Raw genomic sequence first — 54,397 nt, forward strand, 5'->3', positions numbered from 1 at the left:
TTCTCGATGCTGGCGACCTTCAGGTCCGGGTGGCGGGTGAACACGCCGCCGACGATGAGGCTGGCCATGGTGTCGTGGATGGCCCGGTCACCGATGAGGACGCCGCCGAGGAGGTCCGGCGCGCGGAAGGGGGCGAACTCCTCGGCGCCACCCCAGGAGGCTCCGATCATCGCGTTGTAGCCGCTGTCGCCGAGGTGGAACGCGACCGGCACGCCGGCCGCGGCGAGGCGGGCGAAGACCGGGTCGTGCAGCTTGTCGCCCAGCGAGCGGCCCTTGGCGGTCCCCGTCGGAACCGGCGCCGGGCGCATGTGGACGACGCGGGCGCCGAGGCCGAGCACACGGTCGATCTCCGCCAGTGCCGCGTCCGGGTCGGCGAGCGAGATCATCGGCGCGGCGATGATCCTGTCCTCGTGGGAGTAACCCCAGTCGTCCTCGAGCCAGTGGTTGAACGCGGTGAGGCTCGCCATCGTGGCGGGGATGTCGTTTCTGAGCGCCTGTTCGACGCCGCAGCCCAACGTGGGGAAGAGCAGCACCGCGTCGAGGCCCTGGGCGTCCATCGTGGCGAGCCGTGCCTCCCGGTCGCGGTACTCGGGCCGGATGGGCTCGACCTTGGTGAGGCTGCGCGGGTCGACGCCGTCGGGGATCTGGCCGCGGAACTGCAGGTCGAGGCAGCCGGGGACGATGACGGGGTCGAACGTCGGGTTCGGGATGAAGTTGTTGACCTTCCCGCCGATGACCATCTCGACGTGGCGGCCGTCCTGGACGACACGCACCCCGCGGTGCCGGAACTTCCGGTCGAGGTGGCGGGTGAACGCGTCGAGCGTCTCGTAGTAGTGGTTGTCCGCGTCGACGGGCCGCGCCGCCGCCGGTTCATGCCCTGGTAGCGCCGCCATGGCAGCCTCCCTGCAGACTGTGAAGAGATGTAGATATTTCTACTCGCCTAGCCGCCCGGAGCCAAGCCGGTCCGGCGGTGCTACGAGTTGCTGTGGCGGTCAGCCGGCTGGCCGCTGAGGGGGAGTACCCGGGGCGCGCCGAGCAGGTGGGCGAGTACGACGGCGGCGACCGTCTCCGCCGTGAGCAGGCCGGTCAGGATGACGATCTGGAAGCGGGCCGCGTCTCCCGGGCTCGCGCCGCCGAGCAGCGCGCCGACGAACGCCCCTGGCAGGGTCACCAGTCCGGTGGTGCGGGTCTGGTCCAGCGCTGGCACCAGCGCCTCGCGCACGGCCTCGCGGGCGATCGGCGCGCAGGCCTGCCGGGGCGTGGCGCCCAGCGCGAGCCACCCCTCGACCTCGTCACGACGGCGCATGAGCCCGTCGGCCAGCCTGCGGCCGACCAGGGTGCAGGCCGTCATGGTGCCGCCGAAGACGCTGCCGGACAGCGCGATCAGGTGCCGCGTCGAGGGGTCGAGCACCGGTACGGCGAAGACGATGCCCAGCGTCACGGCGGCGCCGGCCACACACGAACCGGCCACGGCCAGGACCGGCCGTCGGAAGGCCGTCAGCCTCCGGGCCGCTGTGATCACGGCGGCTGTCAGCATCAGGGCCAACGCCGCAGCGGTGGCCGGCGGAGCCGCGAACACCCCGCGCAGCGCGAGACTGACCAGCGTGAGCTGGATGACCGCTCGCACCACCGCGGTCACCACCGCCGGTGCCCGGTCGACCCGTGCCCACAGCAGGCACCCCACCGCCACCGCGACGAGGCAGCCGAGCCCGATGATCAGATGTGCGTCCATCAGCACCGACCGGACCTCCTCGTCGCCTCGGCTCTAGGCGATTCCGGTGGCTCCGAGTGTGTACACGCTGATCGGCTGGTTGGTGGTGACGCCCGTCCGCTGGCGCAATCGAAGGTCGGGGCCGCATGAGGTCGGGGGTTCGCCTCAGGTCCGCCGTCAGTCCGTGACCAGGACGGCGTGGTGTCCGGGTTAGAAGGTGGGGGTTTGTGGCGAGGACTGTCTGCATGCCGACCGAGCCGGAACCCCAGCCCTCCATCGGCACCCAGTCCTCGACCGGCAACCCACCCTCGGTCAGCGAGCAGGCCTCGCCAGGGAAGCAGGACTCACCGGAGGAACAGGACTCACCGGAGGAACAGGTCTCACCACGGGAGCAGGTCTCACCCGAAGATCTGTCGCCGGAGGCCGCGGCCGCGGTCCCGTTACAGCAGGACGGGGGCGCGGGGGCGAGCGAGAGCACCCTGACCATCGCGGTCGCCTTCGGCGCGAACCTGGTGATCGCGATCGCGAAGTCGGTGGCCGCGCTCCTGACCGGTTCGGCGTCGATGGTCGCCGAGGCGGCGCACTCGTGGGCCGACGCCGGCAACGAGGTCTTCCTGGTGATGGCGGACCGGCGCTCCCGCCGGCCGCCGGAGCCGGCCCACCCGCACGGTTTCGGCCGGGAGGCGTACGTCTGGTCGCTGTTCGCCGCCATGGGGCTGTTCGTCGCGGGCGGCGCGGTCTCCATCACCCACGGGGTCCAGGAGCTGTTCGCCGGTGGGTCCGACGGAGGCGACTACCTCATCGGCTACCTGGTTCTGGCGGCGTCGTTCCTGCTGGAGGGGACGTCCTTCCTCCAGTCGGTGCGGCAGGCCAGGCCGGAGGCCGAATCGATGAACCGGGACGTCATCGAGCACGTGCTGGAGACCACCGACCCCACGCTGCGGGCGGTCTTCGCCGAGGACTCGGCGGCGCTGGTCGGCATCGTCATCGCTGCCCTCGGCCTGGCGCTGCACGAGATCACCGGAGCGGCGGCCTTCGACGCGGTGGGGTCGATCCTGGTCGGGGTGCTGCTCGGCGCGGTCGCCCTGGTCCTGATCAGCCGCAACCGGCGGTTCCTCGTCGGGCAGGAGGCCGATCCGCAGGTCCGGGTGGCGACGATACGGGCGTTGCTGGCGATGCCGGAGGTGGACCGGGTGACCTACCTGCGGGTGGAGGTCGTCGGGCCACGGATGGTCACCGTGGTCGGGGACGTGGATCTGGTCGGCGACGACATCGAGCCGCGCATCGCGATGCGGCTGCGCGAGATCGAGGCCAGGCTGTCGTCCTCGCCCGCGGTCGTCAACGCCGTGCTGAGCCTCTCGGCTCCCGACGAGCCCTCCGTGACACCCGAGGGCGGGCGACCTGATCATGCTGAGCGGGGCCAGGACGGTGACGACCCGGCCGCGCGGGTCGACTGCCCGGTGGGAACCCACTGACGGAGACACACTGACGGGAACCCACTGACCATCGAGCAGGGGCCATGTCCGGTTTCCTTCGGACAGTGTGGGTATGGCGGCGGCATCTGGATATCTGGAGGCGACGCTCATGACGACACACAAGCCGCGGGCCGGCACCGACTTCAGGCCAGTCGCGATCAGCGGCCGTGCGCGTCTAGGACTCTTCGGGTCCGGAGTCTTTCTGGCCGGCGTGCTCGCCGGGGCGCTGGTGGCCTGGCGGCTGCGCCGGGAGTCCGTGCGCACGATGGCGCCGGCCGGCGAGGCGCGGCCACCCGAGCGCTCGGTGCCCGAGGACGGCGGCCGGCCCCCTGTGGATCCGAGCGGCCGCTACTACAGCTCGGCGGCCGACCCGGCGGGTGGCTCGGTGGCCGGGACGGTGTTCGACGGCTCCGGTGAGCCACGGCCAGTCGCCGTCGGGGCCGGCGCCGACGAGGTGCCCGTGGTCTCCGCGGCGACGCACCGCGCCAGCCTCAACGGCTCCCGCCGCGGCGGAACAGCGTCGCGCTGATGGGCGGCCGCGCTGACGGACCGAACCCGCGCGCCGCGCCGGGTTCGGTCCGTCAGGGGGACGACGCCGAGCCGGGTACCGTCGGGACGATGTACCGCGAGCGGCGCGCCGGGGCGCTGGCGGCCACGATGTGGCTGGCGACCGCGCCGGCCCCCCGGGGCGAGACGGGCGAGGCCGCCGCGACCTCGCCGCAGGCCGCGGAGCATCGCGTCCTGCCCGACGGCTGCATGGACCTGATCTGGTCGCGGGCCGGGCCGGGCGATCTCGGGCAGGTCATCGTCGCCGGTCCCGACACCGCCCCGGCGGTCGGGCTCTGGCGGCCGGGCTCGCGCCACCTCGGCGTGCGGTTCGACTCGGGGGTCGGCCCGGCGTACATCGGCGTCCCGGCCAGCGAGGTCCGCGACCGCAGGGTGCCCCTGGCCGAGATCTGGGGCCTGGCCGCGGCAGCCCGGCTCGCCGAGCGCCTCGCGGCCGCCGAGGCGCCGGCGGCGGCGTTCGAGGCCGAGATCGCCAGCCGGGGCCGCCTCGACGGGTTGGCCGACCTGCTGCCCCCGGTGGCGCTGGCCGGCATCCGCGCCGGGGCTCCGGTGGCCCAGGCCGCCCGGGCGGCGGCGCTCAGCGAGCGCCAGCTCCTGCGCCGCTGCCAGCTCGCGGTCGGCTACGGGCCGAAGACGCTGGCCCGGATCGTCCGTTTCCGCCGCGCGCTGGCGCTCGCTCGCGCCGGGTCGCCGTTCGCGGACGTGGCCGCCGCGGCCGGTTACGCCGACCAGGCTCACCTGGCCCGCGAGGTTCGTGCCCTCGGCGGGGCGCCGCTACGCGAGCTGGTCACGCCGGCGATCGCCTCCGCCGGCGCCTCCTGATCGGCGGAGCCTGAGCTGCCCGGCCGGCCAGCCAGCCGGCCAGCCAGGCGGTCGGCTCAGGCTCCGGCCAACGGCGCGAACAGGTCGACGTGGTTGCCGTCGGGATCGGCCACGGTCGCGTACCGCTGGCCCCAGAAGGCGTCCCACGGTTCGCGTTCGCCGGTGTAGCCGGCGCCGGTCAGGTCGGCGTAGGCCTTGTCGACCTCGGCCGGGTCGGCACAGGCGAACGCTAGCCCGAGGCGCGGTGAGCCGGTGCCCGGCCGCCAGCTTGGATCGAACGAGCGGATCGTGTCGTCGGTGTCGAAGGCGAGACGGCCGTTCGGCGTGGTCACCTCGACATGCGGCTCCCCGTCTGCCTCGGCGGGGATCTCCAGGCCGAGGCGGCGGTAGAACGCCAGCCCCCGCGCCATGTCGGACACGACGATTCCAGTCAGTGAGAACGTTGGCATACCCAGACCGTAGGGACAGCGGCCCCCGCCTGGCTTGAACGAATCGGACGCCGTGCCGGCGCGGCGCATCACCCGTCGCCAGGCGCCGATCGCCCGGGGCGGCCGACGGCCGCCCCGGGCGATCATGGATTTCCGGTGGATCTGAATGTCGGTCAGGGGTTTCGGTTCCCCCGCTTCCTGAGGAGAACGACGGCGAGCACCGCGCTGATAGCCGCGACCGGGACCGCGATCGCCATTGCGATGATCGACGACCGTCGCCCGGCGACATCCCTGACGGTGCTGGCGGTTCCGCCGAGGCGGTCCTCCAGCCCACTGGTCAGATCAGAGGCCTTCTGGCGGGCGGGTGCCGTGACCTCGACGACCTTGTGGATCGCCGGCGTCGCCACCTCCACGGTCTTGTGTCGCACCGGGGCGGTGAGCTCGTCAGCCTTGTGGATCACCGGCGCCGCGGCCGCTGTGGCCTTGTCCATGACCGTCGACGCGGTCGACTTCGACATTGGTTTCCTGCCTCCTTGGCCGTGTGAAGATCGCCTTTGACGCCTTTGATCGTTCCTGTCGGCAACGTTGGCGCCGCCCGGTTCCCTTTCCTCTTGCCGACCACCGCCGGCTGGCCGGCGACGGCTTCCGTTCTATTGGTTTTGCCCCGGAGTGGTCCGAATACACCTGGTCGCGAATTCCGCGAGCATGGTCTTCCTCGCGGCGGCGAGGCCTCCCACCCCGAGGGGTGGTCTTGCGGGTCGATCGATGACGGCTGGTGTTGTCGACGGCCGGGCGGGGGAGGGGGTGGTGGTCTACGTCAGCAACAAGACGACAGGAGGACAGACCTGATGGCCACCACAGTCGCGGAGTCGATCGACGTCGCGGTGCCGGTCCGTACCGCCTACAACCAGTGGACCCAGTTCGAGTCGTTCCCGCACTTCATGAATGGCGTCGAGTCCATCCAGCAGATCGACGACACCCACACCCACTGGCACGTCAAGGTGGCCGGCCAGGACCGTGAGTTCGACGCGGCCATCACCGAGCAGCTGCCGGACGAGCGAGTCGCCTGGAAGAGCACCGACGGTCCCACCCACGCTGGTGTGGTGACCTTCCACCGCCTCAACGCCGACGAGACCCGGGTGACGGTCCAGCTGGACTGGCAGCCCGAGGGCGTGGCCGAGAAGGTCGGTTCGGCGGTCGGCGCGGACGACCGGCGGGTCAAGGCCGACCTGAAGCGGTTCAAGGCGTTCATCGAGAACCGGGGCAGCGAGACCGGTGCCTGGCGCGGTCAGGTAGACCGGCCCTGACGCCGGGTTGACCGACCCGCACACCGGGGCGTTCGCATCACGCGGGACGCCGGCCGATCGTGGCCGGCGTCCCGCGGCCGTCTGAGCGGCGTCCGACGGGCGAATCCGAACGACCGAAAGATCCGAGCCGGCAGCGGCCTTTCTCGGGCGCTGACCCGGCGGATCGGGTTCGGCGCCGCCCAGGTACCGGAACCCGTCGTCGACTCGCTCGAGCAGATGGTCGCGAACACGCCGATTCCCGTGGTCGGAGCGTTCCTGCCGACTCTTCTCGATCATGATCGGCTGGCCGCCGTCGGTGTGCTGAGCGCGATCCCCACCCTGTTGCTCGTCGGGGACGAGGACGTCATGACTCCGATCGAGCACAGCCGGATCCTGGCCGAGGCCCTGCCCGAGGCCGAGCTCGTGGTCGAGAAGGGCGCCGGGCACGCGGTGATCCTGGAACGTCCGGACGCGGTCAACGCCCACCTGCGTGACCTCGTGAACCGGGCGGGGCCGAGGCGGCGAATATGCCTGAGGCCGGGCTGGCGGCTGAGCGTTAGGAAGGCGCGTATCACCGCGGCTCCGCTTCCGACCTGACCATCCGGTGCCGGCGGGTGATCCCCCGGGGATGTCAGGCGGCGAGCCGGTATGACGTGCCCGAGCTGCTGGGCACCCAGGCCTGGGGGAGCGCGGTGGCCAGTGCGTGCTGGGCACGCCAGCCGCTGCAGTGCGCGCTGACGACGAGGTCGGGCGTCATCTCGGTCAGGGCGCTGACCGTCGGTGCGATGATCGGTTCGAAGGCTGGTCCGCTCAGGTGCAGGCCGCCGATCAGCGCGTGCAGCCGGTCGATGCCGGTCAGCCGTAGCGCGTGCCGCGCGATGTTGACGACGCCCGCGTGCCCGCATCCGGTCAGCACGACCAGGCCCTTGCCGCGTACGTGCACGACGAGCGCCTGGTCGTCGAGTACGAGCGGGTCATGACGCCAGCCGGCACCGTCCCAGGCCTGGTGCGCGGGTGGCATGCCACGCTCGAAGTCGGTGGTGCGGTCGACCTCGCCGGTGATCAGCACGCTGCCGTCGACCAGCAGCGACGGGGACCGCCGCTCGATCACCTCGAACCCCTCCGACTCGCACGCGCGCCTGCTCAGCGTCGGCAGCGCGGCCGGGTCGAGGCCGGGGGGCGCCAGCCGCCGGCGTGTCCAGACCAGGGGGTGCACCGTCATCGGCAGGCCGCGGACCCCGCGGCGGCCGGCCAGGCCCGCGAGGCCGCCCGCGTGGTCGAAGTGACCGTGGCTGAGCACGACGCCCTGGATCTCGCCGAGATCGAGGCCGAGCCGCTCGGCGTTGTGGACCATCCCGTCGGGTGAGACCCCGGTGTCGAACAGCAGGGTGGTGACCGTGTCGCCACGACGGACCCGGACCAGCGCCGAGAACCCGTGCTCGGCGCGCAGCCCCGCCGTCGTCAGCCCGTCCTCGAACTGGGGGGCCTGCGCCAGTCCGGCCCCGCGCGGCGCCCGCCTGACCCGCTCGTCCCCCGCCAGCAGGGCGTCGAAGGTGTTGTCCATCAGCGTGGTGATGACGACCTCGTCGACCGGGGCCAGCCCGATCGGATCGACAGCCGTACCCGTCACGGGCCGCGGAACGGCGGCGAGCACACCCGACGCGTCGTCATCGCACATGTCTCGACCTTAGGCCGGTGAGTCAGCCCGGTTCCCGCAGGAGCGGGTGGACGAGCTCGGCGAGGGCGAGCCGTGTCTGCTCGGGGTCGAGCCCCATGTCCTGCCTGAGGATCCGCCAGGTCGTGGCGTCGCAGACGGCGACGAGCTGGGCCAGGCGTCGCTCCCGCGCGGCCGGGTCGCCTCGGGTGTCGAGGTGCGCGGCGAAGGCGCTTCGACACCAGTCGAGGTGGTACTCGCGGCCGCGGCCGGCGATCTCCGGGAGTCCGGGTACCAGGTGCGCCTCGGCATACATCTTGAGGATCAACGAGCCGTACTGCTCGTAGTGGGCCGCCAGGGCATCGATCGTGTCCGCCGGCTCGCCCGGCGCCGCGGCCGAGCGCGCGGCGGCGATCCGGCCGAGCTCCCGTTCGACCGTGGCGGTCATCAGCCCGGGTTTGCCGCCGAAGCGCCGGATCACCGTCTGGACCGTCACCGCGGCGTCGGACGCGACGTCCTCCAGCCGGATGTGGTCGTACGGGTGCGTGGCGAAGCGGCGGAGCATCGCGTCGACGATGCGCTCGCCGGTCTGCTCCGCGGCCTGGGCTCGCGCTGTCATCCGGTAGACACGCGAATTCATGTAAGTGAAATTAACATGAAAATTGTCGGAGCCTGGACCCACCTGCCACGGAGCGTCATGACCACCACCTCGCCCACCGAGGAACACGCCGCGGACATCGCCACCCGGCTTGGCCGCCTCCACGTCCGGATCATCGGATCCGGCCGGCCCACCGTGCTGTGGCCGTCGATGTTCGTCGACAGCCACACCTGGGACCGGTTGCTGCCCCACCTCGTCGGCCGGGAGCGGCAGTTCTTCCTCGTCGACGGCCCCGGTCTCGGGCGCAGCGAGCCGCTGCTGCGCCAGAGCACCATCACCGAGGCCGCCGACGCCGCGCTCGACCTGCTTCGAGGCCTCGAGGTGACGACGCCCGTCGACTGGGTGGGCAACGCGTTCGGCGGTCACGTGGGCTTCAAGCTCGCGGCGCGACCGGGCGTCCTGCGCAGCCTCGTGGCGATCAGCGCGCCGGCCGAGCCCATCCCCGCCGGGCAGCGCCGCCAGATCCGCCTGCTGCTGCCGCTGCTGCGCACCGTCGGTGCGACGGGCCCGGTGCGTTCCGCCGTCCTGGCGGCGATGCTCACCGAGGCTGCCGCGGCCGACGACGAGATCAGGCGCATCGTCGTCGAGAGCCTCGCGCGCCCGACCCGCCGAAGCCTGGCGGGCGGGGTGCGGTCCTTCATCCTGAACCGGGCCGACGTCACCGCCGAGCTCGCCGATGTCCAGGTGCCGAGCCTCTTCGTCGCCTCCGACGACCGCGGCGACTGGTCTCCCGAGGACGCCGCCAGAGCGGCCGAACTGGCCCCGTACGCGTCCGCGGTCACCGTGCCGGCGGCACGCACCCTCGTCCCGCTGGAGCAGCCGCGGCGCCTTCTCGAGTACATCGACGAGTTCTGGCGAACCCTCGGTGACGTCCCGGCAGAGCCGTTCGCGGGCGGCCGTCGACCCTAAGGACCGTGAGGACCGTGAGGACCGTCAAAGCTAGAGACGGCCCAGCAGCTCGGTCTTCTTGGCGGTGAACTCGTCGTCCGAGAGCACACCGCGCTGGTGCAGGTCGCTCAACCGGTCGATCGTGGCCAGGATCGTCTCGGGGTCCGTGCCACTGGCGGCAGCCGGCGGGGCGGGCTCGGGAGCGCTGACGACCGGGTCGGAAGCGGGCGCGGGAACGGACGACGGCGGCAGGCTGTCCACGGTGAAGGTGCCGTGCTGGCTGGAGAAGGACAGCGTTCCGGGCGCGGCGCCCTGTTGCTGCTGCACGCCGCCGATGACGTGGTCGAGCGTGTCATAGGTCCGGACCGGGCCATCGCCGCTCTGTACGGCCAGCCGCCGCACGGCCGGAAAGACCGCGTATCGGGAGTCGTTCTGGCCGCCGACGGAGCTCGGCTGCCCCAGCTCGGCAGGCCACCAGGTGCTCAGGTTCGCCAGGGTGCTCAGGTTCGCCGGGTGGACCGAGCCGGGTCGCCCGCCGGCGTGCGCGGGCTCAGGCGCGTACACCTGCGTCGAGGCCAGCAGGCTCGACAGCTCCGCGGCGAGACCGCTGACCGTGGCCTTCAGGCCGTGGTTGAACATGTCGCCGACCATCGTCATGCCGCCGGCCATCCACTGCCCACTGCCGCCGAGCTCGGGATGGGAGAACTGCGCCCGGGTGCCGTTGCCCGCCAGCACCGCCGCCAACAGCGTGCGCACCGCGTCGGTGCTCACGCCGTACCGGTGAGCGAGATCGGCGACGGCCTGCTCGCCCTGGCCGGTCAACGCGCGCATCGTGGATCTCCTCGTGCCGTGAGGCTCGCCGCGCGGCCCACTCGCTCAGGTTCCGGGGACGTCCCAGATTGTTTCTCACCTCGCGGGCGAATTTCTCATGATCCGAGGGGCGGGCACCCAGCCGGTCCACATCCACCAACCACCCAGGACGGTCGACACGCAGGGACGCCAGAGCCCGAGCTGGGCCACCCTTCTGACGCAATTTTTCGCCCCGAGCTCAACCCCACGGGTACCTGCCGGCGTTTAGGACCGCGAACACCACGACGGCGGCCTGGCGAACAACCGGGCAACCGGAGACGACGGTGCCCGAGCAGGAGGCGGCGACGCGTGCGCGATGACGAGGAACGGGCGTTCGAGGAGTTCGTCGAACGCACGGCGGACCGGCTGCTGCGCTCCGCCGTGTTGCTGACGGGCGACCGCGGCGCCGCCGAGGACCTGCTGCAGGGCGCCCTGGAACGCACCTACCGCCACTGGCGCCGGATCGGTGGCGACGCGCCCGAGGCCTACCTCCGCCGCGCCCTGGTGAACGCGGCGACCAGCCGCTGGCGGCGTCGGCGCTTCCACGAGGTGCCCCTGCTCACCGACGGCGGGTGGACGGCCGACACCAGCGTCGCCGACCACGCCGAGGCGCTGTCGCAACGCGACGGGCTGGTCCGGGCGCTGCTGACCCTGCCACCGCGGCAGCGTGCAGTGATCGTGCTGCGCTACCTGGACGACCTTTCGGAGGCCGACGTCGCCGCCGCGCTCGGTTGTTCCGTCGGCTCGGTGAAAAGCCACGCCTCCCGCGGTCTCGCCCGGCTGCGCGAGAACACCCACCTGGCTGCCTCGGCACCCGGTACGGCCGCCGCGGGTCCGGCCCACGGCGCCGTCCCCCACCGGTCGACGGCCGGCCGGGCCAGCACACCAACCCGAGCCACCGTCACCGCCGCCGACGGCGATCCCGGGGCGACCGCGAACAGGAGCATGCCGTGACGACGACCCCCACCTCACCGTTCGAACGGACGGTCGCCGACGCGCTGCACGCCGCCACCGCCGGAATCAGCGCCCGCGGCGGCCTGGCCGACGCCACCCGCCACCGCTATCGGCGGCGGCGCGCCCGGCTGACCGCGGCCGCGGCCGCGCTCATGGTCGTGGTCCTCGTCGTCCCCGCCGGCCTGCTGCTGCGCACCCACGGCGGTGCCCGCGTCGTCCCCGTCACGACACCGCCGGCCACCGCCTCCGCCCAGCCGGGTGGGGTGCCCACGGCCGTGCCGCCGACGCCGGCGCCCGGCGTGTCCGGCCCCGTTGTCGGCGCCGTGACCGTCGCCTGGCTGCCAGCTGGCCTGCCGCTTGTCGGCACCTCCACCGGCACCGGCGTCACCGTGAACGACACTCGCCCCGGCGTGCGGGCCTACCGGGCCGACTTCTCGGCGATGATCGACGGGCGGGTCGGCTTCGTGGCGGTGCGGGCCGAATGGGGGCCGACCGGCAGCCTCGACGACGTCGCCACCCGCGCCCGCGCCAGCGGTTCCGGCTTCGACTCCTACTCCGAAGCGACGGTGCGCGGTCATCCCGCGATCCAGCGGGGCAACGCCTCCAAGCAGGAGTTCGGGTTCACCTGGATCGAGCGTGACGGCCTGGTGCTCAGCGTCGACGGCGGCACCCCGATCACCCTCGACGAGGTCCGGCACGTCGCCGAGGCGCTGGTCGTCGACACCGGCCCGCCCGCGGCCACCCCGGAGCTGGACGCCGCGATCCAGGCCGCGGCCAGCCGGGCGCTGCGGGCGGGTGTTCCGGCCGTGGAGGCGATCGGTGCCGTCGACACCGCCGACGCGCCCGCGCTCGTCGCCGCCCGGCTGTCCTTCGCCGCCCGTTACCCGGGCTTCGCGAGAACCGCCTCCGTCCGACTGCTGGCCACCGCGCCCCGCGCCGCGGACCGGGTCGACATCGTTCTCACCGTCACCTTCACCGATCCCCGGCTGTCGAGGTTCGTGCCGGGGACGTCCGGTGGCACTGCCTCCCGCACCTTCCCCGGCGAGGCGGTCCGCACCCCGACCGGCTGGAAGGTCACCGAGGCAACCTATTGCCAGACCATCTCGCTGTTCTGCAAACCCTAGGCGAGGTGGTCTGCCGGCTCTGACACCCGCGGACCGCCGGAGCTGGCGATCGCCGCAGAAGGCGGGGCGCTGGTGGTCCAGGAGCTCAATCGACCAGCGGGTCTGTCCATCGCGGACCTGCCGACGACTGCGCGGTCCCCGCCGTCGCGGTCGAGATGGTTCCGGCGTACCGCGCTCGGGCCGCCGCGACCTCGGCGGCGTGGGCGACGGACCACTGCAGCAGGGCGTCCAACGGAGCACGCAGGGTGACGCCAAGTGCGGCGAGCTGGTATTCGACGCGGGGCGGAACCTCGGGATAGACGGTTCGGGTGACGAGCCCGTCCTGCTCGAGATGGCGCAGCGTCTGGGTGAGCATCTTCTCGCTGATCCCCTCGATCCGGTTGCGGATCGCGGCGAACCGGTGCGGCCGGCCGTCGGAGAGTTCGCCGAGGATCAGGACGGTCCACTTGTCGCCGATGCGGTCGAGCAGGTCGCGGGAGGGGCAGCCTCGCGCGTACGGGTCACACGTCTGCGCGTCGATCGTCACGCCGCGACGATAACAGAACCGCCAGCATGGTTAGTAGCTTACTTCAAGGTGGGTACTTCCCAATGGAGAGTGTGCGGCATTGGGTGGTGGGGACAGCGTGACCACCACGAAAAGAGTAGATCGTGTCCCTTGTGATCACCGGTGCGACCGGGCAGCTCGGCCGACTCGTCATCGATCAGCTCCTGGCGGCGGGCGTGCCCGCCGGGCAGCTCGTGGCGACCGGTCGTGACGCCGGCAGGCTCAGCGCGCTCACCGCGCGGACCGGGGTGACGACCCGTCGGGCGGACTTCGCCGACCCCGCCAGCCTGGCCGAGGCGTTCCACGGCGTCGAGAGGCTGTTGTTGGTCTCGACCACGACCGTCGGGCACCGGTTCGACAACCACCGGCGCGCCATCGACGCCGCGGTGGCGGCAGGAGGGTCGCTGGTCGCCTACACCAGCGTCCTGAACGCCGGCGCCGCGCGGACGCGACTGGCCGCGGAGCACCACAGCACCGAGCAGTACCTGCGGGCCGGCGCAATTCCGTTCGTGATCCTGCGCAACGGCTGGTATCTGGAGAACTACACCGACCAGCTGCCCGCGATCCGCCAGCACGGGGTCCTGCTGGGCGCCGCCGGGAACGGCCGGGTCAGCGCGGCCGGCCGGGTCGACTACGCCGCCGCCGCGGCCGCCGTACTCACCGGCGACGGGCACGCCGGCGCGACCTACGAGCTTGGCGGCGCGGCGTTCACCCTCACCGAGCTCGCCGCCTCGTTCTCCGAGGTCCTGGGCACGCCGATCGCCTACCGTGACCTACCGACCGACGGATATGCCGCCGCGCTGGCCGGCGCTGGGCTGCCGGCCGAGCTCGCCGACGTGCTGGCCGACGCCGACGCCGGGCTGGCCCGCGGCGAGCTGTTCACCGACCGCCACGACCTGCGCGACCTCATCGGCCGGTCACCCACCACCAGGCTGCGGGCCATCCACGCGGCCGCCGGCGCCGCGGGATAGGATTCGCCGAGATCTTGTACGCCCGCGCCGACGCATGACTGGCGTCGGCGCGGGCATATATGCGTTCGGACATGGATGGCTCGAAAACGACGGCTGCGCCCACCGGCCAGCGCACCCTCTGCTGGTCGTGTCCCGTCATCCGTCGGATCGAGGAGACCCGGTGGGCAGACAAACAGAACAGGTGAAACGCGCATCGCAGGGATTCTGGCGGCTCCCGGAACGGGAGCTCGACCGGCTGGTCGAACTGGCGCGCAAGACGGACAGGGTGGAGCTCAAGCTGATCGTGCCGGAAACCGCGCACGAGGCGGTCCGTGAAAGTCTGCGCATCAGCTTTCGCAATGCCCGCCGGCAACGTGTCTACTATTTCGACACCCCCGACCGGATGCTTTTCCGATGCGGCGTCATCACCAGGGTCCGCCGGATGCCGGACCGCCACGACGACGCGGTCGTGAAACTACGCCCCGTCGACCCCGCCGCCATCTCGCCTGCCCTGCGCCGGTCCAAGCGTTTCACCGTCGAGATAGACGGCATGCCCGGCAGCTACCTTTGCTCGGCGGCGCTGAAGAGCCATCTCCTGCCAGGTCACGTCGAACAGGTGGCGCGGGGAAAGCTGCCGCTGCACCGGCTGCTCACGAAACCGCAGCTGCGCCTGCTCACCGCGCACCTCCCGAACGGCGTCCGGCTCGGCGAACTCGTGGCGCACGGTCCCGTCGACGCCCGCCGCCGCACGCTCGTCGTTCCCGGTGACAGCCGTCGGCTGCTCGTCGAGCGCTGGACGTTCCCGGACGGCTCCCAGCTCCTGGAACTGTCGACGCGCTGCCGCCCGGAGGAGGTCCTGCATGCCGCGGCGCGGACCGCGACGGTCCTGCGCGATCACGGTATCGACCTGACCGGCCCGCAGCAGACCAAGACCGCCACGGCCTTGGCCTACTTCCATGCGCACCCGTCGATGACCTGAGAAAGGTCTACGGGTGCGGGAGCGCCGGCCGGGAGAGCGCGTCCGGCTCGGGGGTGCGGCAGACGGCCTCCACGTTGTTGCCGTCCGGGTCGCGGACGAAGGCGCCGTAGTACGACGGGTGGTACTGCGGCCAGAGCCGGGCGCTGTGCAGCACCTCCGCGCCGGCGGCGACCGCGGCGGCCTCGAAGGCGCGTACGGCGGCGCGGTCAGGGGCGGCGAAGGCGATGTGCACCTCCCGAGCGGTCCCGGCCGTCGTCACCGGCCCGATCCAGAAGGTTGACGCGTCGACGCCGAAGCCGACGACGAGGCCGGCGCCTCTGTCGAACTGCGCCTGCCGCCTGCCGCCGAGGGGAGCCAGAACGACGTCGTAGAAGTCGGCGCTCGTCGAGACGTCGGATACCTGAAGCGCGATGTGATCGAGCATGCCATCCAGTCTTCCAGGCCGGTCCGGCGGTTTTCGTCTCGAGAGCCACGCGGCGGAGGTGTCCGGTTTCCCGCCGGGACGCCGGGCATGCGCGTCGATTGATCGCGCATTAAGGGAATGTGACGGCGGGCACAGTTCGAATGGTGTGCCTGTCCGAAATGCCGGACCGGGTCGGCTGGCGAACCCGCTACCTGCGTCGTTGTGTATCGGTTTGAAATCCACCGGTGGACCAACTGTGGCCAGCCTTCCGGAGTCCAATGGGCTGATCGTGGGCCAAGTGTGGCCTGGCGTATGCAAAGGCGTCTGCACGGGCGTACTGTCCGTAGACAGATCGCTACAACGAAGTGGCGATCAGGCCCGCCGAAGCTATCGGCGCGCACGACGGGTCCGGGTGAAGGCGGGGGGACGCAGTCCCCCGCCTTCCCTGTCTTGGGAGGTATGAATGCTGGCTGCCGTCATCCTCGCTCTGGCCGCGCTGGCACTCGCGGCCGTGGCGGCCGCCGGCTCGGCGACCACCGCGCACAGACTCCGGCGGTCCGCCGACCTTGCTCGAGTACTGGCCGTCATTCCCCGGCGCTGTCCTGACTGCGGCCGCGGCTGGGATGACAGCCGAGCGCTACGAGGTCCATGCGCCTCGACGCACCGAGCCGTGGCGTCCCTACTGCTACCCCCCAATATCTCCTGACAGCGGTTCCAGGGCCGTCTGATGCCGCGGCCGCGGGAACGGATTTCCGACGGAGGAAGGTCGTTACTCCTTCTCCGTGGCCGACGGCCAGAATCGGCGATCCCGTCACGTGGCCCAACGATAAACCCGTGGTTCCGTGACCGGCGGATGTGACCGGCGGATGTGACCAGCAGACCGAGCTGCCGCCTCCGCAACGCCGGATATCTCGGCCAGTGGCCAGTTACTCAGATCCCGCAGCCGTGCGCCTGGCCGGGTGTTTCCCCTCTGGGCGGCCGATGAGCTGCCTGTCTCAGCGCCAGACCGTCGTCGCGGAGCGCCCTGCCCGCGCCCCGGTTCAGCCGTCTCCCGGACGCTTCTGCCCGCAACCGAGAGGACCGCCGACAATGACCGTGAACGCCCAGGTATGCACCCATCCGCTGACGTTCGTCCGCACCCAGCGGGGCTGGACCTATCAGAAGCTCGCCCGGGTCGTCGCCAAGAGAGCCCGCGATCTCGGCGAGGGGAACATGGCTGCCGAGCGGCAGAAGGTGTGGCGCTGGGAGCACCGCGGCGTCGTCCCGGACCGGGTGTCCCAGCTGGCGCTGGCGACGGAGCTGGGAGTGCCCACCGAGCGGTTGGAGTCCCATCCCTGGCCGTCCTGGCTGCCTACCGGCGACAACGTCCGGCTCGACTACCCCTGGACCCAGGTTGGCAGCCTGACCGCGCTGACCGACGTCGTCCAGGACGCGGTGACCGACCGCCGTGGCTTCCTGACCATCAGCGGCCCCGGCGTCGCCGCACTCGCGGACGAGTGGCTGGGGCTGGAGCCGGTGCACCTCGCTGGCGCGTTGGACGGCGGTCTCGTCGACGAGCAGATCGTGCACCGGATCGCGCACAGCATTCCCGGCCTGCGGGTGATGGACGACCGGCTCGGCGGCGCAAGCGTGCGCCGGCTCGTCGACGCGGAGCTCGGGGTGGTGACGGAGCTGCTCGCCCGCGGCCGCTACACCGAGCGGATCGGCCGAGAGCTGCACGTCGTGGCCGCCGAGCTCGCCCGGTTCGCCGGCTGGGTCTCCTTCGACGCCGGGTTCCAGACAGGTGCGCAGCGCTACTGGGTGACCGCGCTGCACGCCGCGCACGCCGCCGGTGACCGCCTGCTCGGCGCGAACGTGCTGAAGAACATGTCGCTGCAGTGCGTCGACCTTTCCCAGCCCGTCGAGGCGATCGGGCTGGCCGAGGCGGCCGTGCGCACCGCGGGCGCCACCACCGGCCGGGTCGGCGCGATGCTGCACATGCGCAAGGCCCGGGCGCACGCGGCGCTGGGCGACGAGGTCACCTGCATGCGTGAGCTCAGCCTCGCCGAATCCGCGTTCGACCAGGAGACGACGCCGGAGCCGGCCTGGGCGTGCTACTTCGACGAGGCCGAGTTCCAGGCTCAGGTCGGCTGCTGCTACATCGACCTCGGTCGTCTGCTGTCAGCCGACGGATGGCTCAGCCGGGCACAGGCGGCCCATCCGACCGAGAAGGTGCGGGACCGGGCGACGTACCTGCTGCGCCGTGCGGGCGTGCAGATCGACCTGGGTGACGTCGACGCCGGCTGCGCGCTGGCCGCTCAGGCCGTCCCACTGCTGACGGTCACCCGGTCCCGGCGCAACGCCCGGCGCGCCGACGAGGTGCGCGCCCGGCTGCGCCAGCACGCGTCCCTCCCCGCCGCCCGCGATCTCGAGCGGCGACTCGCCGAGATCACCACCGGCTGAGGCGGCAGCCGGGCCGCGGCGCGCGGAAAGGAACGGCGCGCGCACGCCTCGGCTGCCGCGTGACCTGACGCGGCGGCCGGCACCGTGGTGTTGAGATGATCGCGGTGACAGCTGGGCATCGACCGCCGGCACCGTCCGCGCAGGATGGGACGCGGCGGACCGGAGAGAGGCGAACGTGAATCTCAGTCTCGGGGTTTTTGACGTCTTCGCCTACTCGACTCCCGGCTCGCTGTACCTCGCGTTGCTGCTGTATGTCCTGGACCGGGCGTCGTGGGTCGACCTCGGGCAGGTCGGCGACCTCAACTCCACGCTGCTGATCGCGGGTGGGATCATCGCCAGCTACCTGCTCGGCCAGCTCACTTATGCACCGCGCCGGTTTCTGGGGCGGCGGATGCCGCGGTGGCTGGGCCGCGGGCGCAGCGCTCGGCGGGAGTTCCTCGACCGCTTTCCCGCTGCCCAGTCCATGGCGTTCGTCCAGGTCGACCCGGCGCTCGTCTTCGCCGCCATCGAGGTCAAGGCGCCGGACTCGGCGGTTGAGATAAGCCGGTTGCGGGCCAGCGGAATAGCGCTGCGTAACGCCGGGCTTGCGTTCCTTCTGTCGGCGGGCGTCGCCGCCGTCGAATTGATCGTCGGTAGTGAGCGAGGTCTTGCCGCGTTCTGCGTGGGGGCCTTCCTCGTGAGTTTCGTCGGTGCGACGCGAGTAGGGCACGAGCTGTCCCGGTGGGCAGCCCTCAAGACCCTCGAGGTGGCGTTCTGGCTGCCCGACGTCGAAGCCACCCTGGCCACGACGTCGCCGGTCCCACCGCCGCGGCCGTCGCCCGCACCGCCCGCACCGCCGGGCCTGCCGGGGCCGCCGGGCCCGCCATAGTCCATCGAGTCCGGCGCGGAGGCTCGCGGCTCTTCGGGGTAGGGCGAGCGAGGCCCGGCCGGGCTGGCCCAGGCCGGCGTGCCGCCGAACGTGTACTGCGCCCGAAGGCCGGCCGTCCGGGCGCCGGCGACCAGGCGGACAGGAACTCGTACGGCAGCCGCCGCCACCGCACCGGCCGCCGGCTCCGGTGCCGCGAGCCTCAGTGCGGCGGGCTCTGGTGTCGCGGGTCGAGGCGCCTGCTCGTCCTCGTCCCTCGGCCGCCGGCTCGGGCTTGGGCGGCCGCTCGTCGGCACGCGCCTCGGCCCATACCCGGTAGAGCGCGTCGAGCTCGCTCCGGCTCGCGCCGCAGGCTACGGCGATCTTCTCCACGACGCCGTAGCTCGGCGGGACCGCGCTGCCGAGGCAGTAGCGGTTCAGGCTGGACCGGCTGATCCCGGTGCGCCGCTCCAGGGAGGTGTACGTGCGACCGCTGCGTTCCCGGAGGTGCTGCAGCAGTTCCGCGAGAGCGCCGGACGGTGCCACTCGTCAGGGTCTCCTCTGATCGACGGGAAGGCCCACCGACGGATGATGACAGGAGCCGGACCCCGGCCGCTTCCATCGGAAGAGGCCTGGAACGGAGCTACGCCGTGGGCTCCCAGGCGAGCCAGGCCTCGTCGCCGTCGTTCGCGAGGAGCAGGGCACGAGCCGAGGGCTCGGCCGACGGCTTGCGCGCCACCCGCTCGGTGACCAGGGCGCGGGCGAGGCCGGCCTGCCCGGACCTTGTCGCCGCGGCCATCAGAGTCAGGTCGATGATGTCGCGCTGCGCGTGGCTCCCACCGACCACATGGGCCTCGGGGCGGATGTCGATCAGGAGGTCCACGGTGGCCGCCGGCTCGCCGGCGGTGAACGCCGAGAAGGCGGTGAGCAGCGTACGTCCGGCCCGTTCGGCCGCCAGTCTGTTCGTGGGGGCGGTCGGGTTCTGGTTGGCGGCGACGACCTGCGCCGCGCGGGCGTGATCGCCGGCGAGCCCGAAGGTCATGACCGCGTGCCAGTCGTTGAAGAGGTAGGTCGATGCACCCACCAGGTCGGAGATGTCCGCCGCGAGCGCGGCCGCGCGGCCGGCGACGTCCTTCCCGTACAGCGCCAGCCGCCACAGCAGCGCCGCCGCGTCGACGATGTCCAGCCATTCGGTGGACCTGACCGCGCGGATCCGCTCGTCGTACAGCGCGAGCGCGTCGTCGGCCCGGCCCAGCTCCAGCAGGTACAGCCCGAGATGCCACCAGTTGTGCACCGCGAAGTAGCTGTTCCGCCAGTCGGGAGCTGAGGAGGTCAGGAACGACACGCCCGGGTCGAGACTCCCTTCCATCTCGAACACGTGAGCCAGCGCGTGCACGGCCCAGACGTCCTTCGGGTCACGGGCAAGGGCGCGGCGGGCCGCGTCCCGCGCTCCTGCGTAGTCCGCGTTCTCCTCGAGGCCGAACGCGTACATGCCCTGGACGAACCCCCAGGCCGGGTCGCTGTCCGGCCAGGCGGGAAGCACCCGCGCGACGACGTCGCGCAGCTCCTGGCGGTTGCCGAGAAAGAAGCAGAGATCCTGCGCGACCTTCAGGGCCAGCAGGTCACGGGGGTTGGCCACCAGGGCGCCCCGCAGCGCGCGGGTGGCCGCCTGCCAGTCGCCGTCAGCCCAGGCCCGAGCGGCGGCCAGGTGGTGGGTCTCGCGCGGGGCGACTGACGCGGTCGGGGCGACCGGCCCGGTCCGCCTGATCGGGGCCTCGCCGGGGCCGGCCGCGTCGGCCTCCAGCGGCTTGAGGAGAGCGCTGGCCTCGGCGACACCGTCCGCGGTCGTGGCATAGAGCGACAGGTAGGCGCGAAAGATCCGAGCGAGCGCCAGGTCGCCGTCCGCGGCGATCGCGGCCTCGGCGCCCCCGACCGGGTCCCCGGCGAGCGAGACGAGGTCCTCGATCGCCTGGTCCAGCAACGTGATGGCGGCCAGGTCGGTGGCCTGCACCGGGACTCCCCAGCGGTCCGTGAAGGTCTCGCTCATGGGGCAATTATCAATCGCTCCGGGGGAGCGGGCATGACCAAGCCCCGAACGTCAGGCGGCACTGCCGCGATCGAGGAGCGTGGCCTGTTTGAGTGGGTCTCGGGGAGGACGCGGCGCCCGACGACGGCAGAGGCCAGCTCGTCGAAGGTGACCGCCGCGGTCGGCACCTCCCGTTCGCCCGCCGTGCCGCGCCGCCGAGGCTCCGCGTAGGACGTGCACATAGCTGAAACGCTGTTCTGTGCCTTCGGGCCACGGGATCTGTCAAGAAATGCCAGCTCTGTTGACTGACCGAACCCACGGCCTCGGTGGAAAAGAACCTAGATCTAGGGTGTGGCGTGCGACATGTCCAGAGTATGGGCCTCGCGGGGCCGGAGGGCATCAACCGACGGAGGTACCGAAATGCTCGGTGAGGCGGATGCGCGGACGGCCGACGCGGCCTTACCCGGCTCGCGGCGGCGACCGGGCCGCGGCGCGGCGCGCTCCCGCTCGCGAGACACCACCCGCGGCCCGCGGGTACGACGCGGATTCGAGCTGTCACGGCCGACCGGGTTGGTCGTCGCGCTGGTCGCGGTCCTCGCCGCGGCCTGTTCGGCGGCGCCGACCGATCACACGAGCAGCGGTCCCGTCGGCGGCACCGGCTGCGACACCCCCGGATACAGCGCGGGCGAGATCCGCCTGGGCTTCGTCTACCCGGACACCGGCGCGGGCGCCACCGCGTTCACCGCCGCCCGGAGCGGATTCATCGCGAGGATCGAGCAGGCGAACGCGGCCGGCGGGATCCACGGCCGCAAACTGGTCTACACCTGGCGCGACGACGGCAGCGTGGCCACCCAGAACCTCGAGACCGTCCGCGAGCTGGTCGAGAACGACGACGTCTTCGGCCTCGTCGAGGCATCCATCACCGCCTCCGGCGGAGCCGACTACCTGCGGGAGCGAGGCATCCCGGTGACAGGCGTCCCGGCCGAACAGTTCTGGGCCGACCCGCGATACCGCAACATGTTCGCGTACGCGTACCAGTTCACCGACGGGCCGTCGGTCTCGACGTACGGCGAATACGTCAAGGCGCAGGGCGGCACCCGGGCAGCCGTGGTCCAGAACGATGTCAGCCCGGTCGACCGGGACGTCACGGGGAGGATCACCAGCAGCCTCGCGTCCGTGGGCATCCCGACCGCGCCCGGCCGTTTCCTCTACAACCCGAACATCACCAACCCAGTCCAGCTGGGCCAGCAGCTGAGCCAGGCCCACGTCGACGTGGTGATCACCACCTCCAACGGCCCCGACCTGGCCGCACTCGTGCGGGGCATGAAGACGGCCGGCGCTCCGGTGAAGGTCATCTTCGCGGCCAACGGATATGACGAGAGCCTGCTCAACAAGTACGGCAGCGCGCTGAGCGGCCTGAACGTCGCCACCAGCTACGTCCCGTTCGAGATCGGCAGTCCCGCGCACCAGGCCTACCTGGGCGCGATGCGGCAGTACTCACCCGAACTTCAGCCACCCGACCAGCAACTCGCCCTGGTCGCGTACATCGACACCGACCTGTTCCTCTACGGACTGGACAAGGCCGGTGACTGCCCGACGCGCGCCTCCTACATCGATGCCCTGCGGGCCAGCACATACGACGCGGGCGGCCTGCTGCCGGGACCGGTCGACATGACCAAGGACTTCGGCCAGGTCAACCTCTGCTACACGTTCATGAAGGTCAACGCCGCCGGCACCCGGTACGACGTCGTCCCAAACCCGGCCGCCACTCCCGACAGCCGCAACCGCTGGTGCGGCCACCGGCTTGGCCAGTAGCCCAGGGGCCAGCTGGGTGCCGGAACCGGGAGTGCCTGGCAGGCAGAATGGTATACGTTATCCAACCGAGTCTCGGTGAGGTCTGATCGGGTGGGAGCCGGGGCCCGTGAGGCTGATGTCGCCGCTCGGCCCAGGTGGCCTGCTCGCACCGCTCGCCGCCGGGCTCGGGGTCGTCCGAACCGGCGGGAACGGCGGGAACGGGAAGAGGAATGGGGGCGGGTCGGCGTGAGGGTGGCGACTGAGACCGCGCCAGGCGGCCGTCGCGGTGTGCCGGGCGAGGCCGATGGCGGCGTGATCGGCGGCGTGACCGGATGACCGCCGACGCGCATGAGGCGGCGCTCGACCCGGCGCTCGACTACGAGGTCATCGTCATCGGAGCCGGTTTCGGCGGCCTGTACGCCCTCCACGAGCTTCGCGGAGCCGGCTTCTCGGCCCGCGCGTTCGAGTCCGGCGGGGGCGTCGGCGGCACCTGGTACTGGAACCGTTACCCGGGGGCCCGCTGCGACGTCGAGAGCGTCGACTACTGCTATTCGTTCTCGCGCGAGCTGACCGCCCAGTGGGCCTGGTCCGAGCGGTTCGCCGGCCAGCCCGAGATCCTGCGGTACGCCGAGTACGTCGCGGAGCGCTTCGATCTGCTGCCGATGATCACTTTCGACACCCGGATCACCTCCGCGCGTTACGACGACGGCGACCACACCTGGACCGTCGAGACCGACCGGGGCCGGCGATTACGCTGCCGGTTCCTGGTGGCGGCGGTCGGCGCGCTCTCGGCGACGCAGGTGCCGGACATCCCCGGCCGCGACCGCTTCACCGGCCCCATCCACCACACCGGCCGGTGGCCGCACGGGGGAGTCGACCTCGCGGGCAAACGGGTCGGGGTGATCGGTACCGGCTCGTCGGGCATCCAGGCCATCCCTGAGATCGCCGCCGAGGCCGCCCACCTCACGGTCTTCCAGCGCACCCCGAACTACAGCCTGCCGGCCCGCAACCGGCCGATGTCCAGCCGCGAGATCTGGGTCGCCCAGCGCGACTACGAGGGACTGCTCGCCTCCGGCAGCACCAACGCGGGCGTGTACAACGCCGGGACCGACCGCTGCGCCTTGGCTGACCCGCCTGAGCGGCGCGCCGAGGAGTACGAACACCGCTGGGCCGTCGGCGGTACCGAGCTGATGCGCACCTACACCGACACCGGGCGCGACCTCGAGGCCAACGAGACACTCGCCGAGTTCGTCCGCGGGAAGATCCGCGAGATCGTCGCCGACCCGGACACCGCGGCCTCGCTCGTCCCGACCGACTACCCGATCGGCTCGAAGCGGATCTGCCTCGACACCGGCTACTTCGCGACCTACAACCGTGACAACGTCACGCTGGTCGACCTGCGACGCGAGCCGATCACGACGATCACCGAGGCCGGGATCGACACCGTGGCGGCGACGTACGACCTGGACGCGCTGGTCTTCGCGACCGGGTACGACGCCATGACCGGCCCGCTGACCCGCATCGACCTGCGCGGCGCGGATGGTGACACGCTCGCCGAGCGGTGGTCCAGCGGGCCGCGCAGCCTGCTGGGCATCGCCGTCGCCGGGTTCCCGAACCTGTTCACCCTGACCGGGCCGGGCAGTCCCTCGGTGCTGGCCAACGTGATCCGGGCGAACGAACAGCACGTCGACTGGGTCGTCGCCTGCCTCACCTACCTGCGCGAACGGGGCCTCACCCGCATCGAGGCCGACGCCGAGGCCCAGGACGCCTGGGCAGCCCACGTGCACACGGTCGCGACCCACACCCTGTATCTCCACGCGAGATCCTGGTACCTGGGCGCCAACATCGACGGCAAACCCCGGCAGTTCATGCCCTACATCGGCGGCATGGTCGCCTACCGCGAGGCATGTGACGACTGCGCCGCTGCCGGCTACTCGGGGTTCGCCCTGTCCGGCGCCCGCCGCGGATCCGCGGCCACGACCCCGGGTATGGCCGCGGGCCCGGCCTCTACCCCGACTTCGGCCCCGGCCCCGGCCGTGAAACCGGCCTGACGAGCGAGCTTTGATCGACGAGACAGGAGTTCACCCATGGGGCGGTTCGACGGACGTGTCGTCTTCATCTCTGGCGGAGCCCGCGGCCAGGGCAGGTCGCACGCCGTGCGGTTCGCGTCGGAGGGCGCCGATGTGGCGATCTTCGACGCTCCCCAGCGGCCCGGTTCCATCGTCTATCCGCTCGGAACGCGGGAGGAGATGGCCGAGACGGCCAAGCTGGTCGAGGACCTCGGCCGCCGGTGCCTGACGATCGTCGCCGACGTGCGCGATCCCGCTCAGGTCGCCGAAGCGGTCACCGAGACGGTCGGTGAGCTCGGCCGCCTCGACTTCTGCCTGGCCAACGCGGCGGTCCTGAGCAAGAGCACGATCGCGAAGATGACCGACGACACCTGGCGCGACGTCATCGACATCAACCTCACCGGCGTCTTCAACACCCTGCGCGCGGTACTGCCGACGATGCTCGAGCAGCGGTTCGGCCGGATCGTGGCCACCTCGTCGCTCGCCGGACGCACCGGCCAGCCCTACCTGGGGCACTATGCCGCCGCCAAGTGGGGCGTCATCGGCCTGGTCAAGACGCTCGCCCTCGAGGTCGCCACGCAGGGCATCACCGTCAACGCGGTGCTGCCGACCTCGGTGGACACGCCGATGATTCTCAGCCAGGAGATGCTGCGCGAGATGGTGCCGACCGAGAACCCGACGGTGGCCGACGCCGCGGCCGCCTACGGTTCGAGCCATGCCATCCCGGTGCCGTGGGTCGAGGCGGCCGACATCTCCGGCGCCATCGCCTACCTCTGCTCGGACGACGCCCGCTACGTCACCGGCGAGACCCTGTCGGTGACAGCCGGGGCCATGGCCCGGAACTCGGCGTAGGGATCCGGCGAATCGAGCGGCGCCTTCACGAGAATCTGCTCGGTTTTACCTGAGCCTGATGATTTTCTTACCCGGCGGGCGGGGGCCAGAGGACAGGCTCGCCGCCGTGAGGACATCCGCGACGCGAGGCCCGCGCACGCCGAGGACGGGCGCGACCTGGCGTACGACGAGAACACTGATCGGAACAGTGGTCGTCGCCGTGCTGCTCGCCGGCTGTGGAGGTGCCGCTGCCAACCGTGGGCCGGGCGCGGTTGTCCCTTCGTCGGGCGCCGACGCGTCGGCGACGCCCGGTACGCCCGGCACCGTGACGGCGGGCGTCGACCCGGCCGTCGGGGTGTCGACCCAGCCGGTGTATCCGCTTGTACCGCCCAACCAGGGAAGCTTCGAGGGCTTCACCACCTACTCGTACATCCCTGCCCATCCCGCGGGGATCATCTATTTCTTCCACGGCTCGGGCGGTGGCGCCAACTTCGCGGTCAAGGTCGAGAGTGTCGACGTCCTCAACGAGATGATCGGCAGAGGGTTCGGCTATGTGGCCACGGAGAGCACCGAACGCTCCGGAGATCGGCGCTGGAACGTCGACGACCCGTCCATGACGTCCAACCCCGACCTGGCTCGGATGGACCGGCTGCGCCGGCACGTCATCGACACCACCGCCGTCGACGCCGGCACACCCACATACGGCATCGGCATGTCCAACGGCAGCGCGTTCGCCGCGTTGTGGGCCGCGGCCGAGAGCTCGGCCGATGTCCCCATCGGCGCGGTAGCCCTGTACATGGCCGGTCCGACCAAGGCTGTCGACCGGCTCGGCGGGCTGCGGGTGCCCACCTTCATGGTGGTCGGGGCCAACGACACCGTTACCAGTCCCGCCAAGGAAAAGGCCGACCTGGCCGCGATCGCCCGCGCCGGATACCCCACCGAGCTGCACGAGGTCAGTCAGCGAGCCGTGACCCCGGCGCGCTATCTGCGCGTACCAGGCGTCACCGAGGCGACGGCGACGGCGGTCGTCGCCGCCTACCGGCAGGCCGGGATGATCGATTCCGCTGGCCAGTTGCTGGTCTCCTTGCCCGCAGGACGCGGGAACACCGTCAGCGATCCCTTCAGCGGCGTCCGTCTACCCGCAGGCCTCACCGCGGGCCAACGCACCGCGGTTGACGCCGAGACGCTCGCCACGATCGGCGAGCACCAGTTCAACGCGGAGTTCAAGGCGCAGAACGCGGATTTCTTCGCCGCCCACCGGGCCGCCTGACGACATCGACCCGGCGGAGGGCGCCGCCGACCGCCGCTACCGGCGGGCCGCGCCTTCCCGCCTCACCCTCCCAGCGTGGTGATCTTGGGTTTCTCGCTGTGGATGCTCCGCTTGTCGCGTACGTAGATGATCCCGGGCTTTCCGTCGCCAGGGCTGCGGCGACTCACCTCGAACAGGCTGATCGCGGTCAGCAGGTCGCTGAGCTTGGTGTAGCCATAGCTCCTGGAGTCGAAATCCGGCTTTCGCTTGGTGATGATGTGCCCCACGGAGGCCAGCGTCGCCCAGCCGTCGTCGTCCGAGGCGGCGTCTATCGAATTGCGCAGCAGGTTGATCAGCTCGGCATCCCCCTTGAGCTGCAACGTGGGTGGGCGTGTGCTCAGCCTGGGAACCACTCCGGCGGTGGCGATGGGCTCGGCGTCGGTCAGGTTCTCGACGTAGATGAACTTGTCGCACGCGGCGACGAAGGCCTTCGGGGTCTTGCGCTCGCCGAAGCCGTACACGGTCAGCCCCGACTCGCGCACACGCTGGGCGAGCCGGGTGAAGTCGCTGTCGCTGGAGACGATGCAGAACCCGTCGAAGCGGCCGGAGTACAGCAGGTCCATCGCGTCGATGACCATCGCCGCGTCGGTGGCGTTCTTGCCGCTGGTGTAGGCGAACTGCTGGATGGGCTGGATCGACTGGGCGAGCAACTGGTCCTTCCAGCCCCGCAGGCTGGTTCCGGTCCAGTCCCCGTAGGCACGTTTGACGTGCGCGGTGCCGTACTTGGCGACCTCGGCCAGCAGCCCCTCGACGCTCGCGGGCGACGCGTTGTCCGCGTCGATCAGTACCGCGAGCCTGGCTGTGTTCTCGCCGGCCATGAACACACCTCAATCGTCGATACCGGCGCAGGCGTCCGGTGACGTCCAGTATCGACGCGTCCGACGTGCGGTTGGGAGCGCCCGCCGTTTCTATGCGGCCGTGACGGGTGTGGGTGTCGTCGAGGTGAGCCGGTCGCCGCTGGTCGGAACCTGCTCGGTCAGGGGCAGCACGATCTGCTCGACGACGGAGGTGACGAATTCGTCGGGTAGCAGCGGGCTGTGGAGCAGGGAGTACTGGACCAGCATCGCGGGACCGCTGCTGGCCACCAGCCGGGACGCCGCTTCGGGGCGGACCTCGCCGCGCTCGGCGCCGCGCCGCAGCACCTCGAAGATCAGGTCGATGCAGGGCTCGACGACGTGTTGGATGACGGCCTGGCGAACGAACCCTCGCTCGCAGCCGGCCTCCGCGGAGACGAGCTGGAGCGCCGTCCCTCTGGTCGAGGTGAAGGAGGTCTGCACGCACCGCAACAGTGCGTGTACGTCCGCGCGTACCTCGCCGGTCAGTACCACGGCGGCGGGCGAGGGCAGCACGTCCCGCAACGCCTCGTTGATCATGTCGTCCTTCGTCGCCCACCGGCGGTAGAGGACGGTCTTGCTGGTCCGCGCGGCCGCCGCGACCTTGTCCATGGTCAGATTGGCGTAGCCGACCGCCTGTAGCTGCTCGAACACGGCGTCGAAGATCGCCTTTCGCAGGTTGTCGCCGCGGCGGCGCGTGGCCGTGGTGGCGCCGGGGCGCGAGCCGGGGGTGGGGGCGACCGTCATGGGCCGGCTACTCCCACCCGGTCGTCGCGCTCGATCCTCGCGGCACAGCCTCGATCGTATCGCCAATTTTAAGATACTCATTGGTATCCAATGGGTCGACGGTCTTGCTAGCATGCCCGCAAGGTACGAGATCGGACCTTATCTGGGCTCCGTCGAGGAGGTATCGATGTCGACAGCCGCGGCGGCGGCCCCGCGCGAGGAGCGTCCCCCCGGTGCTCCACCCCGCCGGATCGCTCCACCCGACCGGACGCGGGGCGGCGTCACTCTCGCCGTGATCGTGTCCAGCCAGCTGATGCTGGTCCTGGACACCACGATCGTGAACGTCGCGCTGCCCGACATCCAACGGGCGCTGCGCTTCTCACCCACCGACCTGGCCTGGGTGCTCAACGCCTACACACTCGCCTTCGGCGGCCTTCTCCTGCTGGGCGGCCGGGCCGGCGACATCCTTGGCCGACTGCGGGTCTTCCAGGCCGGCGTCCTGTTGTTCGCCGCCGCCTCGCTGGCCGGCGGCCTCGGAACCGAGTCATGGATGCTGATCGCCTGCCGCGTCGGCCAGGGCGTCGGCGCCGCCTGCGCGTCGCCGAACGCCCTGGCGCTGCTCACGGCGAACTTCCCCGAGGGCCCCCGCCGGACGAAGGCGCTCGCGGCCTGGGCCGCGGCCAACGGCGTCGGCGGGTCGATCGGCCTCATCCTCGGCGGGATGCTCACCACCTGGGTGTCCTGGCGCTGGGTCATGTTCATCAACGTCCCGATCGCGATCGGGGTCGCGGCGCTGGCGCCGAGGTTCGTCCGCGGCCCGACGCGCAGTCCCGGGCGGTTCGACGTCACCGGCGCGCTCACCGCGACCGTCGGCCTGGCCGCCCTGACGTACGGCTTCATCCGGGCGTCGTCCGACGGCTGGGACGATATTTGGACCCTGGCCGCGTTCGGACTCGCGGTCGTCGTGCTCACACTGTTTGTCGCCCACGAGGCCCGGACCGAGCAACCGGTGGTCCCGTTGCGGCTGGTGGCTGAACCCGCCCGAGCCCGGTCCTACTTCCTGCTCCTGCTGCTGCTCGGAAGCATGTTCAGCATGTTCTTCTTCACCACCCAGTTCCTCCAGGAGGTGCTTGGCTTCAGCGCCCTGCGGGCGGGTCTCGCGTTCCTTCCGCTCTCGGTCGGCCTCCTGGTCTCCGCGCAGCGGACGTCCACGCTGCTACCAAGACTCGGCGCGAAGCTGCTCATGCTCGCCGGTGCCGCGCTCTGCGGCGGCGGGATGGGCTGGCTCACCCAGCTCTCGGAGAACACGAGCTACGCGACCGGGATTCTCGGCCCGATGCTGCTGTTTGGTCTGGGGGTCGGCATGCTGATCGTGCCGCTCAACATCAGCGTGGTCGCCGGCGTCGACCCGAAGGGCGCCGGAGCGGCGTCGAGCATGATGGTCGTGACGCAGCAGGTCGGAGCCGCGCTCGGCCTCGCGGTACTGGTCACGGTCTACGGCGCCGCGAGCCGCGACGCCGCGAGAAACCCGCCAGCCGGCCTCGACCCGCGGGAACTGCACCACCACATCCTGGCGGGCGGCATGGCCGGCGCCTTCACCGTGGCGACGGGATTCGTCGCCGCCGTGTTCCTGACAGTGCTGCTGACCTGGCGAAACCATCAAGGCCAGCCATCGACGGAGATCCAGCCGTCCGAGGCCTCGCCGAGTCAGGCACCGGGCCCGGCGGCAGCCGACGACTGAGGACTGACACCCGGTCGATGGCAATGGGTTCGGACTGTCTGCCGGTCGCAGGGGACGGCTTGCCTGGTTGGACGTAGTTGTTTTGGTTTCGTCGTCGAAGTTGGGGTAGCTCCTGGTTCGTCGCGGTCGCCGGGCTCGGCGGCTGAAACGGCGAACGCCGGCCTGGTGGGGGCCGGCGGTTATCGCGGGACCGAGCTGATGCCAAAGCGCTGAGTGAGACTGCGTCGGACATCAGCTTCCGGGTCGCGAGGCACATCGGATCCGGAGAAAGGTGTTGATCATGGCAAGGAATCCTCGTCAGACCGGCCCTCAGGCCGCCTCGGCCGCGGGCAAGACGCTGACCCGTAAGAACGCACCCAAGAAGGCAGGGAAGGTCGCCGCGGCGAGCGCGCTGTCGCAGGCACCCGACAGCACCGGGCAGACGGGTGTGAAGGCAGCCTCCGCCGCAGGCAAGACGCTGGCCAGCAAGACTGCGACCAAGGCGGAGAAGTCCGCCGCTGCCAGCACGCTGGCGCAGACGCCGGCCCGTCCCAAGAAGAAGTGATGCGCGGCTGCCCGGGTCCCACACCCGGGCAGCCGCCCCACGGTGTCGCCGGTCGGCCGGCCGTGCCGAGCGTCGCGCCGCCAAACGCGCCGGCGGTCGCGGCATGGTGTCCTGGGTCAGGTGACCGGCGACCTGTGCGTGTCCTGCGAGATCGCCGAGGACGCGACGAAGGCGAGCGTCGTCTACGAGGATGACGACGTGCTCGCGTTCATGGACTACCAGCCGGTGACACCGGGGCACCTGCTGGTCGTGCCGAGGGCACATGCTGTGAGGTTGGTGGAGCACGGTCTCGAACGCGCTTTGTGTGAGCGATGAGTTCGTGCGGCGGCCCGGGTCCGCCCTGGCATGACCCGAATCATCGCGGACATCTCGATCTCCCTCGACGGCTTCGTCACCGGGCCCGACCCCGGACCGGACAGCGGTCTGGGCATCGGAGGGGAAGCCCTGCACATCTGGGCGTTCTCCGACAGCGCTGACGATCGACAGATCCTGCGCGAGTCGACGTCCCGTTCGGGCGCCGTCATCCTCGGGCGCCGGCTGTTCGACCTGGTCGACGGGCCGAAGGGTTGGAACGACGAGACCGGCTACGGCGCCGGCGAGGTCGGCAAGCCCGCGTTCGTCGTCGTGACGAGCTCGCCGCCGGAGTCGGTGCGGCTCTCCGATCTCGACTGGACGTTCATCACCACCGGCCTGCCCGACGCCGTCACCGCCGCGCGCGTGCGGGCGGAGGCGGCGTCGTCGGACAGCGGCCAGGATCTCGACGTCGTCCTCATGGGCGGCGGCGCCACGATCGGCTCGGCGCTCGACGCCGGGTTGGTCGACATGCTGACGCTGCACCTCGCGCCCGTGGTGCTGGGCGCCGGGACGCCGCTGTTCACCGGCGCGGCGCCGCGCACGCTGGTGCAGCGGAGTGTGGTCTCGACGTCGACCGCGACACACCTGACCTACGACGTCGTCAGATGACGTCGTAGGTCAGGTCGTCATGGGCTGCCAGCGGCCCGGTCGCCGGCTTCCGCGCCCGTCTCGCCACGCTCGAGACCCGCGGGTGGCACCGGGCTCCCGGTTCGGCGAGCACGACCGGTTCTTCCGCGTCGGCTTCGGCCACCTGCGCGTCGGCTTCGGCCACCTGGCGGCCCACGACTTCAGCGCGGTGCTCGACCGGCCCGCCGCCCCCTCACCGGTTGAGCCTTCCCGCGGTCCGGCGCCTGGGGGCACCAGCGGACCAGCAAGGAGCCCGAAGGAAGCCCGCTTCTAAGAAAATTAAGATCAACATATTGAAAGTTGAACACAAGTCGGATACAACTTGAAATATGACAGGGCAAGCGATGGACTGGCAGGAACTCACGAACCTGACCCGGGGTCAGCCGTTCGCCGTCGAGCGGGTGCGCCTGGCTGGGAGCGGCGTCGCGATCGAGGGCGAGTTCGAGCTGCCGCAACTGGCTCAGCTGGGCGTCGAGGATCAGGTCTTCGTGACGGCGTTCGTGCGGTGTCACGGTTCCATCAAGGAGATGGAGCGGATCTTCGGGGTGAGCTACCCGACGATCAAGTCGCGACTGAACCGGATCACGCAGATGCTCGACTTCGTCGAGACCGATCCGGCGCCGTCGCGGGCCGACATCATCGATCGGTTGCGCCGCAGCGAGATCACCGCCCAGCAGGCATTGGCCGCACTGGAGGGTCGCGGATGATGCCGCAGCTGGTGACCGCGCGGGTCGAACACCCGGACGGTCGTCCCACCCGGATCTGGGTCCCGGTACTCCCCGTGGTGCTCGTGCTCTCGCCCTTCGTCGTCCTGGCCGTATTGGTGGCCGCCGTGGCCTGCCTCGTCTACCGCGTCAGCGCGGTGCGGGCACTCGGCACCGGTTGGCGCTTCGTCTCCGCGTTGCCCGGCACCCGGGTCGACATCGCGCAGGGCCGAACGGCCGTGCTCATAACCATCCGATAGGAGGACCCGATGAACGAACAGCGCAAGGACATCCTCGACATGCTGGCCGAAGGAAAGATCACCGCGGTGGAGGCGGAGCAGCTCATCGCCGCGCTCGAACGGGACCAGCCGCCGACGGCGTCGAGTCTCGACACCCGGCCGAAGGGCAGGGCGAAGTACCTGCGGGTGGTGGTGAACACCCTGGAGAACGGCGAGCCGGGGCGGGTCAACGTGCGGGTGCCGCTGCAGCTGCTGCGGGCCGGCGTAAGGCTGGCGGCCCTGATCCCCCCACAGGCACTGGGTCGGGCGAACGTCGAACTGAACAAGTCGGGCGTGCCGTTCGACCTGACGCAGCTCAAGCCCGAACAGCTCGAGGCACTCGTGGAGCACCTCGACGAGATGACCGTGGAGGTCGACCAGCCCGATGCCAAGGTGCGTGTCTTCTGCGAGTAGGCGCCGTCCAGTCGGACGGGCCCTCGAGAGGGTGCTCGAACACCCTCTCGAGGCCGCGCCCGCCGCGGCAGAGCACGGTCTGAACTGCCACCCCAAAGCCTAGCCGCAGTCGGCGGCCCGCAGCTGGCTGCGGGCCGTCTGGGCTGATCGACCACACACTTCAGCGGTAATCGCCATTTCCTGTCAGCTTGCAGGTGAGTCCGGCGGAAACCCGGGTAGGAGCAGACGACGTAGACGCAGAACGGACACGCAGAGAACGGAGTCGAAATGACGAGGCCCACGTCAGTGCCCGACACCGCGAACTCGCGGGTCACGGACAGCAACCCGTATGCACTGCCGGACGGGGGAGCCGTCCAGAACGCCGATGGCCAGGCCGCTCCGCATCCCGGGTACCCGGTTCCGCCGGGCGACCAGACCGGGCTCATGCCCTATCCGGAATCCGGGCAGGAGCAGTATGGCCGCTCGCCCCATCGGTACGGCGCTGACCCCGCCGGCGAATCCTCCGGCGTCCGCGTGCTGTGGATTCTGGGATTCGTCCTGGGCGTGCTCGGTGTCGTGTTCCCGCTCGCCGGGGTCGCCGGGGTCGTCTGCGGTGCCGTGGCCTGGGGCAAGGGGAGTAGCCGAGGCAAGACGGCGACGATCGTGGCGATCGTGGGCACGGTGGTCGGTGTGGTCCTCGGGAGCCTGCTGTACATGTGATCCGTGACCGCGTCCCGTCCGGCGACGTGGCGGTCGCCCTCCGATCGACGAGGCCCGAACTGGAATGCCCAGTTCGGGCCTCGTCGCATCAGGGCATCCGGTTCAGACGGCTGAGGGCGCGGGAAATTTCGCCCGGTTGACGGGAAAGGCCGGTTCGTGCGTAGTGCGGGATACGGGGGTGTGACGGCGGTGCTGCGTTCGGTGTTCGCGCCCGACGCGCTGCGAGTGGTCGTCGAGGAGGCCTACGGGCTGGTGGTCGAGGGATGCATGCTGTTGAGGTCGTTCGTGAACGACGTCTACGAGGTCCGTTCCGTGGGCGGGCGTCATGTGCTGAAGATTTACTGCCACGGCCGCCGGTCGAATGCCGAGGTGGCCTGGGAGCTGGAGTTCGTCGCTCATCTGGCGGCGGCCGGCGTTCCCGTGGCCAGGATCGTGCCGCTCGTGGGCGGCCAGCTCGTCGGTGAATTGGCCGCTCCGGAAGGCCCTCGACCGTTCGCGCTGTCCGAGCATGTCGACGGGTGTAAGCCCGAGGAGCCGTTCGACGGGACCCTCCACCGCGACTTCGGTCGGCTCGTTGCGCGGTTGCATACCGCTGGGGACTCGTTCCGCGCTGTTCGACCTGGCAGGGGGTTCATCCTGGAGCGGATGTTGGACGAGCCGCTGGCAGCCGTGCTTTCCGCGCTTCGCGACCAGCCAGAGACGCGGGATGTCGTTCGTCGGGTCGCGGCTCGGGCTCGGCGCCAGATCGTCGAGCATGCCGACGGTCTCGACCGTGGGCCCTGCCACGGCGACGTGTCGTTGGATAACATTCGTCTCACCAGCGGCGGTCTGGTCATTTATGATTTTGATCTCGCCGGTGATGGGTGGCGCGCGAGCGACCTGACCGGGGTGCGCGCCACGCCGTTCTGGGACGCGTTCGCCGCCGGATATACCGAGGTCCGCCCGCTCGGCCCGCGCGATCTGGCTGTCCTGCCCTGGCTCGCGGTCGCGGGTACGGTAGCCAACCTGCGGTTCCATCTCGTCGACAAGCCCCGGTTCCGCGGTACCGAGTCCGTCGACGAAGGCTGGGCCGCACGGGAGCTGGCCAGCCTTCAGGCGATCGCCGACGACCTGATCTGACCGGTCCAGCCAGGCCGGTGATGGCGGCGACGGCCACGTCCCAGCTGGCGACGCGACGGTCGCCTTCCGCGATCGACGAAGCCCGAACTGGATGCCCAGTTCGGGCTTCGTCGTATGTCAGGGATCGATCCTGGTTGGGAATGTGATCCGCAGGCTCAGCCCTCCGTCGTTGCCGGGCTGGGCGGTGACGCGCGCGTGGTGGCTGTCAGCGATGGCCTTGACGATCGCGAGGCCGAGGCCGAACCCACGCCGGCCGGTATCGCCTGCCTGGTTGGGTCGGCCACGCCGGAACGGTTCGAAGAGTCCGTCGATGTCGTGGGGGAGGAGTCGCGGGCCGCTGTTGGCGATGATGAGGTGCGCGTGGGCGTCGGTCATCTCGGTGCGGATGGTGATCCAGCCGCCGGGCACGTTGTGGTCGATGGCGTTCTCGACGAGGTTGCGGACGAGCTGGTGAAGCAGGATGGGGTCTCCGAGCACCGGAGCCGCCGTGAGGTTGGCGTCGATCCGAGGGCTCGTCGGATTGTCCGTGCCGGTTTGGATGAGGATGTCCGCCGCCATGTCAGCGAGGTCGACGGGCATGGGTTCAGTGAGTTCGTTGCCGCCGTCGGCGAGGGTCAGGAGCCTGTCGACGAGGTCGGCGTTCCTCGCGTTGACGGCCAGCAGGCGCTCGGCGAGGTGCACGGTGTCTGGATGCGCGCCGGGCTTGGTGGCCGCGAGCTCGATCACGGCTCGTTCGAGTGCGAGCGGGGTGCGAAGCTCGTGGGAGGCGCTCGCGACGAAACGGCGTTGGCCGTCGAATGCGCGGTCGAGGGACTCGAGCATGGCGTCGAAGGCGTCGGCGAGCCGTTTGATGTCGTCGCTGGGCCCGGAGAGCCCGATGCGTCGGCCCAGATCGCGCTGGGGGCCGGTGGACCGGGCGATCTGTCCAGCGGCGATGGTGATGGTCTGGAGCGGTCGTAGGCCGCGTCCGGCGAGGATCCAACCGGTGCCCGCGGTGGCGAGGCTGATGACCAGAACGATGCCGCTGCCCGGCACGAGCAGCGTGTCGAGGGCGGCGTTCCTGATCTTCTCCTCGTTGTCCCTGATCTGGTCGACGAGCTCGTCGAGGCTGATCCGGTTTCCGTTGGGCGTGGTGATCGTCGCTTCTCTCGACTGGCCGGCCTTCTGCCGGAGGGCGGCGATGCGGGAGTCGGAGTCTCCGGCGAGCCTGGCATCGAGACGGGCCTGGACGACCAGGTAGAGCAGCGTCAGGATGACCGCCCCGGCGAGGAGGGACAGCATTCCGTAGAGAATGGTGAGGCGGGCGCGCAGGCTCAGGCGGCTCATGGGATGCGGTATCCCGCCGCTGGCAGCGTTTCGATCAGCTGGGGTGTGCCGAGTTTGCGGCGCAACTTCATCACCGTCACGCGGACGGTGTTGGTGAAGGGATCGATGTTCTCGTCCCAGACCTTCTCCAGCAGTCGTTCGGCGGACAGGACCCCGCCGTCGGCGCGGAGGAGCTCGACGAGGAGCGCGTATTCCTTGTTCGTGAGCATGACTGGTCGGTCGTCGCGGGTGACGGTTCGGCTGGTCTGGTCCACCCGCAGTCCGGAGCGTTCGAGAACCGGTGCGGCGGCAGGCAGGGTGCGCCGCGCCAGGGCGTGCACCCGGGCGGACAGCTCGGCCAGCGCGAAGGGTTTGACCAGGTAGTCGTCGGCGCCGATCGCGAGTCCTTCGACGCGGGCGCGAATCGCCGAGGCGGCGGTGAGCATCAGGATCCGGGTCGGGCGCCTGGCCGCCACGATCGCGCGGCAGACGTCGTCGCCGTGCACGACTGGCAGGTCTCGGTCCAGGACCACGACGTCGTAGTCGTGGGCGGCGCACTTCTCCAGGGCCTCGCCGCCGTCGTGGGCGACGTCGACCGCGAACGACTCCCGGGCCAACGCCTCGCGCAGCGCGTCGGCGAGCTGCGGCTCGTCTTCCACGATCATCACCCGAACCACGGCGCTGCCCACCCCTCTCCTGACCGGTGACCTGTGCAGCGTGCCGCACCTCGCATAACCAGCGGATAACCAGCGCCGCCCGCCGTTACGGCGTGGTTATCGGCGGCGCCGTCCACTGGGCGGTGTGCTTGGGCGCCGTCCCGGCCTGGTGATGGAGGAAGCGGATGATTCGAACCACGACGCGACCGTTTGCGGCCGCGACGGTCGGCCTGAGCCTGGTGGCGGCGGTGCTGGCCGGGTGCGGCTCCGGGGCAGGCGCGAGCGCGGCGCCTGGCGGTAGTGCCGCGGCGACGCCGCCAGCTCAGACCTACGCCGAGTGTATGCGCGACCACGGTATCGACATGGCTGACCCGGATCCATCCACCGGCGTTCCGCAGCTCGGCGAGGGCGCCGATCCGGCCGATCCGGCCGTCAAGGAGGCCTTGTCGGCCTGCCAGAGCCTTCTGCCCGCAGGCGGCCGAGGAGAGCCGAGCGACGCGGACCTCGACGTCTACGTCGCCTTCGCGCAGTGCATGCGCGACAACGGCCTACCTGACTTCCCCGACCCACAGCCTGGTTCATCCGGTGGCCTGTTCGCCGGCGCCGATGTCGACCGCGACGATCCGGCGTTCCAGCAGGCCGCCCAGCACTGCCAGGGCATCCTCGACGAGGCCGGCGCGTGACCATGGCCGAGAGCGGGACGAACGAGACAGAGCCGGGGGAGCGGGGCACGACCGCCCCGCCGGCGGCGGCCGAGCGGACGACCGGTGGTCGGCGTGCGCCGAGCGGGCCCGGCGCGCGGGCGCTGATCGCCCGGCTGGTGGCCTCGCCGCGGCGCCCATCCGGCCGGCACCTGCTCGTCGTCGCGGGCGCGGGAGTCGTCTCGCTGATCGTCGCCGCCGCGGTGGGATTCGGCGGCGGCTCGCCGGGGCAATCGAGCAACCCGGTTCCCGCGGCGACCGCGACGGTCGAACGGGGCACCCTCACCCAGACCCAGCAGGTCGGCGGCCTTATCTCCTACGGCGAGCCGGTCGGGCTCGTCGCCCAGCAACAGTCCGGAGTCGTCACCTGGATCGCCGCGCCGGGAACGACGGTGAAGATCGGCCAACCCGTCTATGCGGTCGACGGCAGGCCGGTCATTCTGCTGCACGGCACCGCGACGCCGTATCGGACGCTCGCCGCTGGCACGGTCGGGCCCGATGTGAAGGAGCTGGAAGCCAGTCTCAAGGAGCTCGGCTACCTCGGCGCCGGTGTCACCGCCGACGACACCTTCGATGCCGCCACCGTCTCGGCTGTGCAGGCGTGGCAGGGGAAGAGCGGGCTACCCGTCACGGGGACCGTCCCGCCTGACCAGATCTTCGTCCATGACGGCGACATCCGGGTCGCCCTGCAGACCACCCCGGTCGGCAGCCATTTGGGCCTGCAACCCAACCAGCAGGTCATCACGTTCAGCGGCACCAGACAGGTCGCGTCGATCCCGTTGGACGTGTCCCTGCAGCATCTCGTCCGCACCGGCGACCCGGCGACCGTCACCCTTCCGACCGGTCAGCGGCTTGGTGGCACGGTCAGCAGCGTTGGCACCGTCGCGCAGACCATCGAGGAGCAGAAGAAGACCTTCGTCACCGTGATCGTGTCCTTTGATGATCCCTCCGCGCTCGCCGGTGGCTTCGACTCGTCGCCGGTAACACTGACGATCGTCACGGGGCAGCGGCTGGACGTGCTGAGCGTGCCGATCACTGCGCTGATGGCGAACCCGCACGGCGGGTATGCGGTCCAGACGGTCCGGGACGAGCACGCGACGCTCGTACCCGTCACCACCGGCATGTTCGCGAACGGCAGGGTCGAGATCAGCGGCGCGGGCATCGTCGAGGGCGCCGCCGTGCGCGTCGCCCAATGAACGCCGCGGCGACCACCGTCGTCGTCCTCGACCGGGTGTCCAGGTGCTTTGGCCGGGTCAGCGCCCTGGTGGACGTCAGCCTGCGGATCGACCATGGCGAGCTTGTCGGCATCGTCGGGCCTTCCGGGTCAGGCAAGTCGACGATGCTCAACCTGCTCGGCACCCTAGACGGGCCAACCACCGGAACGGTCACCATCGAGGGCGAGCCAGTCCACGCGCTGAGTGACCATCAACGGTCGGCGCTGCGCGCCCACCGCATCGGGTTCATCTTCCAACAGTTCCACCTCGCGCCCGGCGTCCCGGCGTTGGAGAACGTGGCCGACGGCCTGCTGTACGCCGGCGTGCGCCGGGTGGAACGGCTCGAACGCGCACGCGCAACTCTTGCCCGAGTCGGGCTCGATCACCGGATCCACCACAGGCCGCACGAGCTGTCCGGCGGCGAACGCCAGCGCGTCGCGATCGCCCGCGCTGTCGTCGGCGGGCCCGCGCTGCTGCTCGCCGACGAACCGACCGGCAACCTCGACTCGTCGGCAGGGGCCGAGGTGATGGCCCTGCTCCGAGAACTCCACCGCGCTGGAACCACCGTCGTGATCATTACGCATGACCGCGACATCGCCACCGCCCTGCCAAGACGCATCGAGATGCGAGACGGCCGCAAGGTCGCCGACACCGCCGACATTCCTTCGCTCCGGGGGGCTCTTACATGACCACCGCCCGGCCCTTGGCCGACGCTGGCCGCGCGCTTCGCCCGAGCCATCTCACGGCACGCGACCTTCTTCGGGGCGGCGCCGCCGGTCTGCGTGCGCGGCCCACCCGCGTCGCGCTGTCCGCCCTAGGCATCGCGATCGGCATCGCGGCCATGATCGCGGTCCTGGGCATCTCGTCCTCCAGCCGGGAGGACTTCCACCGTGAGATCGCCTCGCTCGGCACCAACCTGCTCACCATCGGCCCGGGTCAGAACCTTTTCGGCGAGCAGGCACACCTGCCGGCCGAGGCCGTCACGATGATCGACGCCATCGGCGACGTCGAATCAGTCAGCGCCATCGGCCTCGTCCCAGACGCCAGGGTCTACCGCAACGACCGCATCCCAGCCGCGGAATCCGGCAGCATCGCCGTCCTGGCGAGCCGGCTCGACCTACCTGCCACCGTCGGCGTCGACCTCGTCGCCGGCGCCTATCTCAACGACGCGACCCAGAACTATCCCGCCGTGGTCCTTGGATCGACCGCGGCGGCCCATCTGGGCGTGGACTCGACCGGACCCGACCAGCAGGTCTACGTCGGTGGCCAGTGGTTCACCGTCGTCGGCATTCTCGCCCCCGTCGGCCTCGCGCCCGAGCTCGACCGCGCGGCCCTCGTCGGCTGGCCCGCCGCGACCGACCTGCTCGGCTTCGACACCTTCCCGACGACCGTCTACACCCGCGCGAACCCCGGCCACGTCGAGGACACCCAGACTCTGCTCGCCCGCACCGCCAGTCCGTCGGCGCCGAACGAGGTCGACGTCTCGCGCCCCTCCGACGCGCTCGCCGCGCAGCACGCCGCCGACTCCACGCTGGGCGCGCTGCTGCTCGGCCTCGGGATGGTGGCCCTGCTCGTCGGCGGAATCGGCGTCGCGAACACGATGGTCATCTCCGTCCTCGAACGGCGCGGTGAGGTGGGACTTCGCCGCGCGCTCGGAGCCACCCGCGGCGACATCCGCAACCAGTTCCTGACCGAGGCGCTGCTGCTGTCCACGCTTGGCGGGATAGCGGGACTTGTCCTCGGCGTCGGCGTGACCACCTGCTACGCCACCCTCCAGAGCTGGCCCACCGTCGTCCCACCTTGGACGATGGGTCTCGCTCTCGGCGCCGCTGTCACCATCGGCGGGGTCGCAGGGCTGTACCCCGCCATCCGCGCTTCCCGCCTCCAACCCACCGAAGCCCTCACCGCGCCCTAGCCGTCCGGCACCCGCCGCGGATGGGTTCGCCGTGCTCTGAAGACTGAACGGGGCTGGACGGCGCACGGCGGGACGAGGGCGAGATCGACCTTGACCGTCACGATGCTGGATACGCAAGGTCACGAATTGACCGCGCATTGCGCCGAAGTGGCTCGTTGGCAGTCGGAAGGGTCGTTGCCGCTCCTGGCGGCAACGTCGGCGAACTAACGTCGGCGAACTTCTGTGTTTGGGTGGCGCGACGGGTGGGATAAAGCTCTGGAAATCATGACGGGTGATCGTCGAAGTGCTTCGCCTACCTGGAGGCTCCCATGGTCTGGACCATCATCTTCTGGCTTTTGCTCGGCCTTGTTGCCGGCGCGATCGCGCGTTTCCTCGTGCCCGGCCGTGACCCGATGGGTGTCGTGGCGACCATCGTCGTCGGCGTCGTCGGTTCGTTCATCGGCGGATTCCTTGGATACCTCATCTTCGGCAAGGACCTGAATGAGGGCGCGCTGCAGCCGTCCGGGATCATCGGGTCCATCATCGGCGCGATTCTCGTCCTGCTGGTCTACCGGGCCGCGAGCCACCGCCGCGTCCTGCGCTGACGCCGCGGCGCTGAGGATCGATCCCGTCAGCCCATAGGAGACACGGATCGGTCGGCTGGCAGGTCACGCCAGGCAGCCGTTTGCGGGCGACGTCCACCTGAACGGGCGGTCGGGATGCCAGAAGGCATCCCAACCGCCCGTCGCCGGCATAACCGCATAACCGTCAGCGCGTCGAATTCGGGATCGTCGAATGCGGGATCGTGGCCGGATTTCGATGCCGATCCAGGCAACCGTGGAGGTGGATCGTGCTCATCGCCGAGGAACTACTCCTGCTCGCTCTCGATCCGGCCAAGGGCTCGTCGGTGAACTCGTCACGGCAGCCGCTGACCACGACGCTGAGCGGCGCGCTCATCGCCGAGCTCGGCCTCGCGCACGTCGTGATCCTGGACGGGAAGCGGTTTCACCCGGTGGGGCCGCCACCGTCCGACCCACTGCTGGCGGCGGCGCACCGCGCGATCGGCGAGGTGAAGGGCCGTCGCGCCGTCGACCAGGTGCGCCGGCTCGACAAGGCGCTGGGCGGGGTGTGGAGCGTGGTGCTCGATCGCCTCGTCGAGGAGAAGGTGGTCGGGCGGGAACGGCGACGGATTCTGCTGTTCCCGGTCACCCGGTTCCCGGTGCTGCGGACCGATCTGCGCGACGACATCGTGCGCCGCTCGCGGCAGGCGGCTCGTGGCAGTGGCCCACTCGACGCCCGTACCGCCGCACTGCTCGCGCTCACCGGACCGTCGCGGCTCCTCGAGGTCGTGGCACCGGACCGCGCCGACCGCGAGCACGCCAAGGAGCGGATAGCCACCGCCACGTCGGCGACGCCGGTCGCCCCGGTCGTGGTGCGCGTCCTGCGGGAGGCCCAGGCGGCAGCCAGCGCGGCCATCGGCGCCAGCACGGCGGCAATCGCGGGGAGCGGCTCGTCCTGACCCACGCGTGAAACCGGTCAACATGAGGCGCATGAGAAACCAGTGGTCCTTCGAGCTGACCAGCGTCGTTCCCGCGTCCGCGGAAACGGTCTGGCATCGGGTCGTGACGCCCGAGGGCATCAACGACGAGATGCGTCCCTGGATGACGATGACGCTGCCCCACGGCGTGGGTGAAGTCTCCATCGAAATGATCCGCCTCGGGGTGCCGGTCGGCCGAGCGTGGCTGCGGCTCTTCGGCGTCCTGCCGTTCGACTACGACCGGCTGATGCTCACCGAGCTCGAGCCGGGCCGCCGGTTCCACGAGGAATCCACCATGCTCAGCATGCGGCGATGGGTCCACGACCGCACCGTCGAGGCCACGACCGGCGGCGCGGCCCTCGTCACCGACCGGGTCATCCTGCAACCGCGTGTCGTCCTGTGGCCGGCGGGCCCATTGCTCCGGATCCTGCTCCGCGCCTTCTTCGGGCACCGCCATCGCCGGCTACGGCGACACTTCGCGCGGTGACCATCAGGGCGCGGTGACCATCAGGGCTTGAGCGCGACCGCGCCGTACAGCCACTCGGTGCGCGGGCTCTCGTCGTCGCCCGGGTGCCACTGCCAGGGTCGGACGAGGCCGGGCTCGATGAGGTCCAGGCCGTCGAAGTAGCTCTGGATCGTGGCGCGTGGCCGGAACGTCATGGGTGAGGTGGCGTTGCGGTACGCGGCCTCGGTGCGGGCCACGCCCTCGGCCGGTGGCCCGTCGGTCGTCAGGTGGGACAGGACCAGGTAGGAGCCCGAGGGGACCGCCTCCAGGAACTGGGCAAGCAGACCGCCCGGGTCCTCGGCGTCCTGGATGAAGTGGAACAGGGCCACCAGGAGCACGGCGACGGGCCGCGAGAAGTCCAGCAGCGCGGTGGTTTCCGGATGGGCGAGGATTCCCGCCGGGTTCCGGGCGTCCGCGGTGATGATCGCGGTGGTGTGGTCGTCTGCCAGCAACGCGCGCCCGTGGGCCAGCACGATGGGGTCGTTGTCGACGTAGACGACGTGTGGGGCGGGAATGACCTGCTTGGCGATCTCGTGGACGTTGCCCTGGGTGGGCAGGCCGGTGCCGATGTCGAGGAACTGGTCGATGCCCGCGCGGGCGAGCCACCGGGTCGCCCGCTGCAGGAACCGGCGGTTCTCCCAGACGACGTCGTGGGTCACCGTCCGGCCGAGCGCGGCGTCGACCTTGGCGGCGGCCTCCCGGTCGACCTCGAAGTTGTCCTTGCCGCCGAGGAAGTAGTCGTACATGCGCGCCGGTGTCGGCTGGTCAGTCCGCAGGTCCGCAACCTGACCACCCGGCGTGCTGTCGGGTGCCGCGGACGTGAAATCCCAGCTTGTCATCGTTCCGCCTGTCGAGAGCCAAGCCCCGGACGGTCCCGGTGACCGCGGTGGTCAAGTGGGGCATGTCGACAATATCGACAGGCGGTCCGTCGGCGGAGTCGCCTGCGCGCTCTGGGCGACTCCGTGTCTGCTCGGTGGCGCCAGTCCGTCGCTGGGGCGATACCGGCGCCTATTCCTGCTCGTCGGTTCCGGCGTCGGGGCCGCGGCCGCGCACTCGTTGGACGTGCACGAGCGACTCCTTCAGCTCGTCCAGCCAGTCCCCGGTGTGGCGTTGCACCAGGCGGACGCACCAGAGCAGGGCGTCACTGCGGCTGCGTGCCACGCCGCCCTCGACGAGCAGGTCGAGCACCTGCCGCTCGGGCTGGCGCAACCTGGTCATCACCGGCGCGGAGACGTTGCTGTACAGCCCGCGGGTGCCGGCGCACTCCACGCCCCAGGACACCTTTCGCCCGAACTTCGCCTCGGCCTGACGGGCGACCTCCATCCGGTCCTCGCGGGTGCGCTCCCGGAACTGGGCGACGCGGCCCTCGATGGCGGCGTTCCGCTCCGTGTCGGAGACGCCCTTGGCGAGCTCGGGCTCCTCGATCCGGCCGATCACGGTGATCTCCTCGCGATCGACCGTCACCTCCACCAGCTCCTGGAACAGGGCCGCCGGCAGCCGGCCCGTGAACCAGCCTCGCACTTCCTCTGTAATCATGTAATCAAGCATACCTCGGCGCGCGCCTAGGACTCGATGGACTCGAGGGACTCCAGTCACCACCGTCGTCCAGGCACCGCGAGCCGGGGCGGCCGTGGGCAGCTCGTTCCTGTCGGCGACGCGCCAGGAGATCCAGGCGAGCTACCGAACAGGACCGGGGTTACCGGCGGGCGACTCCGCAGTGGCTGCCGACAGGGGCTGGGTTCGTGCCGGGCTCCGGTCGCCACAGGGACGTGGAGACCACGCCTGGCTCGATGAGTTCCAGCCCATCGAGGAACCGGGCGATCTGCTCGGGGGTGCGTGGGTAGTACGGGTCGCCGGCCTCCGCGCGGCGGCGGGCGGCTTCGTCCGCGGCCGGGGCCGCTTCGTCGGTGCGGTTCGTGCCGTCGTTGACGACGAGGTAACTGCCCGCGGGCACGGCGTCGAGGAGCCGCTTGAGGATGCTGTGGGCCTCGTCGGTGTCGGCGACGTTGCCAAGAATGCCGAGCATTATCAGCGCGACCGGTCTGGTGAGGTCGAGAGTGCGGGCGGCGGCGGTGAGGATGGTCTCGGGGTCGCGCACGTCGGCGTCGACGTAGGCCGTCGCGCCTTCGAGCGTGCTGGTCAGCGAGTCCCGGGCGTGGATGAGGACGAGCGGGTCCCGGTCCACGTAGACGACGCGCGAGTCCGGGGCGACGCGCTGGGCGACCTCATGGGTGTTGTCGGCGGTCGGCAGGCCGGTGCCGATGTCGAGGAACTGGCGGATGCCCGCCTCGCCGGCCAGGAAGCGCACCACCCGGCCCAGGAAGGCCCTCGACTCGCGGGCGATGTCGATGATCTCCGGGTAGAGGTCGCGAACCTGGTCCCCGATCGCCCGGTCGACGGGGTAGTTGTCCTTCCCGCCGAGCCAGTAGTTCCACACCCGGGCCGAGTGCGGAACAGAAATATCGATCATGGGAAGGTGGGCGCTGTCGGGGTCGGGCACAGCGTTCGTGGTCACTGTTGTCTCCTCGGCGCGTCCTTTCTGGTTACCCTAGACGAGTGACGCGGTACCAGTCACAACGGATTGTCTGAATCGAGCTACTGTAAGCAGACTCCGCCATAGGCCGTGTCTGACCGACACCACGGCCACCCGCGGGCTTTGACATGCGAAAACCTCGCGATCGCGCGATCCTGCGCGAGGTGCCGGTTGATGTGCGGTTACTCGGGCGTTTCCGGAGCGGGCACGTCGCGGCCGCGGCGGCGAGGGCCGCTGGATCGGCGAGAACGGGTCCCGACGTCCGCGGCCCGGCGGCGGGACGCCTCCGGTGCCTGTGCGCGTTCCTCGGCGATGTTGCGTGCGATGATCTCGGTCGTCTCGGTGCGGGTCCGGTCGTCGAGCCCGTGCAGGAGGCTGCGCAGCACACTCATCAGATTCTGTCTCCGCTCTCCGGTGATCTGCGCGGTCCCTTCCCCGCCGCTCGCCGACTAACGCTCCCGATCTTGTGCTCGCCTCGGGGCGGGGGCGGCGGAGGATGCTCCAAGCGCCGCCGACCGCGGGTATCCCCAGCCCAAGAAGTCGATCAAGAGCTGATCCTGGGATAGTCCTGGGGAGAGCCGGGGAACGGGCTGGCGGTCGGAGGACTCCCGGCGGGATGCTTCCCTGAACGCCCGATGGACTGGAGACTTCCGTTCTGTGAGCATCCTCGACGACGCCCGCGAGGGCATGGACCTCGACGTACGACCCCAGGACGACCTGTTCGGCCATGTGAACGGCCGCTGGCTCGCCGAGTCGGAGATCCCGGCCGACCGTTCGAGCTGGGGCCCGTTCGTGCAGCTGGCCGATGCCGCCGAGCAGCAGGTCCGCGACATCATCACCGACGTCGCCGCGCAGGACCCGGCGGCCCAGAGCGAGGACGCGCGGAAGATCGCCGACCTCTACAACTCCTTCCTGGACACCGAGGCGATCCAGGCACTCGGGCTGGACCCGGCGCGGCCGCTGCTGGACGCCGCGCGCGGCGTGCGCGACGTGCGCGACCTGGCCGCGTTCCTCGGCGAGTTCGAGCGGTCCGGCGGACGTGGGCTGTTCGGCACCTACGTCGACACCGACGACCGCAACTCCGACCGCTACCTGTTCCACCTTCTCCAGGGAGGCCTCGGCCTGCCGGACGAGTCGTACTACCGGGATGACAGGTTCGCCGAGATCCGGCAGAAGTACGTCGCCTACCTGACCCGCATGCTCGGGCTGGGCGAGCACCCCGATCCGGAGGGCGCCGCGGAGCGGATCCTTGCCCTGGACACCCAGCTCGCGAAGGGGCACTGGGAACGGGCGGAGACCCGCGACGTCCAGCGGACCTACAACCTGATGACGGCCGAGGAGCTGGCGGCGCTCTGCCCGGCGTTCGCCTGGGACGTCTACGTGACCGGTCTCGGCGGTCAGCTGACCGGTCCGCACGCGACGCTGGCGGAGGTGTGCGTGCGGCAGCCGTCGTATCTCGAGCACCTCTCGACGGTGTTGGTCGACACGCCGATCGAGGTGTGGCGTGACTGGTTGGTGGGCCAGGTGCTGCGCTCGGCGGCGCCCTATCTGTCCGACGAGTTCGCCGAGACTCATTTCGACTTCTACGGCCGTACGCTCAGTGGTACGCCCGAGCTGCGGGCCCGGTGGAAGCGCGCGGTGTCGTTCGTCGAGGGCGCGATCGGTGAGGCGGTCGGGAAGGAGTACGTCACCCGTCACTTCCCGCCGCGCGCCAAGGCGCAGATGGACGAGCTGGTCGCGAACCTGCTCGCGGCCTACCGCGAGTCGATCTCCCGGCTGGACTGGATGACCGAAGAGACCAAGGGGCGGGCGTACGAGAAGCTCGCGACGTTCCGGTCGAAGATCGGCTATCCCGACCAGTTCCGGGACTACTCGCAGCTGCGGGTCCGCCGCGACGACCTGATGGGCAACGCCCTGGCCGCCGCCGCGTTCGAGACCGACCGGGAGCTGGCCAAGATCGGTTCGCCGGTCGACCGTGACGAGTGGTTCATGCTCCCGCAGACCGTCAACGCCTACTACAACCCCGGCACCAACGAGATCTGCTTCCCGGCCGGCATCCTGCAGAAGCCGTTCTTCAGCCCGGAGGCTCACCCGGCGGAGAACTACGGCGGCATCGGCGCCGTCATCGGTCACGAGGTGGGACACGGCTTCGACGACCAGGGGGCGCAGTACGACGGCGCCGGCAACCTCAACGACTGGTGGTCACCGGCCGACAAGGCCGCCTTCGAGGTGAGGTCGAAGACGCTGGTAGAGCAGTACAACGCCTTCGAGCCGCGCAACCTGCCGGGGGAGAAGGTGAACGGCGCGCTCACCGTCGGTGAGAACATCGGCGATCTCGGCGGTCTGACCATCGCGCACCGGGCCTACGTCATCTCCCAGGACGGAACGGCGGCGCGCGATGACCGGCGGCGGCTGTTCACGAACTGGGCCTACGTGTGGCGCACGAAGCGCCGGCTGGAGCTCGAGCGGCAGTACCTCACCACCGACCCGCACAGCCCGCCGGAGTTCCGCGCCAACATCGTGCGCAACCTGGACGAGTTCCACGAGGTCTTCGACACCGCGCCCGGCGACGGGCTGTGGCTCGAGCCGCCCGACCGGGTGCGCATCTGGTAGCCGCCGAAAAAGATCGATCATGCTCCGGTCGGGGTACTGGTCCGATCATGGCGAACATACTGCGCCGGGCCGCGGCGGCCGTGGGACTGGGTGGCCGGGCTGGGCGGGCAGGGCAGGGCGGATCGGGTGGCGCGGACAGCCGGGCGTGGAACCCGACCGGCTGGTGGTGGTGTATGGACCACCAGCGCCCGGAGAACCCGCCGGACGTTCCCGGCCACCGCCGGCTTGGTCCGTATTCGAGCGCGGCCGACGCGGCGGCCTGGCGGGAACGCGTCGACCAGCGCAACGAGGCCTGGGACGGGCCGGACCACGACGACGAGGACACCCGGTCAAAGGCGCACCGGCGCTGACACCCCACGTTCGCGCCGGCTGATCGAGCTCGCGAGCGCGACGACGCCACGGCCCGGCCTCGGGACCGCGGCCAGTCGAACTCCTGACTGGCCGCGGTCCCGAGGCACCTGCTAGAAGACCCTTCCGATGTCCTGGCTGACGATCCTCGCCATGCTGTGCTCGGCGAGCGCCGCGATGGTCATGGACGGGTTGCAGGCGCCGGTGGAGCCCGGAATCCGGGCGCCGTCGAGGACATAGAGGCCGCTCTGCCCGAGGACGCGGCCATAGAGGTCGACAGCCGACCCCATGGGAACACCCCCGAGAGCGTGCCACGTCGACGCCTGGGTCGCGTTGGTGTCGGTCATGGTGCCACCGCCCGCCTGGGCGATGGCGTTCATCTTGTTGCGGATCAACGTCTGGAGCGCGGCGTCGGCGTTGGTGGGCCAGGTCAGCTTGGCGTCATCCGTGCTTGAGTCGTAGGCCCAGGTCCCAGGAGCGGGGACGATGCCGAAGCCGACCACGGTCATGAAACGCCCGCCGGTGAGGGCCGCCGGAGGCGCGCCGGCGTGGATGATCCGCAGCGGGATCGCGCTGAGCGGGTCGATGCCGCCGACGGCCGCCGGGCCACCCTCCTTCGTGCCCGGGTCGTCGTTCATGCCGGTCCACGAGTAGATGCGGTCGCCGTTGTTTCCCCACTGGGTGCCGACCGCGTCCGGCAGGTTCGGGATGAGGTTCTTGCCCTTCGCCTTGACCAGCAGCCGCGTCGTTCCCGGCGAACCGGCGTTGAGGAACACCGCGTTCGCGGTGATGTTCTTGTGCTCCAGGACGGCTCCGCCGGTGTCGATGCGGTCGACCGACAGCACCCATTTCTTGTCGGCGCCCAGTTTGATGTCGCGGACGACGTGGAGCGTCTGCACCTGCACCTTGCCCGTCGCCTCCGCGGCGGCAAGGTAGGTGACATCGATCGAGTGCTTCCCGCCGTTGTTGACGCCGAAGGCGATGTCGCTGTTGGTGTAGGCGGCGTTGTACTGGCCGTTGAGCTCCCCGCGTACGAAGTTCCAGTCGACCGGCAGCGGCACGCGGAACGTCTGGAGGCCCGCCTTGGGGGCGACGTTCAGGAAGATCCGGGAGGAGGCGTACGGGCTCGAGTTGAGGACGTCGTTGGGAATGGTGGAAATTCCCAGCATCGAGGCGACGGTGGGATACCACGTCGAGTTGAGCTCGGGATACAGGCCGGTCGCCAGCGGCATGGACCGGGCGAACTCGGTGATGCTTGGCTGCAGCGTCATCCCGTGGTACATGATGGAGCCGCCGCCGACGCAGGCGCCGCAGTTGACCGTTATCCCGTTGCCGTTGATGACCTCGAGGACACCGGTGTAGGGCGACCAGAGCGGGAAGGGCGGGGCTCCCGGCACCGGAGCGTAGGGGGACAGCCAGGCCGACCGGTTGTCGAGGTTCGCGAGCGTCGCGAAGGTGTTCGAGTTCGGGCCCGTCGGCCACCGCAGGCCGCGTTCCAGGACAAGCGTGGACACCCCGGCCTTGCCCAGCCGAAGCGCCGTGACACCGCCGCCGAAGCCGGTGCCGACGATGACGGCCCGTGCGCTCACCTCGGTCGTCGTCACCGCCCGTGCCGGCGTGGCGCCGGCCACCAGCCCGCCGAACGCGACCGCGCCCGCGCCCGCCGCGGCGGCACCCATGAATCCCCGGCGGCTGAAGCGGGTGGAAGGTTCCGGACGGGCTGGCTCGGATAATGCGGGGGTTACCTCGTCGGACATCTTGCCCTCCAAATTCGGCGCATTGCGGTATCCGCCTCCCTGCCCGGCCATGGCGAACGCCAACACCGTGTGCCGACGCCACCATTGCGGTGCTGGCCATGCATCGGGGCGATGGCCGGCTCGGGTGGGCCGGAGGAAGCGGACGATGGCACGAAGAAGATGGCTGGCTACTTTCCACACCATCTCAAGAAGTCCGGTGAGCACGACGGGAGGACAGCCCGGCCTGCCTTGCCGGGCTGGCGCGTCCCCACCGGATGAAAACGATGTCGAGCCGGGGGCCCGTGCGACACCGGAAATATGAATAGCACCCTGCTGTCGCACCGTCAAGAAGATTGTCGTCGCTATTGTATAAGATATTCGCTCATCGACCTCCCTGGAGCGATGAGGCGCGCGGACGGCGCGGACCGTGCGGGTGGTCCCTTCGCAACGGCATCACCGCGCGCTTCCATGGACACGCGAAAATGGCCGGTCGCGGCCTGCCGAACCGGCTGGCCAGGATCGCGGCGGCCTGCTGAATCTGGGTCGGCGAAGGAAGAGATGCCATTCGACATCGTGGACGCGCCGCCTACCCGGTGATGGCAGCCAATGGTGATCTCACCGTTGGCCTGGCGCATCGGCAGGCGGGGTCGTTGCCGTCAGGCGTCGCCGGCGTGGGTCTTCTCGTGCCCGATTGCGGTCCGGTCACCGGACGCGGTGACTCTAGGGGTACCGGTCGGTAGGACGAGATTGACCAATGAATTCGCCCCGGCTTCGATTTCTGTGTTTGTGTTTTGGATTCTTCTAGAAGGCAACTCCCCTCTCTGACCCGGTCTTCGGTGGCACATCCGTGCCGTTCGTCGACCTGAGGAACCCCGAAGACAACCGGCGCGACGATCGCCGCCGCCTTTGTGATCTTCGCGTTCAGGAGCATCGATGCGACGCGTCGCGGGAGCAACTTTTTCGCGCGGTGCCGGGAGACCAGAAAGGCTCTGACCCCGGAAAACGCCGCCGCGCGCCGATGGCACTTTGGTGCCATCAAGGGGGGTGGTGCCGCCCCCCCCCGGGCGGCACCACGGCTGGAGGCGTGACGGCTCCGCGACGGGGACGGGATGGTGGGAGCTTCTGGAGGGGGCAGTGCGGATCGGCGGGCGCCGTGCTGGCGAGGGAGGCGGTTCACCTCCGTCGTCCAGGTCCGACCGGGTAGGGCCGGGTATGCCCGCTCGTCGCGGTTTCGTCCTCTTTTGGTCCCGCGTCTGGTCGCACGTCGGTTCGCCTCGATATCTGCAGCCGGCTCCTGCCGGCCGCGCGGCAGACCGGGCTGGGGAATCGTGGTGGAAGTGGTCGTGAGCCGGTCGAGGAATTCGCGCCTTCGGGAATGTCGCCTGCATGACCGGCCAGACTTCGTAATGCCCGGCGCTCGTATGGTGGGGTCATAAATTTGTGAGTGTTCACTCATCTTGCGGGCGGTGTGACACTTGTTAGTCACGTGTAGTAGATAGCTAGCGACGTAGCGAGTTCAGTTTGTCGAGGTGTGGGGGTTCCTGGCGCAGCCCCCAGGGCTGACTCGCGCTGGGCCTTGCCAGCGGTGCCCGTCCGGGATCCTGGCTGTCCGAGTCGAGCGCGTCGCGTCGGTGGGTGGGCGGCGGGCAAGCCGCCGCGCAGGCGCCGGCGGCATTCCCTCGCGCCGCGTCGACCGGGCCCGCCGTGGCCACGCCGCCAGCCCGCGCGGAGCGCCGCAGGTCCCGGTCGCCGTAGGACCAGTTGGCAACCGATCCTCCCCGGAGACCGAATGCCGGCGGTGTGCCCGTTGTGCGCTCGTGACGCCCGTCGGGGGTGGTCGGTCGGGTACGCCTCGGGCGTGCGGAGGCGGCGGGTGGTGTGACCGCCTGGCGCGGGTCGCGCGGAGCCTCGGCGCGAGACGGCAACTCGCAGTGACGATTTCTTGTGGTCATCTGCTCTCTGAGCGTAATCAGTCGTGGTGGTGACCGTGTGTGTAGCTGGCCTTCATCACCGCGCTACATCAGTGAGTGCTCACTTGCGCGGATTTGGTCCTTCGTTTACTGTCTGTCCTCGTTGACGGCGAATGGGGGTAACGAGGCGCTTCCACGGAGTATGGCCAACATGGCCGCGGGCCACGGTTCCTCAGTGATTCGTCGTTTTGTCGAACGCTAAACATCTGCATAGTTCGGCCCTTCTTGCCTCGCCGCTCCGGCAGGTTCTCGTCGGGGGGCCGGGTGTCGCCGGTGGGCAAGGCGGCGGAACCGAGGCGGGGACGCGGCCCCGACGTCGCCCCGACCGTTCGGGGTGACGTCGAGCGCGCCGGCTGGGGGTGGCCGTGCATGCCTGGTCGCCTGTGGTGAGACTGACGCCCTTTCTCACCTCCAGGTGTGGAGCGCAAGGCCTTCCTGCGCGATGGATATTGACGGCCTCATTCGTTCGACCGCGAACTTCTTCGGTCCCCTCGATTCGCCTCGTGTCCACGCCGGTGTTACGAGGTCGCCCGCGCCGATGTGCGGCCTCGCTGGTTGGCGCCTGTTCCCTGACGAACTTCCTGGTCCTCGGTCGCGTCGCCCAGGCGCCGCCGCCAGGCCCGCTCGCCCACCAGTCGGACGTGTTGTCGACGCCGACCGGCGCGGCGCGGCGGGCTGGGTAGAAGGTCGTTCTTCCTAATCGGAAACTGGAGTCCATCGGCGGTCCGCACGGTCTGGAACGCCACCTCCGAGATGGCGTTCGCCAAAGGCGCTTCCTGAGAGGGCGTTCGCCAAGAATGGCGTTCGCCAAAAAAGCAGCACCAGGCTCATTCGCTGGACACGTGGGCGGCGAGCACCGCGCCGGACTCGCCGCCCGACGTCGGCCGCACGTCACGGCCGTTCGTCCCCAGCCGGCGCCCTCTCGTCGCCGGTGCCGCCGGCCGAAAGCCCCTCGCTGGGGGCACCGGCGACGCATCGCCCACTCCCGGCCGGCATCGCCGGCCGCATGGACACCTCTGGAAGTGATCTGTGAAACACAGTGCTGCGCCCAGGCCGGTCGTCGGCGGCCTCGGGGTGACCGACGCGGGACGCCGCGCCGTCGGGAGCCGGGACCACGTCATCGGGGTGAGCCCGTTGGGAGAACCAGACCCGAGGCTGGTCGCGGCGGTCAGCGGCGCCGGAGCCCTGGGCGTGCTGGACCTCGGGCCCGATCCAGCCGGCGCGGCCAGGGCACTGCGATTGACCGCCCGGCTGACGGAGTCGTCGTTCGGCGTGCGAATCTCCCGGCCGGAGGCGGTGGACGCGGACGAGCTGGCGCGGCACCGCGGCCGGATCGACACGCTGCTGGTGGCGGGTGACACGCTCGCCGATGCCGGCAGCCAGCGGCTGCTGGACGCGCTGCCCGGCGCCCGCGTCCTGGCCGAGGTCACGAGCGTTCGCGAGGCGGTGGCGGCGGTGGCCGCCGGAGCCGACGGCCTGCTGGCCCGGGGCAACGAGGCCGGCGGCCGCGTCGGTGAGCTCAGCTCCTTCGTCCTGTTGCAACAGGTGCTCGTGCAGCGGGACCTGTTCGGGGACGAGGGGGCGTCCCCGCGCGTCTGGTGCTGGGGCGGGGTGGGTGTGCGCACGGCGGTCGCGGCGGTGGTCGGGGGCGCGGCCGGAATCGTCCTGGACACCCAGCTCAGCCTGCTGCGCGAGGCCACCGTGACCGAATCGGTCGGCGCCGCGCTGCGCCGGATGGACGGCACCGAGACGGTCGTCGCGGCCGGGTACCGGGTCTACCAGTTACCCGCCGCCCGCCAGGCGAGTGGGAGCGCCGAGGACTGGTCGGCCGAGGCGGTCGTCGCCCGGCTCGGTGGGCACGACCCCGGTCGCCAGCTGTTGCCGGTCGGGCAGGATGCCTTCCTCGCCCAGCTGTTCGCCAACCGGTTCGGCACCACCGCGCGGGTCGTCCAGGCGATCCGCGGGGCCCTGAGCGCCGCGGCGGACCCGGCCGAGCTCGCGGCCGCCGAGTCCGTCCTGGCGTCGGACTCGCCGCTGTGCGCCTCCTGGGGAACCACCCGGCCCGTCGCGCAGGGGCCGATGACCCGGGTCAGCGACCAGGCCGGGTTCGCGCGCCGCGTCGCCGACGACGGCGCGCTGCCGTTCCTCGCGCTGGCGCTCGCGGACGAGCGGCAGTCCCGCCGGCTGCTGCTGGAGACCCGAGACCTGCTGGGCGACCGGCCCTGGGGGGTCGGACTGCTCGGCTTCGCCCCCGAACAGCTGCGGGCCACCCAGCTCGGCGTGGTGCGCGAGATCCGGCCGTCCTGCGTGATCGTCGCCGGCGGCCGGCCCTCCCAGGCCGCCGACCTCGAGGCGATCGGCATCCCGACCTTCCTGCACGTGCCGTCGCCGACGCTGCTGCGGCAGTTCCTCGACGCGGGCGCCCGGCGCTTCGTCTTCGAGGGCTCCGAGTGCGGCGGCCACGTCGGCCCGCGCGCGAGCTTCCCACTCTGGGAGGCGCAGCTCGACGTCCTGCTCGACCACCTCGACAGGACCTCGCCAGGCGCGCGGACCGCGGGAGCCGGCCCGCGGGACCGGACCGGCCACGGCCTGCAGGTCCTGTTCGCGGGCGGAGTGCACGATGCCCGCTCCGCGTCCATGGTGGCCGCGATGGCGAACCCGCTCGCCGCCCGTGGCGTCGGCGTCGGCGTGCTGATGGGCACCGCCTACCTCTTCACCCGGGAGGCCGTCGAGGCGGGC

General features: G+C 70.6%; 55 protein-coding genes and 1 pseudogene (2 of these 56 only partly in view). 35 read left to right on the forward strand and 21 right to left on the reverse strand.

Translation table 11 applies throughout. The features are described from left to right. Positions 1 to 893: the 5' portion of an amidohydrolase family protein gene (locus tag FRCN3DRAFT_RS0215495; protein WP_007512438.1), read on the reverse strand. Its footprint begins 316 nt before the window's first position; the window shows 893 of its 1,209 coding nt (coding positions 1–893); it begins with the start codon at positions 891 to 893; its stop codon lies beyond the left edge, outside the window. A gap of 80 nt (positions 894 to 973) precedes the next feature. Then, a complete protein-coding gene (locus FRCN3DRAFT_RS0215500) occupies positions 974 to 1,732 on the reverse strand; it encodes an ABC transporter permease (protein ID WP_035928033.1) in 759 nt (252 codons plus the stop codon). Between the two features lie 224 nt (positions 1,733 to 1,956). On the opposite strand from FRCN3DRAFT_RS0215500, the gene FRCN3DRAFT_RS44640 reads away from it, so the two are divergent. From FRCN3DRAFT_RS44640 to FRCN3DRAFT_RS0215515, 3 genes are all read left to right on the forward strand, one after another. Beyond that, complete coding sequence (locus FRCN3DRAFT_RS44640) at positions 1,957 to 3,186, forward strand: cation diffusion facilitator family transporter (protein WP_007515752.1); 1,230 nt, start codon at positions 1,957 to 1,959, stop codon at positions 3,184 to 3,186. A gap of 73 nt (positions 3,187 to 3,259) precedes the next feature. Then, positions 3,260 to 3,715 (forward strand): hypothetical protein, encoded by a 456-nt coding sequence (locus FRCN3DRAFT_RS0215510; RefSeq protein WP_131803605.1) that lies wholly within the window; start codon positions 3,260 to 3,262, stop codon positions 3,713 to 3,715. Next, positions 3,715 to 4,575 (forward strand): helix-turn-helix domain-containing protein, encoded by an 861-nt coding sequence (locus FRCN3DRAFT_RS0215515; RefSeq protein WP_007515750.1) that lies wholly within the window; start codon positions 3,715 to 3,717, stop codon positions 4,573 to 4,575. Before FRCN3DRAFT_RS0215510 ends, FRCN3DRAFT_RS0215515 begins: the two co-directional genes overlap by 1 nt. A 56-nt stretch (positions 4,576 to 4,631) precedes the next feature. Here FRCN3DRAFT_RS0215515 and FRCN3DRAFT_RS0215520 read toward each other — a convergent pair whose 3' ends face one another. Further along, positions 4,632 to 5,024, reverse strand: coding sequence for a VOC family protein (locus FRCN3DRAFT_RS0215520; RefSeq protein WP_035928042.1), 393 nt, complete (start codon positions 5,022 to 5,024; stop codon positions 4,632 to 4,634). A gap of 152 nt (positions 5,025 to 5,176) precedes the next feature. Continuing rightward, positions 5,177 to 5,521, reverse strand: a complete 345-nt coding sequence (locus FRCN3DRAFT_RS0215525; protein ID WP_007515748.1) for a hypothetical protein — start codon at positions 5,519 to 5,521, stop codon at positions 5,177 to 5,179. Between the two features lie 330 nt (positions 5,522 to 5,851). Between FRCN3DRAFT_RS0215525 and FRCN3DRAFT_RS0215530 the strand changes: the two genes are divergently transcribed. Further along, positions 5,852 to 6,310 carry an SRPBCC family protein gene (locus FRCN3DRAFT_RS0215530; protein ID WP_007515747.1) on the forward strand — a complete coding sequence of 153 codons (459 nt, stop codon included), beginning with the start codon at positions 5,852 to 5,854 and terminating at the stop codon, positions 6,308 to 6,310. 162 nt (positions 6,311 to 6,472) lie between these two features. Further along, entirely contained in the window at positions 6,473 to 6,886 is a 414-nt protein-coding gene (locus tag FRCN3DRAFT_RS44645; RefSeq protein WP_483414355.1) for an alpha/beta fold hydrolase, read from the forward strand. 34 nt (positions 6,887 to 6,920) lie between these two features. Here FRCN3DRAFT_RS44645 and FRCN3DRAFT_RS57115 read toward each other — a convergent pair whose 3' ends face one another. Together FRCN3DRAFT_RS57115 and FRCN3DRAFT_RS0215545 are read right to left on the reverse strand one after the other, a co-directional pair. Then, positions 6,921 to 7,967, reverse strand: coding sequence for an MBL fold metallo-hydrolase (locus tag FRCN3DRAFT_RS57115; RefSeq protein ID WP_007515745.1), 1,047 nt, complete (start codon positions 7,965 to 7,967; stop codon positions 6,921 to 6,923). A gap of 22 nt (positions 7,968 to 7,989) precedes the next feature. Continuing rightward, on the reverse strand, positions 7,990 to 8,583 hold the full coding sequence (locus tag FRCN3DRAFT_RS0215545; RefSeq protein ID WP_007515744.1) for a TetR/AcrR family transcriptional regulator: 594 nt from the start codon (positions 8,581 to 8,583) through the stop codon (positions 7,990 to 7,992). 57 nt (positions 8,584 to 8,640) lie between these two features. Between FRCN3DRAFT_RS0215545 and FRCN3DRAFT_RS44650 the strand changes: the two genes are divergently transcribed. Next, the gene (locus tag FRCN3DRAFT_RS44650) at positions 8,641 to 9,510 is read left to right on the forward strand and encodes an alpha/beta fold hydrolase (protein WP_007515743.1); all 870 of its coding nucleotides are present in this window, start codon (positions 8,641 to 8,643) and stop codon (positions 9,508 to 9,510) included. Positions 9,511 to 9,540: 30 nt separating this feature from the next. Here the strand turns inward: FRCN3DRAFT_RS44650 and FRCN3DRAFT_RS0215555 are convergent, their stop codons facing one another. Continuing rightward, a complete protein-coding gene (locus FRCN3DRAFT_RS0215555; RefSeq protein WP_007515742.1) occupies positions 9,541 to 10,320 on the reverse strand; it encodes an SHOCT domain-containing protein in 780 nt (259 codons plus the stop codon). A gap of 327 nt (positions 10,321 to 10,647) precedes the next feature. Here FRCN3DRAFT_RS0215555 and FRCN3DRAFT_RS44655 point away from each other — a divergent pair, with 327 nt between their 5' ends. Then, entirely contained in the window at positions 10,648 to 11,292 is a 645-nt protein-coding gene (locus tag FRCN3DRAFT_RS44655) for a SigE family RNA polymerase sigma factor (protein WP_007515741.1), read from the forward strand. After that, complete coding sequence (locus tag FRCN3DRAFT_RS0215565) at positions 11,289 to 12,416, forward strand: hypothetical protein (protein ID WP_007515740.1); 1,128 nt, start codon at positions 11,289 to 11,291, stop codon at positions 12,414 to 12,416. Before FRCN3DRAFT_RS44655 ends, FRCN3DRAFT_RS0215565 begins: the two co-directional genes overlap by 4 nt. An 85-nt stretch (positions 12,417 to 12,501) precedes the next feature. Here the strand turns inward: FRCN3DRAFT_RS0215565 and FRCN3DRAFT_RS44660 are convergent, their stop codons facing one another. Then, complete coding sequence (locus FRCN3DRAFT_RS44660) at positions 12,502 to 12,942, reverse strand: winged helix-turn-helix transcriptional regulator (protein WP_007515739.1); 441 nt, start codon at positions 12,940 to 12,942, stop codon at positions 12,502 to 12,504. A 122-nt stretch (positions 12,943 to 13,064) separates the two neighbouring features. Here FRCN3DRAFT_RS44660 and FRCN3DRAFT_RS0215575 point away from each other — a divergent pair, with 122 nt between their 5' ends. Both FRCN3DRAFT_RS0215575 and FRCN3DRAFT_RS0215580 read left to right on the forward strand, forming a co-directional pair. Continuing rightward, positions 13,065 to 13,931 carry an SDR family oxidoreductase gene (locus tag FRCN3DRAFT_RS0215575; RefSeq protein WP_007515738.1) on the forward strand — a complete coding sequence of 289 codons (867 nt, stop codon included), beginning with the start codon at positions 13,065 to 13,067 and terminating at the stop codon, positions 13,929 to 13,931. A gap of 160 nt (positions 13,932 to 14,091) precedes the next feature. Then, positions 14,092 to 14,889, forward strand: coding sequence for a CYTH domain-containing protein (locus FRCN3DRAFT_RS0215580; protein WP_007515737.1), 798 nt, complete (start codon positions 14,092 to 14,094; stop codon positions 14,887 to 14,889). A 7-nt stretch (positions 14,890 to 14,896) separates the two neighbouring features. On the opposite strand, the gene FRCN3DRAFT_RS0215585 is transcribed toward FRCN3DRAFT_RS0215580, so the two are convergent. Further along, positions 14,897 to 15,313: a VOC family protein gene (locus tag FRCN3DRAFT_RS0215585; protein ID WP_007515736.1), complete on the reverse strand. Its 417-nt coding sequence runs from the start codon at positions 15,311 to 15,313 to the stop codon at positions 14,897 to 14,899. Between the two features lie 1,068 nt (positions 15,314 to 16,381). Between FRCN3DRAFT_RS0215585 and FRCN3DRAFT_RS0215590 the strand changes: the two genes are divergently transcribed. Both FRCN3DRAFT_RS0215590 and FRCN3DRAFT_RS0215595 read left to right on the forward strand, forming a co-directional pair. Beyond that, entirely contained in the window at positions 16,382 to 17,734 is a 1,353-nt protein-coding gene (locus FRCN3DRAFT_RS0215590; RefSeq protein ID WP_007515734.1) for an NsdA family TPR-like regulatory protein, read from the forward strand. 175 nt (positions 17,735 to 17,909) lie between these two features. After that, positions 17,910 to 18,602, forward strand: coding sequence for a hypothetical protein (locus FRCN3DRAFT_RS0215595; protein WP_007515733.1), 693 nt, complete (start codon positions 17,910 to 17,912; stop codon positions 18,600 to 18,602). A 327-nt stretch (positions 18,603 to 18,929) separates the two neighbouring features. Here the strand turns inward: FRCN3DRAFT_RS0215595 and FRCN3DRAFT_RS57720 are convergent. Together FRCN3DRAFT_RS57720 and FRCN3DRAFT_RS0215600 are read right to left on the reverse strand one after the other, a co-directional pair. After that, a pseudogene (locus FRCN3DRAFT_RS57720) lies at positions 18,930 to 19,124 on the reverse strand (helix-turn-helix domain-containing protein); the annotation flags it as partial. Between the two features lie 97 nt (positions 19,125 to 19,221). Continuing rightward, positions 19,222 to 20,625, reverse strand: a complete 1,404-nt coding sequence (locus FRCN3DRAFT_RS0215600; protein WP_007515732.1) for a tetratricopeptide repeat protein — start codon at positions 20,623 to 20,625, stop codon at positions 19,222 to 19,224. Between the two features lie 399 nt (positions 20,626 to 21,024). On the opposite strand from FRCN3DRAFT_RS0215600, the gene FRCN3DRAFT_RS0215605 reads away from it, so the two are divergent. The 4 genes from FRCN3DRAFT_RS0215605 (at position 21,025) to FRCN3DRAFT_RS0215620 (ending at position 26,568) form a co-directional block, all read left to right on the forward strand. Then, complete coding sequence (locus tag FRCN3DRAFT_RS0215605; RefSeq protein WP_007515730.1) at positions 21,025 to 22,419, forward strand: ABC transporter substrate-binding protein; 1,395 nt, start codon at positions 21,025 to 21,027, stop codon at positions 22,417 to 22,419. Between the two features lie 311 nt (positions 22,420 to 22,730). Further along, positions 22,731 to 24,449: a flavin-containing monooxygenase gene (locus FRCN3DRAFT_RS0215610; RefSeq protein ID WP_007515729.1), complete on the forward strand. Its 1,719-nt coding sequence runs from the start codon at positions 22,731 to 22,733 to the stop codon at positions 24,447 to 24,449. A gap of 36 nt (positions 24,450 to 24,485) precedes the next feature. Beyond that, positions 24,486 to 25,319, forward strand: coding sequence for a mycofactocin-coupled SDR family oxidoreductase (locus FRCN3DRAFT_RS0215615; protein ID WP_007515728.1), 834 nt, complete (start codon positions 24,486 to 24,488; stop codon positions 25,317 to 25,319). Between the two features lie 106 nt (positions 25,320 to 25,425). Further along, the gene (locus tag FRCN3DRAFT_RS0215620) at positions 25,426 to 26,568 is read left to right on the forward strand and encodes an alpha/beta hydrolase (protein ID WP_131803604.1); all 1,143 of its coding nucleotides are present in this window, start codon (positions 25,426 to 25,428) and stop codon (positions 26,566 to 26,568) included. A 62-nt stretch (positions 26,569 to 26,630) separates the two neighbouring features. Here FRCN3DRAFT_RS0215620 and FRCN3DRAFT_RS0215625 read toward each other — a convergent pair whose 3' ends face one another. Next, entirely contained in the window at positions 26,631 to 27,425 is a 795-nt protein-coding gene (locus FRCN3DRAFT_RS0215625; protein WP_007515726.1) for an NYN domain-containing protein, read from the reverse strand. A 90-nt stretch (positions 27,426 to 27,515) separates the two neighbouring features. Next, the gene (locus tag FRCN3DRAFT_RS0215630; RefSeq protein ID WP_007515725.1) at positions 27,516 to 28,187 is read right to left on the reverse strand and encodes a TetR/AcrR family transcriptional regulator; all 672 of its coding nucleotides are present in this window, start codon (positions 28,185 to 28,187) and stop codon (positions 27,516 to 27,518) included. Positions 28,188 to 28,353: 166 nt separating this feature from the next. Between FRCN3DRAFT_RS0215630 and FRCN3DRAFT_RS44665 the strand changes: the two genes are divergently transcribed. From FRCN3DRAFT_RS44665 to FRCN3DRAFT_RS0215650, 4 genes are all read left to right on the forward strand, one after another. After that, the gene (locus FRCN3DRAFT_RS44665; RefSeq protein ID WP_007515724.1) at positions 28,354 to 29,907 is read left to right on the forward strand and encodes an MFS transporter; all 1,554 of its coding nucleotides are present in this window, start codon (positions 28,354 to 28,356) and stop codon (positions 29,905 to 29,907) included. Between the two features lie 280 nt (positions 29,908 to 30,187). Beyond that, a complete protein-coding gene (locus FRCN3DRAFT_RS51520; RefSeq protein WP_007515723.1) occupies positions 30,188 to 30,451 on the forward strand; it encodes a hypothetical protein in 264 nt (87 codons plus the stop codon). 120 nt (positions 30,452 to 30,571) lie between these two features. Next, positions 30,572 to 30,766 (forward strand): HIT family protein, encoded by a 195-nt coding sequence (locus FRCN3DRAFT_RS44675; RefSeq protein WP_007515722.1) that lies wholly within the window; start codon positions 30,572 to 30,574, stop codon positions 30,764 to 30,766. 30 nt (positions 30,767 to 30,796) lie between these two features. Beyond that, positions 30,797 to 31,414 carry a dihydrofolate reductase family protein gene (locus FRCN3DRAFT_RS0215650; protein ID WP_007515721.1) on the forward strand — a complete coding sequence of 206 codons (618 nt, stop codon included), beginning with the start codon at positions 30,797 to 30,799 and terminating at the stop codon, positions 31,412 to 31,414. Here the strand turns inward: FRCN3DRAFT_RS0215650 and FRCN3DRAFT_RS54085 are convergent. After that, positions 31,407 to 31,577 carry a hypothetical protein gene (locus FRCN3DRAFT_RS54085; protein ID WP_157845218.1) on the reverse strand — a complete coding sequence of 57 codons (171 nt, stop codon included), beginning with the start codon at positions 31,575 to 31,577 and terminating at the stop codon, positions 31,407 to 31,409. The genes FRCN3DRAFT_RS0215650 and FRCN3DRAFT_RS54085 overlap by 8 nt on opposite strands. Positions 31,578 to 31,761: 184 nt before the next feature. On the opposite strand from FRCN3DRAFT_RS54085, the gene FRCN3DRAFT_RS0215660 reads away from it, so the two are divergent. The 5 genes from FRCN3DRAFT_RS0215660 to FRCN3DRAFT_RS0215680 all read left to right on the forward strand — a co-directional run bounded on the left by FRCN3DRAFT_RS0215660 (position 31,762) and on the right by FRCN3DRAFT_RS0215680 (position 34,646). Continuing rightward, the gene (locus FRCN3DRAFT_RS0215660) at positions 31,762 to 32,139 is read left to right on the forward strand and encodes a DUF2089 domain-containing protein (RefSeq protein ID WP_198535979.1); all 378 of its coding nucleotides are present in this window, start codon (positions 31,762 to 31,764) and stop codon (positions 32,137 to 32,139) included. Further along, entirely contained in the window at positions 32,136 to 32,396 is a 261-nt protein-coding gene (locus FRCN3DRAFT_RS0215665) for a hypothetical protein (RefSeq protein WP_007515718.1), read from the forward strand. Before FRCN3DRAFT_RS0215660 ends, FRCN3DRAFT_RS0215665 begins: the two co-directional genes overlap by 4 nt. Before the next feature lie 9 nt (positions 32,397 to 32,405). Beyond that, positions 32,406 to 32,828 carry an SHOCT-like domain-containing protein gene (locus FRCN3DRAFT_RS0215670; protein ID WP_007515717.1) on the forward strand — a complete coding sequence of 141 codons (423 nt, stop codon included), beginning with the start codon at positions 32,406 to 32,408 and terminating at the stop codon, positions 32,826 to 32,828. Between the two features lie 267 nt (positions 32,829 to 33,095). Further along, positions 33,096 to 33,527 (forward strand): NADH dehydrogenase [ubiquinone] 1 beta subcomplex subunit 11, encoded by a 432-nt coding sequence (locus FRCN3DRAFT_RS0215675; RefSeq protein ID WP_007515716.1) that lies wholly within the window; start codon positions 33,096 to 33,098, stop codon positions 33,525 to 33,527. Between the two features lie 156 nt (positions 33,528 to 33,683). Beyond that, positions 33,684 to 34,646, forward strand: coding sequence for a phosphotransferase enzyme family protein (locus tag FRCN3DRAFT_RS0215680; RefSeq protein ID WP_007515715.1), 963 nt, complete (start codon positions 33,684 to 33,686; stop codon positions 34,644 to 34,646). Positions 34,647 to 34,763: 117 nt separating this feature from the next. Here FRCN3DRAFT_RS0215680 and FRCN3DRAFT_RS0215685 read toward each other — a convergent pair whose 3' ends face one another. Further along, complete coding sequence (locus FRCN3DRAFT_RS0215685; protein WP_007515714.1) at positions 34,764 to 35,972, reverse strand: sensor histidine kinase; 1,209 nt, start codon at positions 35,970 to 35,972, stop codon at positions 34,764 to 34,766. After that, positions 35,969 to 36,616, reverse strand: a complete 648-nt coding sequence (locus tag FRCN3DRAFT_RS0215690; protein ID WP_198535980.1) for a response regulator transcription factor — start codon at positions 36,614 to 36,616, stop codon at positions 35,969 to 35,971. The genes FRCN3DRAFT_RS0215685 and FRCN3DRAFT_RS0215690 overlap by 4 nt, the downstream gene beginning before the upstream one ends. A 176-nt stretch (positions 36,617 to 36,792) precedes the next feature. On the opposite strand from FRCN3DRAFT_RS0215690, the gene FRCN3DRAFT_RS0215695 reads away from it, so the two are divergent. The 7 genes from FRCN3DRAFT_RS0215695 (at position 36,793) to FRCN3DRAFT_RS0215725 (ending at position 42,440) form a co-directional block, all read left to right on the forward strand. After that, positions 36,793 to 37,290: a hypothetical protein gene (locus FRCN3DRAFT_RS0215695; protein ID WP_007515712.1), complete on the forward strand. Its 498-nt coding sequence runs from the start codon at positions 36,793 to 36,795 to the stop codon at positions 37,288 to 37,290. Positions 37,291 to 37,292: 2 nt separating this feature from the next. After that, the gene (locus FRCN3DRAFT_RS0215700; RefSeq protein ID WP_232794294.1) at positions 37,293 to 38,504 is read left to right on the forward strand and encodes a peptidoglycan-binding protein; all 1,212 of its coding nucleotides are present in this window, start codon (positions 37,293 to 37,295) and stop codon (positions 38,502 to 38,504) included. Then, on the forward strand, positions 38,501 to 39,211 hold the full coding sequence (locus FRCN3DRAFT_RS0215705) for an ABC transporter ATP-binding protein (protein ID WP_007515709.1): 711 nt from the start codon (positions 38,501 to 38,503) through the stop codon (positions 39,209 to 39,211). The genes FRCN3DRAFT_RS0215700 and FRCN3DRAFT_RS0215705 overlap by 4 nt, the downstream gene beginning before the upstream one ends. Beyond that, a complete protein-coding gene (locus FRCN3DRAFT_RS0215710) occupies positions 39,208 to 40,437 on the forward strand; it encodes an ABC transporter permease (protein WP_007515708.1) in 1,230 nt (409 codons plus the stop codon). Before FRCN3DRAFT_RS0215705 ends, FRCN3DRAFT_RS0215710 begins: the two co-directional genes overlap by 4 nt. 308 nt (positions 40,438 to 40,745) lie before the next feature. Beyond that, positions 40,746 to 41,021: a GlsB/YeaQ/YmgE family stress response membrane protein gene (locus tag FRCN3DRAFT_RS0215715; RefSeq protein ID WP_007515707.1), complete on the forward strand. Its 276-nt coding sequence runs from the start codon at positions 40,746 to 40,748 to the stop codon at positions 41,019 to 41,021. A 245-nt stretch (positions 41,022 to 41,266) separates the two neighbouring features. Further along, entirely contained in the window at positions 41,267 to 41,935 is a 669-nt protein-coding gene (locus FRCN3DRAFT_RS0215720) for a GOLPH3/VPS74 family protein (protein WP_007515706.1), read from the forward strand. Between the two features lie 31 nt (positions 41,936 to 41,966). Beyond that, positions 41,967 to 42,440: an SRPBCC family protein gene (locus FRCN3DRAFT_RS0215725; RefSeq protein WP_007515705.1), complete on the forward strand. Its 474-nt coding sequence runs from the start codon at positions 41,967 to 41,969 to the stop codon at positions 42,438 to 42,440. 20 nt (positions 42,441 to 42,460) lie between these two features. Here the strand turns inward: FRCN3DRAFT_RS0215725 and FRCN3DRAFT_RS0215730 are convergent, their stop codons facing one another. From FRCN3DRAFT_RS0215730 to FRCN3DRAFT_RS44680, 4 genes are all read right to left on the reverse strand, one after another. Beyond that, positions 42,461 to 43,297, reverse strand: coding sequence for an SAM-dependent methyltransferase (locus tag FRCN3DRAFT_RS0215730; protein ID WP_007515704.1), 837 nt, complete (start codon positions 43,295 to 43,297; stop codon positions 42,461 to 42,463). Between the two features lie 169 nt (positions 43,298 to 43,466). Next, a complete protein-coding gene (locus FRCN3DRAFT_RS0215735) occupies positions 43,467 to 43,994 on the reverse strand; it encodes a hypothetical protein (protein WP_007515703.1) in 528 nt (175 codons plus the stop codon). 160 nt (positions 43,995 to 44,154) lie between these two features. Next, positions 44,155 to 44,973, reverse strand: a complete 819-nt coding sequence (locus tag FRCN3DRAFT_RS0215740) for an SAM-dependent methyltransferase (protein WP_007515702.1) — start codon at positions 44,971 to 44,973, stop codon at positions 44,155 to 44,157. Positions 44,974 to 45,173: 200 nt separating this feature from the next. Continuing rightward, the gene (locus FRCN3DRAFT_RS44680) at positions 45,174 to 45,383 is read right to left on the reverse strand and encodes a hypothetical protein (RefSeq protein WP_007515701.1); all 210 of its coding nucleotides are present in this window, start codon (positions 45,381 to 45,383) and stop codon (positions 45,174 to 45,176) included. A 265-nt stretch (positions 45,384 to 45,648) separates the two neighbouring features. Here FRCN3DRAFT_RS44680 and FRCN3DRAFT_RS0215750 point away from each other — a divergent pair, with 265 nt between their 5' ends. Continuing rightward, positions 45,649 to 47,604 (forward strand): M13 family metallopeptidase, encoded by a 1,956-nt coding sequence (locus FRCN3DRAFT_RS0215750; RefSeq protein WP_007515700.1) that lies wholly within the window; start codon positions 45,649 to 45,651, stop codon positions 47,602 to 47,604. 47 nt (positions 47,605 to 47,651) lie between these two features. Next, a complete protein-coding gene (locus tag FRCN3DRAFT_RS51525) occupies positions 47,652 to 47,954 on the forward strand; it encodes a hypothetical protein (protein WP_007515699.1) in 303 nt (100 codons plus the stop codon). 111 nt (positions 47,955 to 48,065) lie between these two features. Here the strand turns inward: FRCN3DRAFT_RS51525 and FRCN3DRAFT_RS0215760 are convergent, their stop codons facing one another. After that, positions 48,066 to 49,709, reverse strand: a complete 1,644-nt coding sequence (locus tag FRCN3DRAFT_RS0215760) for a GMC oxidoreductase (RefSeq protein WP_007515698.1) — start codon at positions 49,707 to 49,709, stop codon at positions 48,066 to 48,068. A 2,978-nt stretch (positions 49,710 to 52,687) separates the two neighbouring features. Between FRCN3DRAFT_RS0215760 and FRCN3DRAFT_RS0215765 the strand changes: the two genes are divergently transcribed. Further along, a protein-coding gene (locus tag FRCN3DRAFT_RS0215765; protein ID WP_007515695.1) for a type I polyketide synthase crosses the window boundary here: on the forward strand, positions 52,688 to 54,397 show its 5' end (the start). 5,493 nt of this gene lie beyond the right edge of the window; only the first 1,710 of its 7,203 coding nucleotides appear in the window; its start codon is at positions 52,688 to 52,690; its stop codon lies beyond the right edge, outside the window.

The sequence above is a fragment of the Pseudofrankia saprophytica genome, assembly GCF_000235425.2.
In the GTDB taxonomy this organism is placed as follows: domain Bacteria; phylum Actinomycetota; class Actinomycetes; order Frankiales; family Frankiaceae; genus Pseudofrankia; species Pseudofrankia saprophytica.

Coding starts and splice junctions, on each gene's coding strand:
- FRCN3DRAFT_RS0215500 (WP_035928033.1), bottom strand. CDS start 1,732: ATGGACGCACATCTGATCATCGGGCTCGGCTGCCTCGTCGCGGTGGCG.
- FRCN3DRAFT_RS44640 (WP_007515752.1), top strand. CDS start 1,957: ATGCCGACCGAGCCGGAACCCCAGCCCTCCATCGGCACCCAGTCCTCG.
- FRCN3DRAFT_RS0215510 (WP_131803605.1), top strand. CDS start 3,260: ATGGCGGCGGCATCTGGATATCTGGAGGCGACGCTCATGACGACACAC.
- FRCN3DRAFT_RS0215515 (WP_007515750.1), top strand. CDS start 3,715: ATGGGCGGCCGCGCTGACGGACCGAACCCGCGCGCCGCGCCGGGTTCG.
- FRCN3DRAFT_RS0215520 (WP_035928042.1), bottom strand. CDS start 5,024: ATGCCAACGTTCTCACTGACTGGAATCGTCGTGTCCGACATGGCGCGG.
- FRCN3DRAFT_RS0215525 (WP_007515748.1), bottom strand. CDS start 5,521: ATGTCGAAGTCGACCGCGTCGACGGTCATGGACAAGGCCACAGCGGCC.
- FRCN3DRAFT_RS0215530 (WP_007515747.1), top strand. CDS start 5,852: ATGGCCACCACAGTCGCGGAGTCGATCGACGTCGCGGTGCCGGTCCGT.
- FRCN3DRAFT_RS57115 (WP_007515745.1), bottom strand. CDS start 7,967: ATGTGCGATGACGACGCGTCGGGTGTGCTCGCCGCCGTTCCGCGGCCC.
- FRCN3DRAFT_RS0215545 (WP_007515744.1), bottom strand. CDS start 8,583: ATGAATTCGCGTGTCTACCGGATGACAGCGCGAGCCCAGGCCGCGGAG.
- FRCN3DRAFT_RS44650 (WP_007515743.1), top strand. CDS start 8,641: ATGACCACCACCTCGCCCACCGAGGAACACGCCGCGGACATCGCCACC.
- FRCN3DRAFT_RS0215555 (WP_007515742.1), bottom strand. CDS start 10,320: ATGCGCGCGTTGACCGGCCAGGGCGAGCAGGCCGTCGCCGATCTCGCT.
- FRCN3DRAFT_RS0215585 (WP_007515736.1), bottom strand. CDS start 15,313: ATGCTCGATCACATCGCGCTTCAGGTATCCGACGTCTCGACGAGCGCC.
- FRCN3DRAFT_RS0215590 (WP_007515734.1), top strand. CDS start 16,382: ATGACCGTGAACGCCCAGGTATGCACCCATCCGCTGACGTTCGTCCGC.
- FRCN3DRAFT_RS0215600 (WP_007515732.1), bottom strand. CDS start 20,625: ATGAGCGAGACCTTCACGGACCGCTGGGGAGTCCCGGTGCAGGCCACC.
- FRCN3DRAFT_RS0215605 (WP_007515730.1), top strand. CDS start 21,025: ATGCTCGGTGAGGCGGATGCGCGGACGGCCGACGCGGCCTTACCCGGC.
- FRCN3DRAFT_RS0215610 (WP_007515729.1), top strand. CDS start 22,731: ATGACCGCCGACGCGCATGAGGCGGCGCTCGACCCGGCGCTCGACTAC.
- FRCN3DRAFT_RS0215615 (WP_007515728.1), top strand. CDS start 24,486: ATGGGGCGGTTCGACGGACGTGTCGTCTTCATCTCTGGCGGAGCCCGC.
- FRCN3DRAFT_RS0215625 (WP_007515726.1), bottom strand. CDS start 27,425: ATGGCCGGCGAGAACACAGCCAGGCTCGCGGTACTGATCGACGCGGAC.
- FRCN3DRAFT_RS0215630 (WP_007515725.1), bottom strand. CDS start 28,187: ATGACGGTCGCCCCCACCCCCGGCTCGCGCCCCGGCGCCACCACGGCC.
- FRCN3DRAFT_RS44665 (WP_007515724.1), top strand. CDS start 28,354: ATGTCGACAGCCGCGGCGGCGGCCCCGCGCGAGGAGCGTCCCCCCGGT.
- FRCN3DRAFT_RS51520 (WP_007515723.1), top strand. CDS start 30,188: ATGGCAAGGAATCCTCGTCAGACCGGCCCTCAGGCCGCCTCGGCCGCG.
- FRCN3DRAFT_RS0215650 (WP_007515721.1), top strand. CDS start 30,797: ATGACCCGAATCATCGCGGACATCTCGATCTCCCTCGACGGCTTCGTC.
- FRCN3DRAFT_RS0215660 (WP_198535979.1), top strand. CDS start 31,762: ATGACAGGGCAAGCGATGGACTGGCAGGAACTCACGAACCTGACCCGG.
- FRCN3DRAFT_RS0215665 (WP_007515718.1), top strand. CDS start 32,136: ATGATGCCGCAGCTGGTGACCGCGCGGGTCGAACACCCGGACGGTCGT.
- FRCN3DRAFT_RS0215670 (WP_007515717.1), top strand. CDS start 32,406: ATGAACGAACAGCGCAAGGACATCCTCGACATGCTGGCCGAAGGAAAG.
- FRCN3DRAFT_RS0215675 (WP_007515716.1), top strand. CDS start 33,096: ATGACGAGGCCCACGTCAGTGCCCGACACCGCGAACTCGCGGGTCACG.
- FRCN3DRAFT_RS0215685 (WP_007515714.1), bottom strand. CDS start 35,972: ATGAGCCGCCTGAGCCTGCGCGCCCGCCTCACCATTCTCTACGGAATG.
- FRCN3DRAFT_RS0215690 (WP_198535980.1), bottom strand. CDS start 36,616: ATGATCGTGGAAGACGAGCCGCAGCTCGCCGACGCGCTGCGCGAGGCG.
- FRCN3DRAFT_RS0215695 (WP_007515712.1), top strand. CDS start 36,793: ATGATTCGAACCACGACGCGACCGTTTGCGGCCGCGACGGTCGGCCTG.
- FRCN3DRAFT_RS0215700 (WP_232794294.1), top strand. CDS start 37,293: ATGGCCGAGAGCGGGACGAACGAGACAGAGCCGGGGGAGCGGGGCACG.
- FRCN3DRAFT_RS0215705 (WP_007515709.1), top strand. CDS start 38,501: ATGAACGCCGCGGCGACCACCGTCGTCGTCCTCGACCGGGTGTCCAGG.
- FRCN3DRAFT_RS0215710 (WP_007515708.1), top strand. CDS start 39,208: ATGACCACCGCCCGGCCCTTGGCCGACGCTGGCCGCGCGCTTCGCCCG.
- FRCN3DRAFT_RS0215715 (WP_007515707.1), top strand. CDS start 40,746: ATGGTCTGGACCATCATCTTCTGGCTTTTGCTCGGCCTTGTTGCCGGC.
- FRCN3DRAFT_RS0215725 (WP_007515705.1), top strand. CDS start 41,967: ATGAGAAACCAGTGGTCCTTCGAGCTGACCAGCGTCGTTCCCGCGTCC.
- FRCN3DRAFT_RS0215730 (WP_007515704.1), bottom strand. CDS start 43,297: ATGACAAGCTGGGATTTCACGTCCGCGGCACCCGACAGCACGCCGGGT.
- FRCN3DRAFT_RS0215735 (WP_007515703.1), bottom strand. CDS start 43,994: ATGATTACAGAGGAAGTGCGAGGCTGGTTCACGGGCCGGCTGCCGGCG.
- FRCN3DRAFT_RS44680 (WP_007515701.1), bottom strand. CDS start 45,383: ATGAGTGTGCTGCGCAGCCTCCTGCACGGGCTCGACGACCGGACCCGC.
- FRCN3DRAFT_RS51525 (WP_007515699.1), top strand. CDS start 47,652: ATGGCGAACATACTGCGCCGGGCCGCGGCGGCCGTGGGACTGGGTGGC.
- FRCN3DRAFT_RS0215760 (WP_007515698.1), bottom strand. CDS start 49,709: ATGTCCGACGAGGTAACCCCCGCATTATCCGAGCCAGCCCGTCCGGAA.